A 51,466-nucleotide genomic window follows, 5' to 3' on the forward strand; every position below is an offset into this window, starting at 1 on the left:
GACGCCTCTTGCCCCCCGCTTTTCCCTCCCCCCTCCGCATCTCTCGCCGCGGCCGCCCCCCCATCCCCCACCCCCCCCCCACCACCACCACCCCCCCCCCCCCCCCCCCCCCCCCCCCCCCCCCCCCCCCCCCCCCCCACGGTCATGTCTTCCGACGTGGCGTCAGGAGACGTTGAGGGCGGTGTCGTCCAGCACGAAGCTGGTCTGCTCGGGCGAGCTGTTCTCGGTGCCGACGAACTTCACCGTGATGCTCTTGCCGATGTAGGGCGCGAGGTTGACCGAGTACTGGGTGTACCCGTTGTTCGCGTTCAGGTTGGAGTAGGTGGCCAGGGTGGTCGTGGTGGAGCCGCTGATCACCTCGACCTTGAGGGTGTCCTGCGCCTGGCTGGTGGTCTTGTCGGTGTCGACGTGCAGCCAGTAGGAGAGCCGGGCGTTGACGCAGCCGGTCGGGACGGTGACGGCCTGCGACAGGGTGTCGGTGTGCGAGGCGCCGTAGCCGTCCAGCCAGGCGTCCCAGTTACCGGAGTGGGAGGGCTCGTCGATCACGTCGTTGTTGATGACGCCGGCGGTCGCCGTCCAGGGCGCGGCGGTACCGGTCTCGAAGCCGGGGTTGCCGAGCAGTTGGGCGGAGGTGCAGCCGCCACCGGAGCCGGCGATGGTCCAGCTGAAGCTGGCGGAGCCGGTGGCACCGGTGCTGTCCTTCGCCGTCACCGTGACGCTGTAGCTGCCCGCGGCACTCGGAGTACCCGAGATCAGACCACTCGACGAGATCGACAGACCCGTCGGCAGACCCGTCGCGGAGTAGCTCAACGTCTGACCCGAAGCCGAGTCAGTACCACTGATCTGCAACGACGCGGCCGTACCGACCGTGCCGCTCTGGTTGCCCGGGTTGGTCACCGACACCGTGTTGCCGGTGGACGAGCCGCTGGAGAACGCGGTGATGCCGTTGGGGGTGCCCCAACCGGTCGGGCCGTCGTAGCCGGGACCGGCGGTGCACAGGTACGACGGCGAGCAGGTCGCGGTCGAGCCCGTGGTCACGTCGTTCAGGGCCGAGGTGTGGGCGTAGATGTCGGAGGCCGGGGTGGAGCCGGCCGCCGGGGTGCCGCCCAGCGCGTAGACCGAGGCGATGATCGGCGAGGCCACCGAGGTGCCGCCGTAGACGTTCCAGCCACCGTTGCTGTTGTACGTGTCGTAGACGGCGACGCCGGTGGCCGGGTCGGCGACCGCGGCGGTGTCGGCGACGGTGCGCATGCTGCAGCCGGTGTCCTTCTGCCAGGACGGCTTCGGGTCGTCGGCCGAGCAGCCGGAGCCGGCGCCCTCGGTGGAGGAGGTGCTCCACACGGACTCGGTCCAGCCGCGCGCGTTGGAGGCGGTGGAGAGCGAGGTGCCGCCGACCGCGGTCACGTACTGGGACGCGGCCGGGTACTCGACGCCGTAGCCGCTGTCACCGGAGGAGGCGGTGACGGCGACGCCCGGGTGGTCGTAGTACTCGCTGTCGTAGGTGGTGTCGTTCGACGCCTCGGAACCGCCGTAGCTGTTGGAGACGAACTTGGCGCCCAGGTTGACCGCCGCGTTCACCGCGGTGCCCAGGTCGTCGTTGCTCTCGGAGCTCGCCTCGACCAGCGCGATGTGGCAGTTGGGGCAGATCGCCGAAACCATGTCGACGTCGAGGGACTCCTCCCCCGTCCAGTCGTCGCTCGACGGCGCCGGCGAGGGCAGCGGGCTGGCCTGGCCGTTCTCGTTGACCTTGGTGAAGCAGCCGTTGGCGGTGGTGCAGGCCGGCAGGCCGTACTGGCTGCGGTAGACGGCCAGGTCGCTCTCGGCGTTGGGGTCGTCGTAGGCGTCCACGACGGCCACCGTCTCGCCCCCGCCGTTCGCGGCGGCGGCCGAGGCCAGGTTGTAGGCGGACTGCAGGTCGCTCGGGCCGAAGCCGGACACCGTGGCGTTCGGAGAGGCCGAGGCGAGGTGCGGGTGGATGTCGGTGCGCTTCAGCGCCAGGCAGGACATCTCACCGGGGTGCGGGGCCGAGCAGACCTGGTGCACGTCGGCCGGGAGCGCCGTGACGGCGGGGGTGCCGGCCATGGCCGGCGCGGCGGCCGCCAGGCCACCGGTGATCAGGGCGCCCACCGACGCGACGGAAAGCGCTGTTCTGCGCAGGCTCCGTCGCGGCGCGGAACGGTTGGCGGTGTGCAACTGACAGCCCTCCCAAGGGAGTGGGGGCGGCACTGGGTCAACACCCGTGTGGGGTCGCCGATGGACGTGCCGGCCCGGGGACAGGGAATCGCGCACGTGCAGACCATGCCCACGCCGAAGGAACGGACGGGTTACGCCGTTCCGCACGGAGAGTGACAGATCATGGGCATGACATTGTGGGGGCCGGTACCCCACCCGATGGGGCATGGGTCCGGGGAGACGAAGGTAGCGGAGCCGGTTGCGGGCCGACAAGGCACGGCGCATGGACGGTAATGCTGCGGTAGAGGGCTTTTACGGCCTATGGCGGGATTGACACCGCGTCACTCCCGGTTCCCACCAGCAGCCGACGCGCGACCCGCTCCGAACCGAGCTGCCAGCTCACGCCCTCGCAGGGCCAACCCGCCAGTAACCCCCGGTGACTGACGGGCCGGCGCCGCCTCCAACCTGTGGGCCACCGGGGCCTAGATGAGAATTTCCGGGGTACGGCTCCGGCTCCCGGCCGGCATGGTCAGCCCAGGCCGATCGAAGCACCGGCCGCGGCCAACCGCCGGACACCCTCGCTGACTTCGTCGACGTTGGCGGTGTCGGCGAAACTCAGTCGCAGATGCGGCGCCGGGGCCTCGGCCACGAAGTACGGGCGGCCCGGCGCGACCGCCACGCCCTGGCTCAGCGCGGCGGCCGTCAGCGCGGTCTCGTCGGTGCCGAACGGCAGCCGCAGCCACAGGTGGTAGCCGCCGCCGGGGACGTACTCCGGTTCCGCGTACGGCAGTTCGCGCCGGAGGGCGGCCAGCAGCGCGGCGCTGCGCTCGCGCAGGCCGGCCGCGACCGCGCGCAGGTGGCGCGGCCAGGCGGGCGCGCCGACGAGTTCGAGCGCGGCCTCCTGGAGCGGGCGCGGCACGAAGAAGCTGTCCACCACCTGGATCGCGCGCAGCCGTTCCAGTACCGGACCACGGGCGATCAGCGCGCCCACCCGCAGGCTCGGCGAGGTGGGTTTGGTGAGCGAGGTGACGTGCACGACGGTGCCGTCCTGGTCCTCGGCGACCAGCGGCGGTGGCAACGGGCCGCCGTGCGCCAGGCGGCGGGCGAAGTCGTCCTCGACGACGAACGCGCCGGCCGCCCGGGCGATCCCGACCACCTGGCGACGCCGCTCGGCGCCGAGCACCGTGCCGGTCGGGTTCTGGAAGAGCGGCTGGCAGAAGAAGACCCGGGCGCCGGTGGCCGCGAAGGCCTCGGCGAGCAGCTCGGGGCGCACGCCGTCGGCGTCCACCGGCACCGGGATCGGGCGCAGCCCGGCCGCGCGGGCCACCGCCAGCGCGCCGGGGTAGCTGGGCGCCTCCAGCAGGACCGGTGCGCCGGGTGCCGCGAGGGCGTGCAACGCGGTGGTGAGCGCGGCCTGGCCGCCCGCGGTGATCAGCACGTTCGCCGTGCCGACCGTGCCGCCGACCTCCCGGGCGAACCAGGCGCGCAGCGGGGTGAGCCCGGCCATCGGCGGCCGGTCCCAGGCGCCGGGGCGGCGGGCGGCACGGGCGAGCGCGGCGCCGAGGGCCTGCTCCGGCTGGAGCGTGGGGTGCAGGTAACCCCCGTTGAGCGCGATCACGCCGGGTGGCGGGGCGGTCAGGGTGGCGAGCACGCCGGAGGCGTCGACGGTGCGCGGGGCCGCGTCGCCGGTGCCCTCGGCGCTGAGCGCGATCTGCTGCCAGGAGGTGTCGGCGGGACGGACGGTGGCGGCGGGGACGGCCGGCCCCTGCGCGCGGTAGGTGCCGGCGCCGGGCCGGGTGACCACCAGCCCCTCGGCGGCCAGCACGGCCAGCGCGCGGGAGACCGTGACCGGACTGGAGCGGAACCGCTCGACCAGCGCGCGACTGGACGGCAGTCGCTCGCCAGGCGAGAAGCGCTTCACCTCGCCACGGAGCAGTTTCGCCAGACTCTGCGCACTGATACCGTCGTTCATGAGAATCAAAGATAGCGTTACAGCGGAGCTTGGGATAGCGGTTCAGGCCCGGCCCAGCCGTCCCGTGCGCGGGACGTCGCTCGCCGCGCTCGGGGTGGCGATCTTCTCGTTCACCTTCCCCGCCACGCACTGGGCGCTCGGCGGGTTCGGGCCGTGGAGCACGGTCACCCTGCGCGCGGTGCTCGCAGCCGGTACGGCCGGCGGCTGCCTGCTGGCCGCACGGGTGCCACCGCCCGAGCGCCGGCACTGGCCGGCACTCGCCGCGGTCGGGCTCGGCGTCGTCGTCGGATTCCCGCTGCTGACCACGCTCGCGCTGCGGACCACCCAGACCTCGCACGCCGCCGTCGTGATCGGCGCCCTGCCACTGGCCACCGCGGCGCTGGCCGCGGTGGCCACCCGGACCCGGCACTCGCGTGCCTTCTGGCTCGCGGCGCTGACCGGGACGGCGGCGGTGGTCGTCTTCGCGCTGGCGCAGAGCCAGGGACGGCCGACCACCGGGGACCTGCTGCTCTTCGCCTCGCTACTGGTCTGCGCGGCCGGCTACGTGGCGGGCGGGCGGCTGGCCCTGGTGCTGCCCGGGTGGCAGGTGATCGGCTGGGCGCTGGTCGGCGCGCTGCCGCTGACCGCGCCGGCGGCCGTGCTGGCCGCCCTCGTTGAGCCGGTCCATCCCACCGGGCAGGCCGTGCTGGGGCTGCTCTACCTGGCACTGGTCTCGCAGTTCATCGGGCTGATGGTCTGGTACCGGGGGATGGCCGAGGTCGGGGTGGCCCGGGCCAGCCAGCTGCAGCTCGCCCAGCCGCTGCTGACCCTGCTGTGGTCGGCGGCGCTGCTGGGCGAGCGGCTGGGCGCCGCGACACCACTGACGGCGGTGGCGGTGCTGCTCTGCGTGGCGGTCACCCAGCGGGCCTGATCGGCGGGTGCGTCACCCGTTCGGCCGAGCATCCGATCGGCGCGGACGGCACGTCAGCACCGATCGGAGGGGCATCCGTCCGCCCGAAGACGTCGCGCGGGTGTGGGAGGAGGCCGCGTAGGCTGGGCCGCCCGGCCCGGGTGCCGGAACCGACCACCAGGCCGGAGCCGTCCCGGGCACTGTGAACCACAGGAGAACGACCTTGTCCTCGCCCGCCCGCTGGATGGTCGGCTGCTGCGTGCTGCTGCTCACCGCCTACGCGTCGGTGCAGGAGTCGTCGGCCCAGCGCGGGCCTGTCCAGTCGCGCGCCGGCCGGCCGCCGACCGCCCCCGCGTCCCCGTTCGCGGCCTCCTCGCCGAGCGCGGGGCCCTCGGCGAGCGACCCGTCGGCGGGCGCGCCGGGCACGACCACGGCCGGTCTGACCCCGCGGCAACTCGCGGGCCAGCGGGTCGTCTACTCCTACTCGGGCCTCACCCCACCGCAGTCACTGCTCCAGGACATCCGGGCCGGCCAGGCCGCCGGGGTGATCTTCTTCGGCGCCAACTACCACGACCCGGACCAGTTCCGGGCGGCCGTCCAGACGCTGCGGCAGGCCCAGCAGCAGAGTCCGGTGCACTCGCCGCTGCTGCTGATGACCGACCAGGAGGGCGGCCTGATCCGGCGCCTGCCCGGCGCCCCGGAGTTGTCCGAGCGCCAGATCGGCCAGACCGCGCCGGCCGCCGCCGCGGCGGCGGCGCAGGCCGGGACCGGCGCCGGGCAGAACCTGACCGGCTTCGGGCTGAACGTCAATCTCGCGCCCGTGCTGGACGTCTACGACCAGCCCGGCAACTTCATCGACCACAACCAGCGCTCCTACGCCCAGAGCCCCGCCAGCGTCGCCACCCTGGGCAGCGCCTTCATCGCCGCCCAGCAGCAGGCCGGGGTGGCCGCGACCGCCAAGCACTTCCCCGGGCTGGGGACCGCGCCCACCGGACAGAACACCGACGCCGGCCCGGTCACCCTGGCGGAGTCCCTACAGCGGCTGCGCGGCACCGACGAGGCGCCCTACCCGGCCGCGATCGGCGCCGGGGTGAAGCTGGTCATGCTCTCCTGGGCGGTCTACCCGGCACTGGACGCCACCCGGCCGGCGGGCCTCTCCCCCGCCGTGGTGCAGAGCGAGCTGCGCGGCCGGCTCGGCTACGACGGCGTCACCGTCACCGACGCGCTGGAGGCCGGCGCGCTGCGGGCCTTCGGCGACACCGGCCAGCGCGCGGTCGACGCCGCGTCCGCCGGGATGGACCTGCTGCTCTGCTCGGCACAGGACCCCGGCGAGGGCGAGCAGGCCACCGACGCGCTGGCCGACGCGCTGAGCGCCGGAGAGCTCGACCAGACCGGCTTCTCCGCCGCCGTCGACCGGATCACCGCGCTGCGCGACGACCTGCACTGACGGCCGTCCCCGGCGGCGGGCGGGGAGACGACGGCGGCCGCGCGCCGCCCCGGGGCCCGGCCACCGCTGTCGTGTGGGGTTCCTACAGGCGCTGCCAGGCGGGCTTGGCCGCGTAGGTGGCGCGGAAGTAGTCGGCGAGCTTGAGCTCGGAGGCCGCCGCCTCGTCCACCACCACGGTCGCGTGCGGGTGCAGTTGCAGGGCTGAGGCCGGCACCAGCGCCGAGAGCGGGCCCTCGACGGAGAGCGCGACCGCCTCGGCCTTGGCCTCACCGGTGGCCAGCAGCACCAGGTGGCGGGCCTCCAGGATGGTGCCGATGCCCTGGGTGATCACGTGGTGCGGGACCTCGTCCAGGCTGTCGAAGAACCGGGCGTTGTCCTCCCGGGTCTGCTGGGTCAGCGTCTTGATCCGGGTCCGGGAGGCGAGCGAGGAGCAGGGCTCGTTGAAGCCGATGTGCCCGTCGGTGCCGATGCCCAGCAGCTGCAGGTCCACGCCGCCGGCCTCGGCCAGCGCGCGGTCGTAGGCGGCACAGGCGGCGGCGATGTCGGCCGCGCCGCCGTCCGGGCCGAGGAAGGCGTCCTCGCTCAGGCCGAGCGGGGCTATCACCTCGCGCAGCACGACCGAGCGGTAGGACTCGGGGTGCCCGGCCGGGAGTCCGACGTACTCGTCGAGCTGGCAGACCCGGGCCCGCGAGACGTCCACGGCGCCCTGCCGGACCTTGGTCGCGAGGGCCTGGTAGATCGGCAGCGGGGTCGAGCCGGTGGCCACTCCGAGGAGCGCGTCGGGCTTGCCGGTGAGCAGGTGCGCGATCGCCGAGGCGATCAGCTCGCCGCCGGCCGCCGCGTCCGGAACAATCACAACTTCCATGCCGATCCCCGTCTCCGAAGCATCCTCTAAGTGGTGTAGACCAATCTAGCAGAGCGGCGATCACCCGGACGGCCCGGCGCCGCCCCCGCCCGGGACGGGGCGATACCCCGTCCCACCCCTCACGAGGCGCGGCGCGCCCATGCCCGCGCACACCCCGGCGCACGCCGCACCGCCGCTACCATGCGTCACGGATCCCCTACGGACGGAAGCGATGCCGATGCCGGTCAGCCCCCTGCTCGCCCCCGCCGCGGCGCTCGTACTGGCCCTGGTGGCCAGCACCGCCACCGCCGCCCCGGCGCCCCCACCGGCCTCCCACCGCGACCCGGTCTTCCCCACTCTCGGTAACCTCGGCTACCACGCGCTCGGCTACGACCTGGACCTCGACTACCACCCCGGCCCCCGTACGGTCGACGCCACCGTCACGCTGACCGCGCGCAGCACCCAGCGCCTCACCCGCTTCGAACTCGACTGCCTGGGCCTGGACGTGCACCAGGTCCGGGTCGACGGCCGGCCCGCCGCCTTCACCCCGCACGACGAGAAGCTGACGATCGTCCCGACCCGCCCGATCGCGGCCGGGGCCGTGCTGACCGTCCGGATCACCTACACCGCCGACCCGCGCAGGCCCCTCCCGCACACCGGCTGGGTGCCCACCCCCGACGGCTTCGCGCTGGCCCCCCAGCCCGCGAGCGCCCACACCGTCTTCCCCTGCGACGACCTGCCCGCCGAGAAGGCCGCCTTCACCATCCATCTCACCACTCCGGAGGGCACCGGCGCCGTCGCCAACGGCTCGCCGACCGGCGAGCTGCGCCACGACGGCCTCGTCACCCGCACCTTCGTCTCCCGCGACCCGATCGCCCCCGAGCTGGTCCAGGCCGCGGTCGGCTCGCTCACCGTGATCAACCACCCGGGCCCGGACGGGCTGCCGCTGCGCGACGCCGTGCCGACCGCCCGGGCCGCGGGGCTCGCCCCCGCCCTCGCCCTCACCACCGGCCAGCTGTCCTGGATCGAGCAGCGGCTCGGCCCGTTCCCGCTGGAGACCTACGGGCTGCTGCCGGTCAACAGCGACGATCCCAGGGCCTTCGGCTTCACCGGCCTGGAGACCCAGACCCTCACCCTCTACAAGCCGGACTTCCTCGAGCAGCCGGAGCGGCTGATCGGCGCGCACATGATGCACGAGCTGGTGCACTCCTGGTTCGGCGACAGCGTCAGTCCGCGCACCTGGGCCGACCTCTGGCTGAACGAGGGCCACGCCGACTTCTACGGCCTGCTCTACCGCTACGAGCGCGGCTGGCCCGACTCGCTCGGCCTCACCACACTGGACGCCCGGATGCGGGACACCTACGCGCGCGGCGACCAGTGGCGGCACGACTCCGGCCCGGTGGCCGCCCCCGGCCAGGCCGACCTCTTCGACGACCAGCGCTACCTGGGCGGTGTGCTGGTCCTCTACGCGCTGCGCGAGCAGGTCGGCCCCGGCGTCTTCGACCGGATCGAGCGGACCTTCCTGCGGCGCTACCGCAACTCCAGCGCCTCCACCCGGGACTACGTCGACACCGCCAGCGAGGTCTCCGGGCAGGACCTGCACGGCTTCCTGACCGCCTGGCTGTACGGGAGCCGGACGCCGCCGATGCCACACCACCCCGACTGGACCACCACCGCCGTGACCACCGGCCCGGCCGCCGGAGCGCACCGGCAGGACGAGGCCGCGCCCCCTCGCCGGCCGTTCCCCACGCCGGCCGCGGCCGGTGACTCCCCCGCCGCGCCGGGGTCTCAGCGCCGCCCACAGGGGTAGGCGGTACCACACCGGGGTCCGGGCGACACCGCCCGGACCGTGCCGACAGCGACCGACAGCGACCGGAGGCCGACATGGGCAGCAGCGACAGCAGCATCGAGAACACCGGGAGCCCGACCAGGAGCACAACAGGCGGCCCGGGCCGTCCGGCCGGAGCCGAGGAGCCGACCTGCTGGGCCGCCTGGACCACCAAGCACCTGAACTCCGGGCCGGGCGGAGTACGGACCGTGGAGGTCGGCGTGATGACCGGCGACCTCACCGTGCACACCACCTGGACCGGCTCCGAGGCCGTGCTGACCGTCCAGTACACCGGCGCGCTCGACTGGCACACCCTGGAGGGCAGTCCGCTGCCGGCCGCTGACGAGAACACCGCCCGGGCGCTGCACCAGCACGCGGTGGAGGCCGTCAAGGCGGGCGGGGGCACCGGCCTGCTCCGCTGAGCAGCGCACCGGTCCGGTCGCGCCCCTCGCCGGGCGCGGCCGGACCGGTGCCGATCGCTACCGTCTGACCCTCCGCTTCATCCACATCGGGCTGACCAGGCCGACCAGGACGACCGCGAAACCGATCTGCAGCAGGTGCCGGATCCAGTCGATGCCGGAGGTGTGGCGCACCCCGATCCAACCCGACACGGCGTTGCCCAGCAGCGCGCCCACGGCACCGAGCACGATGGTGAGCCAGAGCGGGATCGGCTGCTTGCCGCGGAGCAGCATTCGGGCCAGCACGCCGAGGATCAGGCCGATGATGAGGATCCACACGATCTGGAACATGACGCCTCCAGTTGGCCGAGCGGCCCTCACAGGCTAAGCCGAGACCGGTCGACCCGGCATCCGCTGCCGGGCGGCAGACCGTTCGCATAGCCGTGGACACGGAGGGCAAGAGGCTCGTACGGAGCGTGAATGACGCGCCGATCACCCCTGCCCCATCCCGGAGGCTGTCATGGCCTGGCGGTCTGATATCTCGTCATGGCTGTCCCGGCTGACCGGCTCAGTCGCGCCCGGCACCCAACCCGAGCCGCCTCCCGACACCGGGTCGACCTCCCCGCCCCCGACCGGCCCCGACCCCGCGGCCGGGCGCGACGATCGACCTCACCGTCGTGCTCGGCGCGCACGCCGTCACCTGGTACGTCAACGGCGCGCCGGTCTTCGCCGACCAGCGCGGGGTCGGCGCCTCGTTCAGCGCCTACCTGATCATCAACATATCGGTCAGCGACGGCACTTACCACCCGCGCCCGGATCCGGCGCACCCCGGGGGCCTCTCCTGGACCTGCCACTCGCTGACCGTGCTGCGCTGAGTCGGGCCCCGCTCAGAGCTTGCGGCCGACTCCCGCGTACATCCAGCGGGTGGTGCCCTCGGTCGGGCCCTCCGGACGCCAGAGCGGAACGAAGTCGACGCCCGGCTCCTGGATCTCCCAGCCGTCCAGGAACCGGGTCACCTCCGCCCGGCCGCGCAGTCGGATGCCGGAGGCCGTGTTGTCCCAGGTCTTGACGACCTCCGCGGCCCGCTCGGGGCTGCCCTCGTGGGTGCTGTGCGAGAGCAACAGGTAGCTGCCGGGGGCGACCCGGCTGCGGACGTGCTCGACCGCTGCCCGGGCCTCCTCGTCGCTGACGAAGTGCAGGACCGCGAGCAGCAGGACCGCCACCGGCTGGCCGAAGTCCACCAGAGCACGCAGCTCGGGGCGTTCGAAGAGTTCGTCCAGCTCGCGGATGTCGCCGGTCAGGACCGTGGTGGTGCGGTTGTCGGCGAGCAGCGCCCGGCCGTGGGTCAGCACGATCGGGTCGTTGTCGACGTAGACCACCCGGGCGTCCGGCGCCACCGCGTGGGCCGCCTCGTGGACGTTGCCCGGCGAGGGCAGCCCCGCGCCGACGTCGACGAACTGGCGGATGCCCGCCTGCGCGCACATCCGCACCGCGCGCCGCAGGAAGGCGCGGTTCTCCCGGGCAGCGGCCGGGATGTCGGCGGCCGCGCCGATGGCGTGCTCGGCGGCGGCCCGGTCCGGCGGGAAGTTGTCCTTGCCGCCGAGCCAGTAGTCGTAGATCCGGGCGGGATGCGGGCGGTCGGTCTGAAGTCCCGTCATGTCGCGTTCGTTCTCGGACTGCTGCACGTGCGCCCCCTCGTGGTTCGACCGCCCGTTCGCGGTTGGCGGAAGCATAACCACGCCGCTCGCCAGCCCCTCCCACGGGCCCCGCGACCGCCGACTCGGCCCGGGCCGAGGCCCACGTTCCGGCCGGGGTCCGCGAGCTGACCGTCCACCAGCTGCTCAGCCACACCGCCGGGCTGGCCACCGGGACGCCCGGCCCCTGGCGGAGCGGACGTGCCGCGTTCCGAACCGCCCACCGGCACCGGGGTGATGATCCGGGCCGCCTTCCTCCCCGCCGGCGACGAGGAGGTGTTCGCCGAGCCCACCCTCGCCGAGACGCGCCGGCCCGTCGCCGTGGACGGCGAGGAGCTGACCGCCGGCTGCGACCCGGCCCGCGCCTCGCGGTTCCGATCCGAGCCGGACGGTCGCCGGACGGCTCCTACCCGGGCCGGACCCCGCAGGTGGTGCGGACCGCCGAGGGGGCGGTCGGCTGCCCGGGGATCGGCAGCTCCGTGCGGACCCGCGAGCCGCGCGGACCGGGCGAGGCGGTGCCCGGCGGCGTCGATCCGCGGGGTTGGCGGACGGGCTGATCGGTGCGCCCCCTCCCGCACACCCGGTGAGGTGGGGCGTTACGGTTCTGTCCTGGTTCGGCGGCTGTCCGGTCCGGTCGGCTGCGCCCGGCCGGAGCTACCGCATAGGGTGCCTTGTCGGACCTCACCGGGGGGCCTCCGCCAGGAACGCCGGACCGGCCGGACAGGAACGGGTGTGGACGCATGACGGAGTCGTGGAGCGGGGCGGGGCTGCCACCCACCGCCGCGGCGCGGGTCGCCGAGGGGCGGGCCAGCGGGACGTGGTCGTCGGCGCTGTCGACGGGCGAGTTCGCCGCGATCAGGTCGGTCGGGTTCGAACCGGTCGGCCAGGTGATGGGGTCGGCGGTCTACCACGTCGGCCGCAGCGGCCGGTACTGGGGCTACCACTCCTGCCTCTACGCCGGCGCGGGTCGCCTCGGCGGCGGATACGGCACCGCCGGAATCGCCCTGTCGGGCAACGGCGCGCCCTCCGCCGGGCTGGTCCAGGTGATGGACTCGGCGCGGCGCACCGCGCTGGGCCGGATGACCACCGAGTGCGCGGCTCTGGGCGGCGACGGCGTGGTGGCGGCGCAGCTGACGATGGCTCCCTTCCCGGCCGCGCCGAACTGCCTGGAGTTCAAGGTGATCGGTACCGCGGTGCGGGCGATCGGCCCGGTGCGGCCGCGCCGCCCGTTCACCTCGCACCTGGACGGCCAGGGCTTCGCCAAGCTGATCGCGGCCGGCTGGGTGCCGGTGGACCTGCTGGTCGGGATGTCGATCGGGGTGCGCCACGACGACTACCTGACCCGACGGCAGAACTTCTCCTGGTCCAACCAGGAGATCGACGGCTGGACCGCCCTGATCCACCACGTCCGGGCCGACGCCCGCGCCCAGCTGCACCACCAGGGCGTGCGGCACGGCGGCGACGGCGTGATCCTGGCCGACAGCGATCTGCGGGTGTGGGAGGAACCCTGCATCCGCAGCTCGCAGAACAACGAGCAGACGGACCACATCGCGGAGAGCACCCTGGTCGGCACCGCGATCGCTCGGTTCGCCACCCGGCCGGCCGAGCCGCGGACGCTCACGGTCATGCCGCTGAGCGGCGGCGACCGGCTGCGGCGCCGCCTCGCCCAGGCCGCCCACCGCTAGTCCAGCTCCGGCCCGGCGCCGGTACCCGCCTCGTCCGGCCCGTCGTCAGGCCGTCCGCCATCAGCACAGTCAGGGGAGAACGACCCACATGAGCACCTTCGATCCCACCGCGCAGGGTGTGCCCGCCGACGCGATGCGGCGGCTGGCCGAGCTGGAGCCCGGCAAGCCCGGCTCGATCTTCACCAGCGACCTGTCGGTCAACGAGTTCCTGCTGGTCCGGGAGGCCGGGTTCCAGCCGATCGGCCTGGTCCTGGGCAGCTCGATCTACCACGTCGGGATCCAGCTCGGGCGCTGGGGCAAGAACCAGGAACTGGAGACGCTCAGCCAGGCGATGTACCACGCGCGGGAGCTGGCGATGACCCGGATGGAGGCCGAGGCCGCCCAGCTGGGTGCGGACGGCATCGTCGGGGTCCGGCTGAGCGTGGAGGCCCGGGAGTTCGGCTCGGACATCGCGGAGTTCATCGCGATCGGCACCGCCGTCAAGGCGGACCAGCCCGCGCCCGGCGGCACCAGCTGGCGCAACAACAAGGGCCTGCCGTTCACCTCCGACCTGTCCGGCCAGGACTTCTGGACGCTGATCCGGGCCGGCTACGCGCCGCTCGGCATGACCATGGGCACCTGCGTCTACCACATCGCGCACCAGAAGATGGGCTCGGTCTTCTCCAACATCGGCAAGAACGTGGAGATCGAGCAGTACACCCAGGCGCTCTACGACGCCCGTGAGCTGGCGATGGCGCGGATGCAGGCGGAGGCGGAGGAGCTGCACGCGGAGGGCATCGTCGGTGTCCAGCTGAACGCCCACAACCACCGCTGGGGCGGGCACACCACCGAGTTCTTCGCGATCGGGACGGCGGTGCGGCCGCTCCGCGCCGACCACGAGATCGAGCGGCCCACCATGGTGCTGAGCCTGGACGGCTGACGCCGTAGGCTGCTGGACCGGCGGGGCGGCCTGTTGTGGCAGCCCTGCCGGTGGCGCGGCGGGACCTGCCCGCCGTGTGCCGGACGAACCGTCAACCGATCGTCAAGCGATCGCATCGAGGAGCGACATGACCGACCACGGCGAGCTCGAACCGGCTCCGGAGGACCCGGGCTCGATCGACCTGCTCGCGGCCGCCCTCCGCCGGGACGCCGCCGACCTGGAGGTCTACACCCAGGTGCTGACCGGCGCGCTCGCGGACGCGCTGCCGGCCGACGCGGTGGCGGTCGAGCGCAAGCGCAGCATGGGCGACCGGGTGGCCGGCCGGCCCGGGCGGATCGAGCGGATCGAGGTCTCGATGGAGGACCAGCGGCTGATTCTCAGCGTGGCGCACGGACGGCCGGCGGGTGAGGTGTGCCGGGTGGTCCGGGGCGTGGTGCTGTCACGGCGGCCGGTGCCGCTCGACGAGTGGGCCCGCGAGCTGGCGGCGGCCGTGACGGCGCGGGCCCGGTCGGACGCCCGGGCCCGCGCGGCGTTGGAGCGGCTGATCCTCGGCGACTGAGCCGGCGTCCGACCGTTCGATGGCGGGCTTAAACGTGATACAGGTCACACAAGTTGTACAATCACCCCCGGCCCACATACGGTGCTTCTCGTTCGTTCCCATACGAACCCCGTTTCCCGGAACGCCGAATCCTGCCGCCGGACGGAACGGGCACGCGCAGAGCACCACGGCAGGGGCGGGGGACCCAAGGTAAGTCGCCTCACCCGGAGTTGATCCGGGCGGGGCTAGGGGTGAAGTCGCGCCTTTCGCGCGGCCGGGCAACTCCAGCCCGAATCCGACAGCTCACCTCGCAGGCGTGGGAGAGGAACCACGCTTCATGATGTCCTTCAACGGCCGTCCCACCCTGCCCAGCCGCAACACCCTCAAGCGCGTCGTCGCGGCCGCCGTGGTGGCCGGTGCCGGTGCCGGTATCACCGTCGCCGCCGCGGGTGGCGCCACCGCGCAGACCGCGCCTTCCTCTCCGTCCGCCGGGTCGGCCTCCGCGCAGTACACCGTGGTCAGCGGCGACTGGCTGTCGAAGATCGCCACCGCGCACAACGTCCAGGGTGGCTGGCAGAAGCTGTACGCCCTGAACAAGTCCGTGCTGACCAAGGGTCCGGACGTGCTCTTCCCCGGCCAGAAGCTGACCCTGACCGGCAGCCTGCCGACCTCCGGCGCGCAGCAGCAGGCCCCGGCCGCCGCCAAGCCCGCTCCGCAGCCGTCCACCGCCCCGGCCGCCAGCACCCAGGGCACCGGCCAGTCGACGACGGTCGCCAACGCGCCGGCCGGTGGCCAGGTCACCGCCGTCCCGGTCGCCGCCCCGGCCGCGAACACCCCGGCCAGCCTGCAGGCGCTGGCCGCGACCATCGTTCCGGCCGACCAGCTGGCCTCGTTCGACCAGATCATCACCCACGAGAGCGGCTGGAACGTCACCGCGACCAACCCGTCCTCGGGTGCCTACGGCCTGCCGCAGGCGCTGCCCGGCAGCAAGATGGCCTCGGCCGGCGCCGACTGGCAGACCAACCCGGCCACCCAGATGCGCTGGGCGCTGCAGTACATGAACACCACCTACGGCAGCCCGAACGACGCGTGGGCCTTCTGGCAGATCCACCACGCCTACTGAGCCACCGCGTCAAGCGCTGGCGTAGGCCGATGACCAGGCCTGCCGAGCAGGTCTGACCGGCGGATCCGCCCCCCAGGGATCCGCCGGCGAGGGCCGGTCGGCCGGCCCGCTGGATCCGGTCCACTGATCGGGACCGTCCAGCGGGGCCGTCGACTCCCTCCGTCGATCGGGAAACCGTGTGCCGGCCTGTCCGGCGGGCCTGCGGGTCCGCCCGGCCACGGGCCACCGGTCGCCACTCGGGGCCCGGTTCGCCGTCGTGCGAGCCGGGCCCCGCGGTCGTTCCCGGGCTCGGTGCCGCCGGGCCGGCGGGTCGAGGCGGCGTCAGTCCGCTTGGCCGTAGCGGACCAGGTACTCGGCGAGCCGGGCGACGTCCTCGTCCGACCACTCGGTGAAGCGCTCGGTGAAGGACTGCCGGCGCTGCTGGTAGGCGTCCCGCAGCAGGGCCAGGCCGGCCTCGGTGGGTCGCAGGATCTGGCCGCGGTGGTCCTCGGGGTCGGTCTCCCGGCGCAGCAGGCCGAGCTTCTCCAGCGAACCGACCTGACGGCTGACCGTCGACTTGTCAAGCATGAAGTAGGAGGCCAGGTCGGCCGCCCGGCAGCCGCCGCGCTCGTACATCAGGTCGAGCATGCTGTAGGTGACCAGCGAGAGGTCGGGGTGCAACTGGGAGGCCTTGTGCCGGGCTCGCCGGGCGAAGGCGGTCAGCTCACGCTGGATGATCTCGATCGACGCGTCTCGGCCGGTCACGGCTGCTCCTAGCTCTCGGTTGTGCGCTACAACTGTACGGGCCGGGCGGCCCTGCCACCGGAAGCCCTCGGCCGCACGCCGCCGTCACCCACTCCGGTGACCGTGGCGCCGGCCTTTCGTCACAGCCGGTAACCTGTCGACGACTGATCGGGGCGGCCCTGGGCGGGGCTGACGTACTGTCACGGGGGTGCGCGTGGACGGGGATCCGCCGGTGGCCGGATCGGCCCCCGAAACAGAGGAGTTCGGCGCCGCGCTCCGTCGGCTGCGGACCTTGCGCGGCCTCTCGCTCACCGATCTCTCCCGGCTGGTCCACTACAGCAAGGGATACCTGAGCAAGATCGAGAACGGTGGCAAGCCCGCCGGGTCCGATCTGGCCCGGCGCTGCGACCAGGTACTGCGGGCCGACGGGACATTGCTGCGGATCGCCGAGCGGCCGGTGGCCCCGCGTGTGGTGCCGGCGCGCGAGGTGCCGCGGCTGCCGCCCGAGCCGGACGTGCCCTGCCCGTTCCCGGGGCTGGCCGCCTTCCGGCCGCACGAGGCGGCCTGGTTCGCCGGACGCGACGGCGCGCTCGGCGCGCTGCTCGACCGCCTGGGCGAGCGGGCCGGGCGGGGGCCGCTGGCCCTGGTCGCGCCCTCGGGGGCCGGGAAGTCCTCACTGCTCAACGCGGGGTTGCTGCCGGCGCTCGACCGGGCCGGGTCCGCCGCCCGGGGCGGGCTCGGCCGGCGCCGAGCGGTGGTCCGCACGCCGACCGCGCACCCGCTGACCGAACTGCGCCGGGCCCTCGGCGGGGTCGGGCCGGCCGAGGAGCTGCTCCTGGTCGTCGACCAGTTCGAGGAGGCCTTCACCCTCTGCGCGGACGAGGAGGAGCGACGAACCTTCGTCCGGGTGCTCTGCCTGCTGGCCGCACCCGTCGGGCCGGACGGCTCCGCGCTCTCCGCCGCCGACTCCGCCGCGCTGGCCGACGCGGGCCTGACCGAGCTGGTCGAGGCCGCGCGCGGCGGCCGGCCCACCGGCGCGACGGCCGGCACCGTAGCAGGGATCCCGCACCAGACCGGGCCGGTGCCGCCGGTCGCCGGGCCGGTGCCGGCCGGCTCCGCCCGTACGCCCGAGTCCGCCGTCCCGGGCAGCGCGGACCGCACCGCCACCGCGCCGCCGGTGGTGGTGCTCGGAGTCCGCGCCGACTTCTGCGGTCGCTGCCTGGAACATCCCGAACTGGTCCCGGTCTTCACCCACGGCCTGCTCGCGCTCGGCCCGATGACCGGCGCCGAACTCCGCGAGTCGATCACCCGACCGACCACGAAGGCCGGTCTGCTGCTGGAACCCGGGCTGGTCGAGGTCCTGCTCCGCGATCTGGGCCTGCCGGCCCACGACGCCGTAGCCGACCCGGGCCTGCCCGAGCCGCACTCCGGCCCCGGCCCGACCGGCGTGCTGCCCCTGCTCTCGCACACCCTGCTGGCGACCTGGCAGCAGCGCGAGGGCCGGGCCCTGACCGTCGCCGGCTATCTGCGGACCGGCGGGATCCACGGCGCCATCGCCGCCACCGCCGAGAACGTCTTCACCCGGCTCTCCCCCACCGAACAGCAGACCGCCCGGCACCTGCTGCTGCGGCTGGTGCACGTCAGCGAAGACAGCGAGGAGACCCGCCGCCCGGTCGGCCGCGAACAGCTGTTGCAGCAGCTGCCGAAGCCGGCCCCGCCCTACCGCTCCGCCCTGGTGCCCGACGCCGCCGTCCCGGCCGGCGCCGCGACCTGCTCCCGGCCCTCCCCCGCCGCCGTGCTGGACGCCTTCGTCCGGGCGCGGCTGCTCACCGTGGACAGCGAGACGGTCTCGATCACGCACGAGGCGCTGCTCCGGGCCTGGCCACGGCTGCGCGGCTGGCTGCACGCCGACCGCGCCGGTCTCCTGGTCCGCCAGCAGTTCACCGAGGCGGCCGCCGAGTGGGAGCGCGAGCGGCGCGATCCGGCGCTGTTGTACCAGGGCGCCCGGCTGGCCGCCGCCCGTGAGTGGATCCAGGATCCGAGCCGGTTCACCGCCCTCGCGCCGCGCGAGGCCGCCTTCCTGACCGCCAGTCACGACCAGGAGTACCAACGCCGGCGCACCGCGCGCCGGCAGGTCCGGCGCGACCGGCAGCTGCTGGTCACCCTGGCCGCGCTGCTGGTGCTGGCGGTCGCCGCCGGCGGCCTGGCCCACCAACAGCGGGCGGCGGCCTTCGCCGAGCGGCGGATCGCGCAGTCCAGGGCCATGGCGGCCGAGTCCGCCGCGCTCGCCGCCGGCCGGCCCGAGGCCTCGATGCTGCTCGCCGACGAGGCCTACCGGACGGCGCCGACCGCCGAGGCTCGCAGCGCGCTGCTCAGCACCCAGGCCCAGCCCTTCGCCGGGCGGTTGCTGGGCCACACCGGACCGGTCAACGCGGTGGCGTTCAGCCCCGACGGCACCCTGCTGGCCACCGCCAGCTCGGACGGCACGCTGAAGCTGTGGACGGTGGCCGATCGCCGGTTGGAGGCCACGCTGACCGGGCACGGCGGCTCGGTGAAGGCGGTGGCGTTCAGCCCGGACGGTCGCACGGTCGTCTCCGGTAGCTCCGACGGCACGGTCCGGCTCTGGGACGTGGCGGATCGCCAGCCGACCGTGACGCTCTCCGGCCATGGCGGCGTGGTTCGCACGGTCGCCTACAGCCCGGACGGCCGGACCGTGGTCTCCGGTGGCGCCGACCGGACGGTCCGGGTCTGGGACACCGCCAGCCACGCCCTGCTCAGCACCCTCACCGGCCACACCGACGAGGTGCTCGCGGTGGCCTGCAGCCCGGACGGCCGGACCATCGCCTCGGGGAGTGATGATCTGACGGTCCGACTCTGGGATGTGAGCGGTCGGCGCCCGATCGCCACGCTCACCGGTCACACCGGGGCCGTGCGGGGCGTCGCCTTCGCCCCCGACGGGCGAACCCTGGCCAGCGCCGGCAACGACGGCACCGTCCGCACCTGGGACACCATCAGCCACGAACTCACCACCACACTCACCGGACACGGCGGCGCCGTGTGGTCCGTCAGCTTCGGTCCGGACGGCGGAACACTGGCCAGCAGTGGGAGCGACGGCACCGTGCGGCTGTGGACCTTCGGGACCCAGGATCGGCAGAACGGGATCTGCCGGGAGCTGGCCGGCGGGCCCGACCGGTGGGCCAAACTGCTCCCCGAACAGCCGTACCGCTCGCTCTGCGGGTAGCGCCGGCCCCAGGGTTTCCGCAGCGTTTCCGCAGCTCATCGCTGTTTCCCCAGGTGTTTCCCGTTTCCCGGCCGATTGGGCGACGGGCGTCCCCTGGACACCACCGGGCAGCACCGGCCACTCTCGAACCACCGGCGGCCGGACCGACCGCCCACGGTCCCGCCGACCGCCCCGGTCCGGCCGCCGAGCCCCTCCCTGACGCCTGTTGACGCCTGTTCAGGCCGCTGATCCGTGCTGCCCGCAGCCGGTCCCCGGCCTGCCGGATGTCCGCTGACGAACCCGACGAACCCGACGAAGTGGAGCAGCACCATGAACCTCCGGATCAACGGACGCCACCGGACCGGCGAACCCCTCCGGGCCGACCGGCGCCACCACGCCAGGACGGCCGGCACCGTCCTCGGCCTGCTGGCGCTGGCCGCCCTACCGTTCACCGCGACCGCCGCCCGCGCCGCCCCGGCCATCGGCCCGCTGACGGTCAGACCGGCAGCCGTCGGCGCCCCCGCCGACGACACCTGCGACGTCCTCGCCCCGGGCGCTTCGGCCGCGGCCGAGAGCGCGGTGCGGGCGGCCTGCCAGCAGATCGGGGTCTGGTACAGCTGGGGCGGCGGCCACGGGCCGGCCCCGGCCCGACCTACGGTCAGGTGGACCCGACCGACCCGGCTAGCAACGACGACCCCTCGCGCCTCGGCTTCGACTGCTCCGGCCTGGTCCGCTACGTCTACGCCCGGGCCACCGGGCAGGACTTCCTGAACGGGGACGCCGGCCAGCAGTTCCACACCGTCCACGCCGACCAGCGGTTCACCGCCGCCCAGGGCAGCGGCCCGCTGCTCCCGGGTGACCTGCTGGTCTACGGCACCTCCGACAACCTCCATCACATCGCCGTCTACCTCGGCGCCGGAAAGGTGGTGGAGGCCCGCCAGTCGGGCACGCACGTCATGGTCAGCGACGCCCGGCTGGACGGCGACTACTACGGCGCGGTCCGGATCAACCCCGGCCCGGTGACCGGCCCGACCTTCCAGACCTGGGGCGAGGGCGTCTGGACGCACAGCCAGGCATCCACCACGAGCCCGCAGGCCTACGCCTTCGGCGGGCCGACCACCGTCCGGGTCAGCTGCCAGGAACACGCGGAGAGCGTGACCGCCGAGGGCGTCACCAACGACGCGTGGTCCTACCTGCCGGACTACAACGCCTGGTTGAGCAACATCTACGTCCAGGGACCGGCCTGGCTGGACAACGTCCCCAGCTGCACCTGACGCCGCGTCCCTCCCCCTACCTTCTCCGCTCCCTCCCCGCGGGGTGGCCCGGCCGCCCCCGCGACAACCCCCACCATCAGGAGAGAAACATGTTCAGGTTCCGAACCGCAGCCGTCGCCTCGGCCGCCCTCGCCCTCGGCGCCGGCCTGCTGATCGTGGGCCCGGCCGGCCCGGCCACGGCCTCCGCCTCGGACTGCGCCGGCGGCGCCAACGGATTCGTCGACGTCCCCGACAACGCGAGCGGCACCGTCGAGCGGTCGGTCACCCACGACGCGGACACCATCTCCTTGCGGCTCGCGGGCGGTCGCGGCTTCGCCAAGATCGAGGGCTCGACCCGGTCCGGCGAGAGCGTCTGGATGGACTGGACCCGCGACGGTGGTCACACCTGGTTGCAGTGCGGTCCGTTCGCGGTCGACCACGGCGACAACTCGTCGAAGACCTCCCCCTCCAAGGCCACCAGCTCCGACCCCAACCACCGGTTCCGGGCCTGCGGTCTGACTCTGGACCAGGCCATCACCTGCACCGACTGGTGGTAGGCCGGCCCTCGGTCGGCCGGAGCGGGTGAACAGACCGTAGTCGATTGGTCGGTTGTCGCGGAGCGCTCCGCGACAACCGGCCGACCGCGCACGAACCAGCGTTCCGCTGACAGGCGGTACGGATGCGCCTAGGCTCGCCTGTGGGGCGCCCAACCGTGTCACCACCCGGGTGGGGCGGCCGAGGTGCCCGCGCCGAGCTCAGGGAGGCAGTCCAGGTGTCCATCGAGCTGAACCACACCATCGTCCTGTCCCGTGACAAGCGGGCTTCCGCCGAGTTCCTGGCCAGCACGCTGGGACTGGAGGTCGGCGCCCCCACGGGACCGTTCCTCCCGGTCGCCACCGGCAACGGCGTCACCCTCGACTTCGCCGACAGCCAGCAGCCGATCACGCCGCAGCACTACGCGTTCCTGGTGTCCGAGGAGGAGTTCGACGTGATCTTCGCCCGGATCCAGAAGGCCGAGATCACCTACTACGCCCAGCCGACGCTGGAGGGGCGTGGAGAGATCAACCACCGTGAAGGCGGCCGCGGTACGTACTTCCTCGACCCGAACGGCCACTACCTGGAGATCCTCACCCGCGCCCACGGGACGGGGTCCGGAGCGAAGGCCGCCGCCTGATCCCTCCGAAGCCCGCCGTCCTCGCCCTCGCCAGCCGCTCCCCACCCTCGGCTCAGCCGAGGGTGGCCGGGAGGGCGCCCTCGTGGGCCAGCAGGTACTCCTTGCGCTCCAGGCCGCCCGCGTAGCCGGTCAGCGAGCCGTTCGCGCCGATCACGCGGTGGCAGGGGCGCAGGATGAGCAGCGGGTTGGCGCCGATCGCCGCGCCCACCGCGCGGACGGCCGCGCGCGGGGCCCCGATCTGCTCGGCGAGCCGCCCGTAGGTGGTCGTGGAGCCGTAGGGGATGCTGTCGATCGCGGCCCAGACCCGCTCCTGGAAGGCCGACCCGTGCGTGGTGATCTCGACCTCGAAGTCCTTCAGGTCACCCGCGAAGTACGCGCTCAGCTGGCGCTCCACCGCCGCGAAGGCGGCCGGTTCGTGCCGCCAGCCGTCCTGGACGACCACCGCCCCCTTCTGGCCGGTCATCGAGACGGACGACAGGGCCAGACCGCCGGCAGCCGTCGCGGACTCCTCGCCGACCAGCAGCAGGTCGCCCAGCGGGCTGTCGATCGTGGTGTGGACGGTCATCGGTGGTGCCTCTCTCCTGCGCTGATCTCTTTCGGTGCGCTCTCCACTGTGCCGCCTGCGGCGGACCCCGTCCGGCGGATTTCGGACATCATGCTCAGGGCCACTCCCCGTCCAGGGGGACAACGCCGGATGGCCGTTCCATCCGCAGGTTCGGCAGCCGTCCCTGCCACTGCATCTCCTCACCGGTGGGCCGGAAGCCCTGCCGAGTGTAGAACCGCACGGCCTGGTCGTTGTAGGCCGTCACCCAGAGCCGGATCCGCGCCTCCCCCGCCCAGTCCAGGAACTGCTCCAGCAGGCGGCGACCGATCCCGCGGCCCTGGGCCCGGGCCAGCAGGTACATCGGGCCGAGCGTGACCGCCTCGGCGTCCCGCTCGTCCCGGTGGCCGCACAGGAGACCGACGATCTGCCCCTCCACGCGGACCACCCGGCAGAACACCGGCGGTGGCAGCTCACCCGGCGCCCGGACGGACCGCTCGACCACCTCACGCCACCGGGCCACCCTCTCCGCCGAGACCACGTCCCCGCGCTGTTCCCGGATCCACGCCTCGTCGATCCCGGCGGCCTCGTTCGGGTAGGTCTCCAGCCAGGCCGCCAACAGCACCTGGGCGAGGAGCGGAGCGTCCGCGGCCGTCGCCGGCTCGATCAGGGCCATCACCGGTCCAGCCTCCCATTCGTCCATCCCTCGAGCACCCGGCGCGGTCGAGCACCGTACGGTTCACACTCGAACCCCTTCACCCTCGGGCCGCCCTCCGCAAAGGAGACCGTCGCCCGACCAGTCCTTCGCAGGACCCGCCGCCCCGGCTCCTGCTGACGCCGCGGCAGCTCGCCGCAGGCCCGGGCCCGGCTGCCGCCGTCGCCCCGGAGGACCGTGCCGGTCACCTGGGAGGAGGAGCGGTCGCCGCCACTCGGCTCCTGGAGCTGTCGCTCCATTCGCGCACCGTCTCGGTCAGCGTGGTGCCGGGGCGATGGCGTTGCCGCGAACGCCTTGCGGACCGTGGTGATGACGGCCGACCCGGTGAGGCGGCAGGGGTGGACGTGTCGGTGGCCGCAGGTCGCGTCATCCACGTCGGCCGACTCGCGGAACAGGTCACGGGTCCCGGCGGACAGGAGCGTCCGGACGGCCATCTTGTCGCACGCGGGGTCGCCCACGCCCACCCCTCCGAAGTCGATGACGGCACTGAGTCGGCCCTCTCGACCCAGCAGGTCTCCCGGCAGGAGGTCGCCGTGCAACCAGACGGGCGCACCCTGCCACTGCGGGAGCCGGAGGACCCCCTCCCACGCGGCGGTCGCGGCGTCCGCGTCCACCCCGCCGTCCGCCGCCAGGTCCCGGATCGCGGCGCGGACGTCGTCGTCGCGCGCACCCACCGGCCCTCCCCGGAAGGACGGTGGCGCGTCGGTGGCGTCGATCCGCCGCAGGACCGCGACGAAGCGGCCCAGCTCGACGGCGGCACCGTGCGGCTCGACGACCGGCTCGTCGAAGAGATCCGCTCCGTCGAGCCAGCGGTACACCGACCACGCGAACCCGTAACCCTCGCCGGGAACGCCCTCGCCCATCGGCACCGGCACGGCCAGCGGCAGGTGCGGAGCAAGGTGCGGCAACCAGCGGTTCTCCTTGCCGATCTGCTCGGCGGAGCCGGGATTGCGCGGCAGACGCACGGCCAGGTCGGTACCCGGGCGGTACACGGCGTTGTCCGTGCCGGCGGAGCGGACCTTCGTGATGGGCAGATCCGTCCACCGGGGGAACTGCGCGGCAACCAGCCGACCGACGAGCGACTCGTCGATCTCGACCTCGTCGGCGTGCATCTTCACACTGGACACGAATCCCCTCCGTCTGGAACGGGCCCGACAGCGCCCACCGGCCGCGTCGCGCCACGCGGACCGGATCCTAGCCGCCTCCTTCGCCCCAGCGCCAAGGCCTTTCGACCGGATCGCGGTCAGCCGGGCCGAAGGCGCATCGATCTCCGTGCGGACCTCGAGGCGCGAAGTGGCGGCTGGTACCGGGCGAGTGGTGCTTTACCGGGGACAGGGTTCCCGGCAGGGTGGCGGTACGCAGCCCGGCTGGAGGGAAGGCACTGCACCATGGACATCGACGCGCTCCGCGAGGAGACCCCGGGCTGCGCCAACCGCGTGCACCTCAACAACGCCGGTGCCGGGCTGCTCTCCCGACGCACCCTCGACGCGGTGGTCTCGCACCTCCGGCTGGAGGCCGCGATCGGCGGGTACGAGGCCGCCGCGCGGCAGGCCGAGGCGATCGGCGCGATCTACGCCAACCTGGCCGAGCTGCTGGGCGGTCGGGCCGACGAACTGGCACTGTTCGACAACTCGACGCACGCCTGGCAGGCGGCCTTCCACTCGCTCGCCCTGCGGCCGGGTGACCGGGTCCTGACCGGCCGGGCCGAGTACGGCAGCAACGTGCTCGGCTACTTCCAGGCCGCCCGGCGCAGCGGCGCCGAGATCGTGGTGGTGCCGAACGACCCGTCCGGGCAGCTGGACACCGCCGCACTGGCCGAACTCATCGACGCCCGTACCCGGTTGGTCGGGGTGACCCACGTGCCCACCGGGGGTGGCCTGGTGAACCCGGCGGCCGAGATCGGTCGGATCACCCGGGCCGCGGGGGTGCCGTTCCTGCTGGACGCCACCCAGTCGGTCGGCCAGTTCCCGGTGGACGTCGAGGAGATCGGCTGTGACCTGCTCACCGGCACCGGCCGCAAGTTCCTGCGCGGGCCCCGCGGGACGGGGTTCCTCTGGGTGCGCGGCACACTGCTGGACCGGCTCGACCCGCTCGTGGTGGAGATGGAGTCCGGCAGCTGGGACGGCGGACGCGGCTTCAGCTGGCGGCCGGGCGCGCGCCGGTTCGCGACCTGGGAGACGAGCGTGGCCAACGTGCTCGGCCTGAGCACGGCGGTGCGCCAGGCGCTGGACCTCGGGCCGACGGAGATCGGCCGGCGCTCGGCGGCGCTCGGTGCCCGGCTGCGCGAGCGACTGGCCGAGCTGCCCGGCGTGACCACCCACGACCTCGGCCGCACCCGGTGCGCGATCGTCACCATGCGGCTGGCCGGGATGGCGAGCGCGGAGGTCGCCGCCGCCCTGGCCCGGCAGGACGTCAACGTCAGCGTCACCGCCGCCGAGCACGCGCAGTTCGACACCGAGGAGCGCGGCGTGCACCCGCTGGTGCGCCTCTCGCCGCACTACTACAACACCGAGGCGGAGATCGACCGGGTGGTCCGGGCGATCGCCGAGCTGGCGCGAGCGCGGCGGAGGGCCTGACCCCGGATCATCCCGGGAAGCGCAGCCGGAACAGCGCGCCGCCGCCCGGAGCGGCCTCCGCGGTGAGCGAGGCCCCGTGTGCCCGGGCGATCTGCCGGGCCATCGCGAGTCCGAGGCCGGAGCCGGGCAACGCCCGGGCCGCCGAAGCCCGGTAGAAGCGGTCGAAGACGTACGGCAGGTCCTCCGGCGCGATGCCCGGCCCGTGGTCGCGGACGGTCAGTTCGAGCCCGGCGGTGAGCCGCACCTCGACCTGCCCGCCCGGCGGGCTGAACTTGGCCGCGTTGTCCAGCAGGTTGGAGACCAGCCGGGCGAGCCGGGCCGGAACCCCGGGGACGCCACGCTCGCCGGCCTGCTCCTCCAGGGTGAAGCCGACCGCGGGCCAGTGGTCCCGGGCGGCCTCCACGCAGTGCGTGACCAGCGCGCCGAGCCGCACCTGTTCGAGCAGTGGCTGCGGCTCCTCGTCCCGGGCCAGTTCGATCAGGTCGTTCACCAGTCCGGTGACCTCACGCAGCTGGCGACGCAGTGCGGCCGCCGCGCGGTCGCGCTGACTCTCGGTCAACCGGTCGGCACGGGAGAGGAGTTCGGCATTGGTACGGAGTGCGGTGAGCGGGGTGCGCAGCTCGTGCGAGGCGTCCGCGACCAGCCGGCGCTGGGCCGCGACGGACTGTTCCAGCTCGCCCAGCATGGTGTTGAAGCTGCCGGCCAGCCGGGTCAGCTCGTCCTCCCGCCGGCCGGGCGGCAGCTCGATCCGCAGACCGGCGTCCCGGGTGGCGGCGATCCGCTCGGCGGTCCTGGTCAGCCGGGTGACCGGGGCCAGGCCGGTCCTGGCGACGGCGTATCCGAGCGCGGCGGCCAGCAGCACGCCGGCCGCGGCGACCGCGGCCATCAGCTCGCCGGCCTGCTGGACGCCCTCCCGCACGGTGTCGGCGCGCAGCGCGACCTGGACGGCCTGCCGGGCGCCGGCCGGCGCCGCGGTCATCGGCGTGGTGAGCATCCGAGCCGGGTGGCCGCCGATGGCGATGTCGGTGAAGTAGCCGGCCCGCTGCCGGGCGGCGACCTGGCGGGTGGCCGGAGTGACCGGCAGCAGGTAGCGCTGGGCCGGGTCCCTGCCGGGGTCGGCCGGCACGATCTGGGTGCAGGCGGGAGCGGCCAGGTAGTTGCACTCGCCGTAGACCACCTGCGGACCCTGGTCGCGGTACTGCTGCTGGAGCAGGGTGGCCTGCTGGGTGAGGTGCAGGTCGAGCTGGTGCTCCAGCTCGTAGCGGACGATGCTGAAGGCCGCCGCGCTGACCCCGAGCGCGACCAGCGCGACCGCGGCCGTGCAGGCCAGCGCCAGTCGGGTGCGCAGCGGACGGCGGCGGGGCCAGCGGGCGTGCGCCCTCACTGGCCGTCCAGCCGGTAGCCCACCCCGTGCACGGTGTGCACCAGCCGTGGCTCGCCGCCGGCCTCCAGCTTGCGACGCAGGTAACCGACGTACACCGCCAGCGAGTTGGAGTCGGGGCCGAAGTCGGCGCCCCACACCCGTTCCATGATCAGCTCGCGCGGCAGCACCTGGCCGGGGTGCCGCAGCAGCACCTCCAGCAGGGCGAACTCGGTGCGCGAGAAGTCCAGTGGGCGGCCGCCCCGGGTGCCGGTGCGGGTGACCGGATCGACCGTGAGGTCGGCGAAGTGGTAGGTGACCTCCTCGGGGGCGGGGGCGGCCCGGCGCAGCAGGGCACGCAGCCGGGCGGTCAGCTCGTCCAGGGCGAACGGCTTGACCAGGTAGTCGTCGGCGCCCGCGTCCAGGCCGTCGACCCGGTCACTCACCGAGTCCCGGGCGGTGAGCACCAGGATCGGGATCCGGTCGCCCAGGGCCCGCAGCCGGCGGCAGACCGCGAGGCCGTCGAGGGCCGGCATCAGCAGGTCGAGCACCATGGCGTCGGGCTGCCAGCGGGCCACCTCGGTCAGCGCCGCCAGCCCGTCCGGGGCGCCGCGCACCGCGTAGCCCTCGACCGCCAGGCCGTCCTCGACGGCGGCGCGCACCTCCGGGTCGTCGTCCACGACCAGCAGCTTCTGCCCGTTGCTCATGCGGACAACCCTCTCAAACCGACTCTGAGAACTCTCTTACATCGGCTGAGCAGGCTGCGACGTCATGCGGACAGAACACGAGGACACACCCCGCTCGGCGCCCCTCTCCGTGGTGATCGGGGCCGGTGGGACCGGCGGGCACATCTATCCGGGCCTGGCGCTGGCCGAGGCACTGCGCCGGGCCGATCCGAGAGCGGTGATCTCGTTCGTGGGCACCGATCGCGGCCTGGAGACCAGGCTGATCCCGGAGGCCGGCTACCGGCTGCACACGGTGGACATGATCCCCTTCGACGCGGCCCTCGGCCTGCGCCGCTACCTGCTTCCCGCCGCGCTGCTGCGCTCCGGCCGACAGTGCCGGGAGATCCTGCGCGCGCAGGGGGCGCAGGTGGCGGTGGGCATGGGCGGGTACCCCAGCGCGCCGGTGATCGTCGGCGCCCGGCTGGCCGGTCTGCCCAGCGTGGTGCACGAGTCGAACGCCGTGCCGGGACGGGCCAACCGCTTCGCGGCCCGGCTCACCCCGCACGTCGCGCTCGCCTTCGACCGGACCCGCACCCACCTGCCGGCCGGCCTGGCGGCGGAGACGGTCGGCATGCCGCTGGTCGGCGCGGTGGCCCGGCTGGACCGGAACGCGCTGCGGGCCGAGGCCCGCCGCGCCTTCGGGGTGCCCGACGACGCCCGGCTGCTGGTCTTCAACGGCGGCAGTCTCGGCGCGACCCGGCTCACCGAGGCCGCCGTCGAGCTGGCGGAGCGCTGGCGGCACCGGACCGACCGGCGCCTGCTGATCAAGACCGGCCCGGCCGCGTTGGACGAGGTCAGGTCTCGGCTGGCGGGCAACCCGGTGGCGCTGGTGGTGCCGTACCTGGACCGGATGGACCTCGCCTACGCGGCGGCCGACCTGATGGTCTGCCGGGCCGGTTCGGCCACCGTCGCGGAGCTCTCCAGCGTGCGGATGCCGGCCGTGCTGGTGCCCTACCCGCACGCGCCGCACGACCACCAGACGCACAACGCGCGGGTGCTCTCCGACGTCGGCGCCGGCCTGCTGCTGCCGGACGGCGAGTGCACCGGCGAGCGACTGGCCGAGCTGGTCGAACCACTGCTCGCCGACCCGGCCCGGCTGGCGGCGATGGGCCGGGCGGCCGACCCCGGCCACCACACCCGGGCCGCCGACCTGCTGGCCGCCAAGGTGCTGGGCACCATCCGCCGGGCCGCCGCCCCCGAGGACCAGCCCGCCGGTCCGCACGACCCGTACGGCCGCTTCGGCCCGTTCGGTCCGTACGGACCGGACAGCCCGCACGGACCGCTGAACAGCAACAACCTGACCCAGAACCACTGGAGGACGACATGAGCACCCCGAACGACCTGAACTCCCCTGCCGCGCACCAGGACTGGGCCGGACGGACGGTGCTGGTCACCGGCGCCGAGGGCTTCGTCGGCAGTACCCTGGTCGACCTGCTGGTGGCCCGCGGCGCCCGGGTGCGGGCCCTGGTGCACTACAAGCCGTACGCCGAACGTGGCTACCTGGCCCGCTACCTGGCCGACCCCGACCGTCCGGTGGAGATGCTGGCCGGCGACGTCCGGGACGCCGGCCGGGTGCTGGACGCGGTGGCCGGCTGCGACACCGTCTTCCACCTCGCCGCCCTGATCGGCATCCCCTACAGCTACCAGGCCCCGGAGGCCTACGTGCAGACCAACGTGGTCGGCACCCAGAACATCGCCGCCGCCTGCCTGCGGCACGGCGCCCGACTGCTGCACACCTCCACCAGCGAGGTGTACGGCACGGCGATCACCGCACCGATCAGCGAGCACCACCCGCTGCAGCCCCAATCCCCTTACTCCGCATCGAAGATCGGCGCGGACATGGCGGCGCTCTCCTACTGGCACGCCTTCGAGCTGCCGGTCTCGGTGGTCCGCCCGTTCAACACCTACGGCCCGCGCCAGTCGGCCCGCGCCGTGATCCCCACCGTGCTGGCCCAACTGCACTCCGGTGCACGGGAGATCAGGCTCGGCTCGCTCTCCCCCACTCGGGACTTCACGTACTCGACGGACACCGCCGAGGGGTTCCTGGCGATCGCCCAGGCCGACCGCACGCTCGGCGAGGTGGTCAACCTCGGAACCGGGAGCGAGGTTTCGATCGGCGAGCTGGCCAAGGCGCTGATCGCCGCGTCCGGCCGGGAGGCCGAGATCGTGGTCGACCCGAGCCGGCTGCGGCCCGGCGGCAGCGAGGTGGAACGGCTGCTCTCCGACAACCGCAAGGCCCGTGAACTGGCCGGCTGGCAGCCGCGGGTGGAGCTGGCCGAGGGGCTGCGGCGGACCTCCGACTGGGTCGCCGGGCACCTGCACCTGCTCGCACCGGAGCGCTACCAGGTCTGAGGACACGTGCCCGCCGCTCCCGGCCGTCCGGGCGCGGCGGGACGACAGCCGGCGGGACGACAGCCGGCGGGACGACGGCCGTTCGGATGCGACAGTATGACTCCCATGTCTGCCTACTCCGCACTGACGCGCGCCGAAGCCGTCGAGCGTCGCCGCCTGCTGACCGTCCACGCCGCCACCATCGACCTCGATCTCACCAGGGGCCCGGAGGAGTTCGGCTCCACCACGGTGATCCGTTTCGCCTGCACCAACCCGGGGGCGTCGACCTTCGTCGACGTCAAGCCGTCCCGGCTGCGCCGGGTCGTGCTGAACGGGCGCGAGCTGGACGTCACCGCGCTGGACGCCGGCCGGTTCCCGCTGGCCGACCTGGCGGCGGAGAACGAGCTGACGGTCGAGGCGGACATGGCGTACTCGCACACCGGCGAGGGCATGCACCGCTACACCGACCCGGCGGACGGCGAGGACTACGTCTACACCCAGTCCTTCATGGACGACGGCCCGCGCGTCTTCGCCTCCTTCGACCAGCCCGACCTCAAGACCGGCTACCAGCTGTCGGTCACCGCGCCGCCGGAGTGGACCGTGGTCGGCAACACCATCGCCACCAGGGGCGATGCCGGCCGCTGGAGCTTCGCGCCCACCCCGCCGATCAGCAGCTACCTGGTCTCACTGGTCGCCGGACCACTGCACTCGGTCGTCGCCGAACACGACGGCATCCCGCTGGGCCTGCACTGCCGCCGCTCGCTGGCCGCCTTCCTCGACGCGGACGCCGAGGAGCTGCTGGAGGTCACCCGGCAGGGCTTCGACCACTACCACCGCGTCTTCCGCCACCGCTACCCGTTCGACAGCTACGACCAGTGCTTCGTCCCCGAGTTCAACGCGGGCGCGATGGAGAACCCGGGCTGCGTCACCCTCCGCGACGAGTACGTGTTCCGATCCGCCGTGGCCGACACCGAGCGGGAGGAGCGCGCCGTCGTCGTCACGCACGAGATGGCCCACATGTGGTTCGGCGACCTGGTCACCATGCGCTGGTGGGACGACCTGTGGCTGAACGAGTCGTTCGCCGAGTTCATGGCCTACACCGTGACCGCCGCGTCCACCCGCTTCACCCGCGCCTGGACCGGCTTCGCCGGCGCGCGCAAGGCCTGGGGCTACGACGCCGACCAGCGGCCCTCCACCCACCCGGTCGCCCCCGAGGCCGTCGAGGACACCGCGCAGGCGCTGCAGAACTTCGACGGCATCTCCTACGCCAAGGGCGCGTCCGCCCTGCGGCAACTGGCCGCCTGGCTCGGCGAGGAGCACTTCCTGGCGGGCGTCAACCACTACTTCGACCGGCATGCCTTCGGCAACGCCACCCTGGACGACCTGCTCCGGTCACTCGCCGCGAGCAGCGGCCGGGACGTGCACGGCTGGGCCGAGCGGTGGCTGCGCAGCACCGGCGTGGACACTCTGCGGATCGACGACGACCGGGTGCGGCACAGCTCCGCGGACGGCACGCTGCGGCCGCACCTGGTGACCGTCGGCCGCTACCGCCACACCCCGGACGGTGCGCTGGCGCTGCTCTCGCGCGAGCCGCTCGAACTGACACCGGAGCCCGCCGCCCCGGCGCGGCTCGCCGCCGCGGACGGCGGAGCGCCCGGCGACCTGGTCCTGCTCAACGACACCGACCTCGGCTACGTCAAGGTCCGGCTGGACGAGCGGTCCTGGCAGACCGTCGAGAGGTCCCTCGGCGACGTCCCCGACGAGCTGGCCCGGGCCGTGCTCTGGAACTCGGCCCGGGACCAGGTGCGCGACGGCGAGTTGACGCCCGGGCGGTACCTGGAGCTGGTCGCCTCGCACCTGCCCGGTGAGGAGTCGGTCCACCTGGTCCAGTCCGTGCTCGCGTTCGCCCACGGCTTCGTCGTCGACCGCTGCCTGCCGCCCGCGCGACGGCCCGCGGCGCTGGCGCTGCTGGCGGGCGTCTGCCGCGCGCTGCTGCGCCGCACCGAAGGTGGGCCGGACGACAGCGGACTGCGCCTGGTGGCCGTGCGACGGGCGATCGCCACCGCGGCGAGCCCGGAGGAGGCCGCCGAGCTGCGCGACTGGCTGACGGCGGGCAGCGTGCCGGGCGGGCCCGAGCTGGACCCCGATCTGCGCTGGCAGCTGCTGCTGCGGCTGTGCGTGCTCGGCGCGGCGGACGAACCGGAGATCGCCGCCGAGCTGGCCCGCGACCCGAGCAACGTCAGCGAGGAGGGCGCGGCCCGCTGCCGGGCGGCCCTGCCGCGGGCGGAGGCCAAGGAGGCGGCCTGGGACGCGCTGTTCCACGGCGAGCTCTCCGTCTACCTGGCCACGGCCACCGTCCAGGGGTTGTGGCAGCCCGAGCAGGCCGACCTGCTGAGCGGGCTCACCGCCCGCTACTTCGAGGACGTGGTGGGCGCCGCCGAGCGCGGTCCGGCCATGGCCCGGGCGCTCACCCTGCACGGCTTCCCGACGTTCGCGGCGACCGAGCCGACCCTGCGGGCGGCGGAGGCCTGTCTGGAACGCGAGGACCTGATCCCGGCCGCCCGCCGCGGGCTGGCCGACCAGCTGGACGACCTCCGGCGCGCGGTGCGGGCCCGGGCGGTGGAGGAGGCCGCGCGGTAGGGTGACCGGCCGCCCCGCCGGGGTCGGGGGTGGCCGTCCGGCGGCGACGGCGGTCAGCGGACACCGTCCTCGGGGGCTTCCGTCGCGGCCTCGGTGGGCCGGCGCCCGCCGGTCTCGGGGGCGCCGGCATCCAGCCAGTCGTCCGTCTGCCGGGTCAGCCGGCGCAGCAGGGCGCGCGCGGCCGCCAGCTCGTGCTCCGGGATCCCCTCCCCCATCGCCCGGTGCGCGGCGGCCGCGCGCAGCGTGATCGGGCCCAACGTCCGCCGCCCGGCGTCGGTCAGCTCCAGCAGGGGTGACGTGCGGTGGTCGGGGTTGGCCCGGAACCGCGCGAGGTCGTCGCGGACCAGCTCGTTGGCGATCCGCTGCACGCCCTGCCGGGCGACCCCGAGGCGGCGGGCGGCGCGCGCCACCGGCAGCGCCTCCTCGCTGACCACGCTCATCAGCTGCCACCGGGCCTGGGTCTGCCCCTCGGTCGCCGCCAGTGCCTCCCCCACCCGGCGCAGCGCGCCCGCGGCCTCGAAGACGTCGGCCACGAGGAGCGGAAGTTCCTCCGCCATGGTTCGGCTCCACCTCCCAATCAGACAACATGTTGTCAGTATGGCACTCTGGTGTCATCGTCGCCATGTCACCCGAGGCGTGCGCGACCCAGGAACCACCAGGAGAGACCCAGGAACCACCAGGAGAACAGCATGAGCACCGATGCGATCACCCGGCTGCGGGCCGCCCTCGAACGCGGCGAGGCCGTCCGGCCGAAGGTGGGCGGCTTCCCCCATCTCGCCGAGAGCCTGCGCCGGGCCGGGGTCACCCACTGCCGGATGGCCGTCCCGGCCAACGCCTTCCTCTACCTGACCGGGCACGGCGACGTGGTGGTCCAGGGCGAGCCTCTGACCAGCGGCTTCGCGCCCGTCCCGGCGTTCGACGAGGCGGCCCTGGTCGCGACCCTGCGCGCCGACCAGGCCGGCGAGACGACCTTCCCCGAGTTCGCCCGCGGCTGCTGGGAGGCCGGAGTCGTCTGGTACGACGTCGACACCGCCGCGCGCACCTGCACCTACCACGGCGCCAACGGCCAGTCCTACACCGAGGACTACCCGGCCGTCGCGCTTCACCGAGAACGGCCTACCGCCGCCCGGCCCGGTCCAGGAGGTCGGCGAGGATCCCCGGGGAACGCCTGATCAGCCGGTGGCGGGCGGTGGCGAGCAGCGCCGGGTCCCGCCGGCGCAGCACGCTCTCCGCCGCGAAGTCCAGCGAGGCGTTGTCGCTCAACGCGGCGTCCACCGCCGGATCCGCCAGCTCCGCCAACCCCAGCTGCGTGGCCGCGCCGCCCACCCGCCGCGCCAGCGCCACCCGCACCGGTCGGGCGCCGCGCGCGACCACCGCCTCGCACACCGCGGCGGGCGGGTCGAAACCGATCAGGAACAGGTCACCGTCCGCCGCGACCAGCGCGGACAGCGCGGTCAGGCGTTCCTCCGCCGGCAGCAGCGCCACCAGGCAGTGCAGATCGAACCGAACCGCCGTGGCCTCGGTGGACGGCGCCGAGAAGGCGGGCGACGGGGGCACGGAAGCGGTCATCCGCCCATGATCCTCCAGGGACTTTGGTCCCTGGAGGTCAGGTCCTTCGACCCCGGTTGCCCCGGCCGGTCCCGGGTAACCGTGGACGGTCGCCCGCCACTACGGGCGATGGGGACGGTCCGCAGGGACCGTCCCGACCCCTGACCTCGACAACCCGCGCCGAGCCGGACCGTGATCCGGAGGAGCGCTCGGAGGACCTGGCAATGTCCAGCACCATCGACAACGCCCCGTATACCGCCTTCCACCGGAGACTGGCGCTGGCCTGCTCCGGCGGCCCACTGCTCGACGGCTACATCCTCAGCATCGTCGGAGTGGCCCTGATCGGCATGCGGCCGGAACTCGGCCTGAGCACGGCCGCCGTCAGCCTGATCGGCGCGGCCGCGCTCATCGGCATGTTCGTCGGCGGCGCCCTGTTCGGCGTCCTGACCGACCGGATCGGCCGCGAGGTGATGTACACCGCCGACCTGGTCGTCATGATCGTCTGCTCGGCCCTCTCCTTCTGGGTGGACGGGGTCTGGGCCCTCGCCCTGTTGCGTTTCGTGCTCGGCATGGCGGTCGCCGCGGACTACCCGATCGCCACCTCACTGCTGGCCGAGTGGCTTCCCAGCAAGCACCGGGGCCGGCTGCTGGGCAAGCAGATCGTGGCCTGGTACGCGGGCTCGGTCCTCGCCTACGTGGTCGGCTACCTCTTCCTGGAGTTCGGTGGGACCGGCAGCTGGCGCTGGATGCTGGCCAGCTCGACCGTGCTGTGCGCGGTCTTCCTGGTGATCCGCCGAGGCTCCCCCGAGTCGCCGCGCTGGCTGGCCGCCAACGGCCGGGTCGGCGAGGCCGTCGCCCTGGTCGAGAAGCACCTGGGCGTCCGGGTCGACGGCCGTGAGCTGCTGCCGCCCCGCCGGACCACCGCCCGCACCAGCCCGTTCCGCGAGCTGCTCACCCCGCGGTACCGGCGCCGGACGCTGTTCTGCGGGCTGTTCTTCCTCTGCCAGGTCGGCCCGCTGTTCGCGATGCTGACCTTCGGGCCGCAGATCCTCAGCTCCTTCGGCATGCCCGGCGGCACCGTCCTGGACACCCTGGGGACCGGCGCGGTGAGCCTGGTGTTCCTGATCGGCTGCTACCCCGCGCTGCGCCTGATCGACAGCAAGGGCCGGCGTCCCACGATCATCTGGTCGTTCGCGCTGATGATCGTCCCGCTCGCGCTGCTCGGTGTGTGGCCGACCGCCCCCGCCGCGGTCGCGCTGCTCGCGCTGTGCGCGTACGCGTTCCTGTGCGGCGGCCCGAACGTGCTGGACTGGACGTACCCAAACGAGCTCTTCCCCACCGAGATCCGGGCGACCGCGGTCGGGGTGGCGACCTCCGTGAGCCGGATCGGCGCGGCCGTGGGGACGTACCTGCTGCCGCTCTCGCTCACCGGGCTGGGCACCGGGCCGACCATGCTGATCGCCGCCGGTGTCACCGCGCTGGGTCTGGCGGTGTGCGTGCTCTGGGCGGAGGAGACCAAGGACACGGCACTCGGTGCCACCACTCCCGAGATCCCGCGGCGCCGGCCGGTGCCGGTCGGCTGACCCGCCCGGCGGCACGGTACGGCCCTGCGCGCTGCTTCGGTCCCGAAGCGGCGCGCAGGGCCGTTTCGGTCCCGGGTGCCCACCGCCACCGGTGTGCGGCCGTCAGCATCGCGGTCCCTCGGCCAGGTGACGGGCCACGCACCGCCTCGTGGCCGGCCTGCGGGCCCGTGCGCCGGGCCGGAGCGCCGGGCAACTGCCGGGCCGTGTGGTCCACCTCGCCGGGAACGGTCCGGGCGGGCCCCGAACTCCGCATGGTGGGCGGAGAGTTCGAGCGGGTCGCGGTTCGTCCGGAAGGACGGCTGCCGGACTCCTCGATCCACGCCCATAACATCCGCTCTGACCTGCGATTTTCTTGGCACACCGGGGTTCTGCGGGGCGTCCCTGCTGTTGCCGGGCCGATGCCGGAAGCGGACATTTTCAGTTACACCACACCGTGCGCCGCGAACCGCCGTGACCCACCCGGCCAGAAAGCGAAAATGATGATACGTGCACGATACTCACCGGCCCTTGTCGCGCTGATGCTCGCCGTCGGCGGCCTGAGCTCGATCCCCGCCCTCAGCACGGCGGCACACGCGGCGAGTTGCTCCGGTGGCAGCTGCCCCGGCCTCGATCCGGTCGCGGCGGGCTGCGACGACGCCATCACCGTCGCGACGACCACGGTCGCCGGCACGACCGTGGAGCTTCGCTGGAGCGGCTCGTGCAACGCCAACTGGGCCGAGGCGCAGACCACCGCGGACCTGGCCGCGATCGAGGTGCACAACACGCTCGAAGAGGTGCAGAGCACGGGCAACGCCGACGACGACGAACCGGAGGACATCGTCACGCCGATGGTCAACGGCACGGCCGACGCCTGGGTGTGCGGCACCACCTTCGCTGGCTTCTCCAGCTGCAGCTCGTGGGCCTGATCGTCACCCGACCGGCCGACCGGCGCCAGGCGTCCCGGGGTCGGCCACGACCGACCCCGGGACCTCGGCGCGCTAGCCGTCGGACTTGCCAGCTGCGTCAGATGCTTCGGGTGCGTCAGATGTGTCGGGACTGTCGGAAGTGTCGGACTTGTCGTTACCGGCCGGCCGGGCTGCCGGCACGGGGGCGGCGTCGGCGGCCGGAGCGGCCTCCTGGCTCGCCGCCTCGTGGGCGGCCACGTGCGTGCGGACCTCCTTGAGCGTCAGGTCCAGCAGGTTGGCCGTGATGTCCAGGCCGCCGAAGGCCTCCACGGCCCCGGCGACCGTCCGGCTCAGATTGGCCTGGGCCTGGGCGGTCTGCTCGAGTGCCTGGTTGTAGGCGTCGAGAGCGGCCAGCTGCAGCCGGTGGCGTTCTTGTACTTCGTTGCGGCGGCGAAGCGCTTCGGTCAGTGGTTCAGCAATGCTCATACCGCATATGGTCTCAGCTCCCGGACCTGCGGTTCACCCATTTGACACGCCGGTGCCCCGACCTGTCGACAGGTCGGGGCACCGGGACCCGATCTCACGGGTCCCGCGCTCAGCGCCGCGCCCCGGTCGGCGCGTAGACGTGCGCGGCGAACTCGGCGAGCTGCTCGTCCGGGAGGTGCCGGGCGAGGTCGGCCTCGCTGATCATGCCGACCAGCCGCTTGTTCTCGATCACCGGGAGCCGGCGGATGCGGTGGCTCTCCATCTCGTGCAGCACGTCCCCGATGTCGGCGTCCGCCGCGATCCAGCGCGGGGTGCCCTCGACGATGTCGCCGGCCTTGCAGTCGGCCGGGTTGCGCCCCTCCGCGACGCACTTGACGACGATGTCCCGGTCGGTGATGATCCCGCACAGCCGCTCGTTCGGGTCACCGACGGGCAGTGCGCCGACGTCCAGCTCACGCATCAGCCGAGCCGCGTGGTCGAGGGAGTCGTCCTTGGTGATCCAGTGAGCACCCGGATGCATGATGTCCTTGGCCGTGGTCATGATGTCCTCCTGATTGCGGTGGGCCGCGCGGGTCGCGCCCAGTGGCACGCTTCAGGCCTCATGAAGCCCCTTGCATCGTCTCGCCACGGGTCGGCTTCCGCCATTCGGCCGATCGCCGCGCGAGGTCGGCAGCGCGGGATCAGCCGGTGGTGATCACCATCCGGAAGCGGGCGGCCCCGGAGAGCATCTTCTGGTACGCCTCGGCGGCCTGGTCCAACGGCACGGTCTCGATCATCGGGCGGATCCCGCACAGGGCGCTGAACGCCATGGTGTCCTCCACGTCCTGCGCGGTGCCGGACGGGTGGCCACGGAGGATCCGGCCCTGCATGAGCAGCTGGACCGGGCTGACGCCCAGCGGCTCGCCGGCCGCGCCGATGACCACCAGCTCGCCGCGGTGGGAGAGCCCGTCCACGGTCGCCGTGATGGCGTCGGAGTTGCCGGCGGTGGCCAGCACGACCTTGGCACCGCCGAGGGCCTGCAGCGCGTCCGCGACGCTGGTCCCCGCCGTGCTGTCGACGTAGTGGTGCGCGCCGAGCTCCTTGGCGAAGTCGGCCTTGGCGGCGCCGCGGGCGATCGCCACGGTCTCGAAGCCCATGGCGGCCGCGTACTTCACGCCCAGGTGGCCGAGGCCGCCGAGACCGAGGACGGCGACCAGGTCGCCGGGGCGCGCCGAGCTGCGCCGCAGCCCGTTGTACGTGGTCACCCCCGCACAGGCCAGCGGTGCCGCGTCGGCCGCCGTCAACGCGTCGGGGATCCGGGCCAGCGCGCCGGTCGGGACGACCACCGCCTCGGCGAAGCCGCCGTCGTACGCCCAGCCCGGGACCCGCAGGTTGACGCAGACTATGAAGTCGCCCTGCCGGCAGGGCGTGCAGTGGCCGCAGCTGCCACCGAACCAGCCCACCGCCACCCGGTCGCCCCCCTGCCAACCACTGTCCGTTCCCTCGCCCAACTCCTCGATCCGCCCGGCGATCTCGTGCCCGGGGACCAGCGGGAAGCGCAGGCCCGGAACCCCGGCGTCGACGAAGAGGGCGTCGCTGTGGCAGACCCCGCAGGCGTCCACGGCGATCCGTACGTGGCCCGGGCCTGGCCGCGGTACCTCACGCTCGACGATCTCGAACGGCCCGCCGACGGCGGCCACCTGTGCGACTCGATAAGTGCTCATCTGATTCTCCCCTGGGTCCTGGCGCGAGGGCCTCCCCCGAACCAGCAGACCAGCTCCGAGCCGATCGCGCGCGCCGGAACCGATCGGGCACCGGCTGCCTCGGCGATGGCGACGCCGCCACCCCGGGACCCGCCGGACAGGCCCTAGGATGTCGGCTCATGACGGACACACGGGGGACCGAACCGGCCTGGAACAACGAACCGCTGGTGACCACCGCGCCGCAGCCCGACTGGGCCGCGCTGGCGGAGCGTCACGAGCGCCAGGTGCGACGACGCAGGCACATCCGCGCGGCGGCGGCCGGTGTCGTGGCCACCACCGCCATCGGCGGCCTGATCACCGCCGCGGTCCAGTTCTCCGGCTCCGGGCAGAAGTCGGCGCACTCCGCCGCCAGCGCCGCCAGCGCCGCCGCCACGACGGCCAACAGCTTCGACGGTGGTCTCAGCCCGCTGGTCGCTCCCACCGGCACGGCGTCCAGCGCCACCCCCTCGGGCAGCCCCTCGGCCTCCGCCGACCCGTCAACCCCGGCCAGTGCCACCGCCGGTACCAGCGGTGGTGCCGCGGCCGGCACGTCCCGGCCGGTCACTCCCACCGGTTCGGGCACGGCCGGGCCGGCAGCGCCGGCAGCGGGCGGTGCGCCGGCAGCGGGCGGTGCGCCGGCAGCGCCGGCCGCCCCCGCCCCGGCCCCCAGCGCCGACCCGACCCCCAAGGCTTCGCCGACGACGCCGCCCCCGACCGGCCACAACCCCTACGGCGCCGGCCAGGTGTGCGGCGGCGGATACAACGTCATCGACTCGCACAGCCTCGGCTCCGCCACCGTGTACCTGCTCTACGACAACGCCAACGGCGACAACTGCGTCACCACGCTCGCGAACGACGTCGGCGGCGCGGTCCCGATGAACGCGACGCTGGCCGTCAAGGGCGGCGGCTCGGCGAGCAACCCGGGCAGCTTCACCTACTACGCGGGCCCGGTCACCGAGCACGCCCCCAACACCTGTGTCGAATGGGGTGGTTCGTACCAGGGCAGCAGCTGGACCAGCGGCTGGAGCCACTGCGGCTCCTGACCCGCGCCACCCCGTCGGCCCGGGATCAGACCTGCGGGTGCGGGTGCGACCCCAGCCGCGCCCGGGTGCCCTGGGCACCGGCCACCAGCTTCTTCGACCGGCCCCGCAGCTGGAAGGCGTGGATCACCTCGGTGACCCCGAGGACGATCAGCCAGATCCCGGCCACCAGGGTCAGCGCGGCGATCGAGTGGAACGGCGCGACGATCAGCACCACGCCGGCCAGCCCGGTGATGACACCGAGGAAGATCTGCCAGCCGCGGGCCGGCAGGTCGTGCGTCGAGATCGCCATCGCCGTCATGAGCGTGCCCCGCATCAGCCAGCCGAAGCCGATCCACAGCGCGAGCAACAGGATCGACTCCGCGGCTCCCCGGAAGCAGATCAGGCCCAGCAGCAAGGAGAACGCACCGCTGATGAAGCTGAGTGCCCGCAGGTGCCCGGGCACGTGGTGGCCGAACGCGCCGGCCAACTGGAAGACACCGCTGACCAGCAGGTAGATGCCGAACAGCACCCCGACCACCACCAGCGTGGCGGCCGGCCAGGCCAGCACGAAGACGCCCAGGGCGATGGCGGCCACACCCGCGGTGAGTAGGACCTGCCAGGCGGCGTTGGAGAGCACGTTCAGGGCGCCGCCGTACGGGCTCTCGCCGAGCCCGACGTGCGGCGGCTGGTGCGGCGGCTGCGGCCGGTCGGGTTCGCGGGGCGGCGGCTGGTGCGCCTCGTTGGGCCCCGGGGTGGCCCCGGACGGGTTCTCGGAGGGGTAACTCATGGCGCCCACCTCATCGCTGGAACAGGACGTACACCTCCTACCATCCTGATCCCGAGCCGCTGGTTCCGCCTGATCGCGGGGCGGCGCCGAGGTCGCACCGAGCGGGTCAGTCGAACAGATCCGGATCGGAGGCCGTGATCTGGTCCCACAGCGGCCGGGCCTGGAACCAGCCGGCCAGGTGGCTGCCGATCTGCTCCCGGGTCAGCCGGGCGGTCTCCCGGTCGATGAGTTTGGGCGTGCCGGCCGCCATCGCGAGCAGCTGCGCCTGGCACGAGCGCTCCATCGTGATGAACCACCACACGGCCTCGGCCACCGAGTGCCCGACCGTGAGCAGGCCGTGGTTCTGCAGGATCACGGCCTTGTACCCGCCGAGCGCCGCGCCGATCCGCCGGCCCTCCTCCAGCTCGTTGACCACCCCGCGGTAGTCGCCGTAGAGGCCGTGGTCCTCGAAGAAGGCGCAGGCGTCCTGGGTGATCGGGTCCAGCGGGATGCCGAGGCTGGAGAACGCCTTCCCGTACAGCGAGTGGGAGTGCGCGGCGGCGATCGCGTCGGGGCGGGCGGCGTGCACCTGGGAGTGGATAACGAAGGCGGCCTTGTTCACCGGCCGGTTGCCGTGCAGCAGGGTGCCCTGGTGGTCGACCAGGATCAGGTCGGAGGCCTTGATCAGGTTGAAGCTCAGCCCGAAGGGGTTGACCCAGAACCACTCGGGGTTCTCCGGGTCGCGGACGGTGATGTGTCCGGCGACGCCCTCGGAGAAGCCGAACCTGCCGAACAGCCGGAATCCGGCGGCGAGTTGCTCCTTGCGGTACTGCCGCTCGGCCTCGACGGAGTCGAAGGTCGGCGGGAGGGGGAAGGTGACGCCGTCCGGCGTGGGGCCGACGACGGCGGACACGGCGGCGGGCACAGGGGTGGTCATGGCCGTCCTCCAGGGGTGGTGGTCCTGTCTGCCCTATAAAAAGTACGCCGATGTATCCGATACGGCAATGGATCCGTTTACTCAGACCGGGCGGCCCGCCTTGTCGGCCGCGCGGGCGGCGGTGAGTTCCGCGAGCAGGTCCGAACCGGTCCAGCGGCGGGCGTCGGCCGAGCCCGCCACCTCGCGCTCGCGGACCAGGGCCACCAGGCGGGCGTTGGCGGGGGCCGTCCGGCCGTGCCGGGCGGCGATCGCCACCACCTCGCCCTGCAACGCGTCTATCTCGGTGGCCCGGCCGCGCTCCAGGTCCTCCCACATGGACGAGCGCGCGTGCGCGTCGATGCCCAGCGCGCCGGCGGCGATCCGGCGGAAGAGCCGGTCGGGCAGCCGCATCAGCGCCGGGGTGAGCGTCGGCGGGACGGGTCCCAGCCGGGCGGGCCGGACCCCGTCGGCGCGCAGCGCGGCCAGCGCCTCCTGCTGGCAGAGCGCGAGGCAGCGCCGGTAGGCGCGCCGGCCGAGCTGGTCGCGCAGTGGCAGGCCGGAGAGCGCGTTGACGGCGTTGTTGAGGTTCAGCAGCAGCTTGGCGTGCTGGACCTCGCGCATGTCCCGCCGCGCCTCGACCGCCAGGCCGCCCGCCCGCAGCAGTTCCAGCAGCCCGGCTCCCTCCGGCGTGTCGTCGATCATGAGCGAGCCGGTACTGCCCTGGTGGAAGGCGCCCGGGGTGGTCTGCAGGACGTTGTACGGGACCATGCCGGCCAGCACGGTGTGGCCGGGCAGCGCGGCCCGCAGGATGCCCGGGTTGTGCAGGCCGTTCTGGAAGCTGACGACGACGGCGCCCGGGCGCAGGTGCTCGGCGAGTTCCCGGCCGGCGGTCGGGGTGGCCGCGGACTTGACGGTGACCAGGACGAAATCGGCGTCGGCGGCCGCGTCCGGCGCGGTGGCCACCACCAGCCGGTCCGGCGGGAGGTGCCGGGCGGGCCGGCCGGCGGCGGTGAGGGTGAGGCCACCGGCCAGGGCCTCCCGGAGCGCCGGCCGGCCGATCAGCGTGACGTCGGCGTGCGGGGCCAGGTGGCCGCCGAGGTGGCAGCCGATGCTTCCGGCACCGAGGACCGCGACCTTCAGGCGTCGCCGTGGGGTGGGGCTGGGCATGCGGATCGGTCTCCCGGGTCGGCGGTGGCGGTGGCGGTGGCGGCAGTGTCGGCGGCGTCGGCGCGGACGGTGACGGCGGAGAGGATCGTGGCCAGGAAGCGCCGGTCCAGCCCTCCGGGAGGCAGCTGTTCGGGCTCGACGTAGCTCTGCGCCAGACCACCCTCGCGGATGGCGATCAGCAGCCGGGCGAGTTCCTCGGGCGCGACGGTGAGGGTCAGGCCGGCGCGTTCCAGGTAGCCAGTGAGGCCGCGGGCGAGCTCCGCCCGGAGGCGGCCGTCGTGCCGGGCCAGGATCCAGGCGGCCTGCGGGTCGCGGATGGCGTGCAGCGTGAACTCGGTGGTCACCAGGTACCACTCGCGCTCGGCGGGCTCGACCTCGGAGACGAGTTCGGCGAGCCGGTCGAGTGAGAAGTCCTCGGTGGCCAGCGTGTCCATCCGGGCCGCCAGTCGGCTCAGGGTCCGCTCGGCGTGCTGGTCGAAGAGCGCGAGGAAGAGCTCTTCCTTGCTGCTGAAGTTCGAGTAGAACGCGCCGCGGGTGTACCCGGCGCGCACGCAGACCTGCTCGATGGTGGTGGCCTGGAAGCCGTGCTCGGCGAAGGCCTCCAGCGCTGCCGTGAGCAGCGCGGCCCGGGTGCGCGGCCGGCGCTTGGTGGTGCCCTTGGGCATCGGACCTCCAGGTGCGGAGCGGTGCGGTGACTGCAGGCACACGATACATCCGAGCATCGGATACCTGAATGTATCCGCCTTGGATAAGCCGTTCGGGTGACGACCCGGGGTTCCCTCCCGCTGCTCGGGCACGCGGCGCAGGATGGGGAGCTACGGAGTGGAAGGGGTGGGACATGACCTCCGACGACGTGGACGTCCTGATCGCCGGTGCCGGCCCGACCGGGTTGCTGCTGGCCAACGAGCTACAGCTGGCGGGCGTCGGCGCCCTGGTGCTGGAGCGGCTGCCCGAGCGCACCGGCCAGTCCAAGGCCCTGGGCCTACAGCCGCGCACCGCCGAGATCCTGCAGCTGCGCGGCTGGCTGGAGCCGGTGCTGGACCGGACGCTGGCCACCATCCCCGGCGGGCACTTCGCCGGGATGCCCCTGGACTACTCGGTCTTCGACACTCCGTTCCCGTACCAGCTGGGCATTCCACAGGCCCGGGTCGAGGAGTGCCTGGAGGACCGCCTGACCGACCACGGCGTCCCACTCCTGCGCGGGCACGAGCTGACCGACCTCGCGCAGGACGACGAGGGCGTGACGGCCACCGTCACCGGCCCGGACCGGACGCGGCGGCTGCGCGCGCGGTACCTGGTCGGCGCGGACGGTGGCCACAGCACGGTCCGCCACCTGCTGGGGATGCCCTTCCCCGGCCGGGACGGACGGTTGTCGATGGTGGTCGCGGACGTGGTCGTCGACGGCGGCCCGGCGGCGGGGACCGAGTGGCGGCTGCCCTCCCTCGAACCCGACGAGAAGGGCCTGTCCTTCCTCCTCCCGCTGGACGGCGGCGTGCACCGCCTGCTCTTCGGCGGCCCGGAGCAACAGCGCCTGGAGCGGTCCGCCCCGGTCACCGAGGACGAGGTCCGGGCCGCGTTGTTCGCCCACCACGGCGACCGGGTCCGGCTGCGCGAGCTGCGCTGGGCGTCCCGGTTCACCGACGCCTCCCGCCAGGCGGAGCGCTACCGCGACGGCCGGGTGCTGCTGGCCGGCGACGCCGCCCACATCCACCTGCCGGCCGGCGGCCAGGGCCTGAACCTCGGCATGCAGGACGCCTTCAACCTCGGTTGGAAGCTCGCCGCCCAGCTCCACGGCTGGGCGCCCGAGCGGCTGCTGGACAGCTACCACGCCGAGCGGCATCCGGTCGGGGCGATGGTGCTGGAGAACACCCGGGCCCAGGGCGTCCTCTCCTCCCCCGACCCGGACGCCCGCGCGCTGCGCGCCACCGTGGCCGGGCTGCTCACCGTACCCGAGGCCAACCGGCGCATCGCCGGCATGATCTCCGGCCTGGACATCCGCTACCCGACGCCGGGCTCCCCCGCGCACCCGTTGCTGGGCGCCCGGCTGCCGGGGATCGAACTGCCCACCGGCCGCGGCCTGCTCCTGACGTCCGGTCAGCGGCCCGGCCCGGTCGCCGCGCTCGCGCCCTGGACGGACCGGGTCGACCACACCGCCGCCGCCCTCGGGCCCCCCGACATCCGGGCCGTCCTGGTGCGCCCGGACGGCTACGTGTGCTGGGTCGGCCAGGACGACAGCGAGCGGCCGGACGCCGCCCTGCGCACCTGGTTCGGTGCCCCGACCCGGGGCCACCGGTCGTGACGGGGGATCAGCTCCGGGCGTAGACCCTGCCGGGAGGCCGCCCCGGCCTGCCATGCTGGACACATGCGCTACATCATCATCGGCGCCGGCGCGATCGGCGGCACGATCGGCGGACGGCTGTACGAGAGCGGCCACGAGGTGGTCCTGATCGCCCGCGGGAACCACCTGAAGGCCCTGCGGCAGGGCGGTCTGCGGCTCGCCACCCCGCAGGGCGTCCAGCAGCTGGCCGTACCCGCCCACGGCGGACCGCTGGAGGTCGAGCTGCGCCGGGACGACGTGCTCGTCCTCGCGGTGAAGACCCAGCACTCCGAGGCGCTGCTGACCGAGTGGGCCGCGCAGCCGGTGGCCGGTGGCGGGACGGCGGGTGAGCTGCTGCCGGTGCTCTGCGCGCAGAACGGCGTGGCGAACGAGCGGCTCGCGCTCCGCCGGTTCCGTCGGGTCTACGGCGTCTGCGTCTGGATGCCGGCCACCCATCTGGAGCCGGGCCGGGTCTGCGCCCTGGGCAGCCCGCTGAGCGGCATGCTGCACCTGGGTCGCTACCCCGCGGGCCGCGACGGGACGGCCGAGCGGATCGCCGCGGACCTGGAGACCGCCCGGATCGGCGCGCCGGTCAGCGACTCGGTGATGAGCTGGAAGTACGCCAAGCTGCTCAGCAATCTGGGCAACGCGCTCGAGGCCCTGAGCGGACCGATCCGGGGCGACCTGCGCACGGCGGTGTGGCAGCGGGCGCGGGCCGAGGGCGAGGCCGTCCTGGCGGCCGCCGGCATCGCGTACCGCAGCACGGCCGAGCAGCAGGCGGTCCGCGGCGACCTGGTGACGGCCGTCCCCGTCGAGGGCGAGTCGCGCCCCGGAGGCTCCTCCTGGCAGAGCCTCGCCCGGGGCACCGGCGACATCGAGGCCGACCACCTGAACGGCGAGATCGTCCTGCTCGGGCGGCTGCACGGGGTGCCGACACCACTCAACGAGGCGCTGCAACGCCTGGCCAACGACTTCGCCCGCAACGGCCGCGCACCGGGCAGCCTCCCCGAGGCGCGGCTGGCGGCCCTGCTGGAGCTGTAGGACCGGCGCCGGGCCGGGCCGACGCCGGGCCGGCGTCAACTCCCGCCTGCAGCGGAGGAAATCCGGTGGCACCAGCGCGGTGTAGCGTGCTTGGTTGGGTCGGTGATGATTCGCGAGATCAGTCCGGCCGACCGGGCCGAGGAGCTGGCCGCGGTGCTGCCGGTCGCGCGGGCGGTGCTCGGCGAGCAGATGCCCGGATTCCCGGCCCTTGCGGCGAGCACACTGCGCCTGTGGTGCCTGCCCGACTTCCACGGCGGCGTACGGGTCTTCGGGGCCTTCCGCGACGCCGGCGCGCGGGTCGCCGACGGCGTGGCCATCGCGGAGTGGACGGACGACGCCAACGAGGACCTGCTGGCGGCCTCCGTCTGGGTCGCTCCCCCGGGCCGAGGACACGGCCTGGGCTCCGCCCTGTTCGCCGAAGTACTGGCGGTGAGCGCGGAGTTGGGCCGACCGCGGGTGGTCGTCAACGGCGCGTCGACGGTACCGGTGAAGGCGCTGGTCACCGCGCACGGGGGCCGCGGGGTCGAGCTGGTGACCAGGTCCGTGCTCGACCTCGCGGGCGTCTCCCGGGCCCGACTCACCGCGACCGCCGCGGCCACCGAGCGGAACTCCGGCTACCGGCTGGCGCGTTGGACCGACCACTGCCCGGACGAGCTGGCCGACTCGTTCTGCGTCGCGATGGCGGCGATGGCCGACGCCCCGCAGGGGGAGCTGGCGTACGAGCATGCCGCACACGACCGCGAGCGGCTGCGCGGCCGTGAACGGCTGTCGGTGCGGGCGGGCGTGGCTCGCCACGTGCTGGCCGCGGTGACCGCGACGGGCGAGGTCGCCGGGTTCACCATCTTCGCCAGCACACCGGACGGGCCGGAGTCCCTCGACATCTGGGACACCGGGGTGGCCCGCGGCCACCGCGGCCACGGACTGGGCATCCGCCTCAAGGCCGCGCAGACGCTCTGGATGCTCGACGGGTTTCCCGCGGCGCGCCGGGTGCAGACCTTCAACAACGCCGACAACACCCACATGTTGGGGATCAACCGCGCCCTCGGCTACCGGGCGGCCGAGGAGTGGACCTGGTACGAGTTCGACACCGCCGCCACGCCGCCGGGCTGAAGGGCCCCGGCGACGCGGCGGACGGCCGTTCGAGCGGACGGCCGTCCGGGCGGTCAGAACCGCGTGGTCGCCGTCGCGCCCGCACCGGCGGTGGCGCCGTGCGGGCCGAGGTGGTTCCGGCCGGCCGCGAAGTCGCCGGCGGCGGACGTGCGGGGGCCGGAACCGGGGGTGGCGGCGCCGTCGCGGTGACGGTGGGCCGACTACCCGACCTGGGCCGCCAGTTGGTGGTGCCGGCTGATGTTCTTCTCCAGCAGGGCGAGCGACTGGGCGACACCTACGCTCTCCGCGGTGAACTCCGGCAACCGGCCGTCCGCCTTCTTCAGATCGAGCAGCGCCTGGTCGATCGCGCCGTGCGCGGCGAACAGGCACGGCGTGCTGTAGATCGCCACGTCTACTCCCAGCTCGGTCAGTTCGGGCAGCGAGAGCCGCGGCGACTTGCCACCGGCGATCTGGTTGAAGAGCAGCGGCTTGTCCCCGATGACGGCACGGACCTTGCGGATCCACTCCACACTGCGCACGCCGTCGACCAGGATGACGTCCGCGTCGGTCTCCGCCAGGGCCTCCGCGCGGCGCAGGATCTCCCCCTCCTCGGTGGCGTCGGTGCGGGCGACGACGACCAGGTCGCGACGGGCGACCAGGACCATCTCCAGCTTTTCCAGGTACGCCTCCAGCGGGAGGATCAGCTTGCCGTCGACGTGCCCGCAGCGGCGCGGACGCTGCTGGTCCTCCAGGATCACGCCGGAGGCCCCGGCCGCCTCCAGGTGCTGCACGACGTGGCAGGCGGTCTCCGGGTCGACGTAGCCGTCGTCGATGTCGACCAGCAGGTGCTGGCGGGGGAAGGCCAGCCGGAGTCGCTGGACGAAGGCGACGATGTCGGGCCAGGCGATGTAGCCGATGTCCGGCAGACCGTAGTGCGAGGCGGCGAAGCCGAAACCGGAAACGAACATTCCGTCGTAGTGCTGAGCCGCCAGGGAGGCGGAGAACATGTCGAAGACGCCGATGAGCGGGGTGGTCCCGGTCTCGGAGATCGCGTCACGCAGCCGAACAGGGTGATTCACAGGGTTCTCCAGCAGGTGATGGTGGTACCCGATGCGTTGCGGCGGCACGCCCCACTGGACGTGCCGGCCGCGGGCGCGTCGGAGCGGTGCGGCTGGGCCGCCGTCCGTTCGCCCTCACCTCAAGCTAAGTAAAGAGATGGTCATATAACAACCACGCACAGGCAAATAAACTGCGCAAGGTATCGGATCCCGCCAATCCGAACCACCGATGCCGTCCGGCCCGCCACCGGGGAAGTCCCACGGTGACGGGCCGGAATGCCACAAAGGCATCAGTCGCCACTTCAGTAACAGGCCGGTTCGCAACGAACGCCTTGACAGCCTCGGTGCGACTACCTGGCCGGAAGCGTCGTCGGGCAGAGCCGCCTCGGCTGACGGTCTCCCCCGAGCTCGGCGTCCACGCAGCCGGGCGGCAGCGAACCGTACGGGCTGGTACCGAAGTTGGCGGTGACCTGGAGCACGCCGTCGCCGAAGGTGGTCCGCTGTACCTGGTGGTCCGGCGTGAGCCAGCGGAAGTCGGTCATCGGCTGGGTGCCCGCGGCCTCGTGCAGCGGCGCGAAGTAGTTCTGCAGCGCCGCCAGTTGCTTCCCCTGCGCGGCCAGCGTCGGGCCGTCCAGCACCAGGTTCAGCGGCGTGTTGTACAGCATCGCGAGCAGCGCCCGGTCGGTCTCCAGCGCGGGGAACTTGGTGTACGAGAGCTCCCAGCGGTCCAGGTTGACCTGCGCGTCGTGCAGCGCGGTCTCGTACAGCGGGATCCGGTACACCGGATCGAACATCGCCTTGGTCAGGTCGGCCGGCAGCGTGACCGGCTTGAAGAACGTCCCGGGCGCGCCGGCGGGCGCGTACCCACCCCAGGTCGCTTTGTCCCGCTCCAGCGGCCACAGCCCGTCGGCCACCGGGGTGGCCGAGCCGTGGCTGAAGTCGATCACCGGGCTGGCCCAGCTGCCGGCGCTCTCCGAGCCGAGGACCAGCTTGTCCGAACCGGACAGCCGCCCCATCCGGGCGAGCCGGTTGGCCTCGTCCCGCGACTGGTTCATCGGGTGGGCCGGGCTGTAGTCGTCGTACAACTCCCCCGCCGCGTCGACGTCGAGGAAGTAGCTGTTTGCGCCGTTCGCGGTCATCTGCCGGGTGCGCTGGGCCAGCACCTGCTGGCCGACCGCGCTCTGCTCGAAGGCCTGCGAGCTGAGGTAGCAGCCGCGGTCGTGGAAGCCCGCCTTCAACTGGCCGCTCTGGTCGTGGATGCAGAAGTCCGGATAGACCGGGGCCGGCCAGCTGGAGGTCGGCGCGTCGGCGGTCTGCGGGTCCTGCCCGTTGGCGAACGAGTCGTACGGGCCGACCAGGTAGCCCGCCCGCTCGGCGGCGGCGACCGCCTGCGGGTCCATCGGGCTGTCGTCGGCGTCGTAGCCGAGCCACATCCGGCTCAGTCCCAACCGCTGCATCTGGGCGACTCCCTGGGCGGTCCGGGCGGTGCCCCAGGTGTAGGCGTGGAACGCGCCGAGGAGCTTGCCGACCTGTGGATTGGCGGCGATCTTGCTCTGCAGGGTGACCAGTTGGCCGTGGTCGGTGAGCCAGCGCCGGTAGTCCAGCGCGGGCGCGACCGGGGACGGGTTGGTCAGGGCGAAGGTGACCGTGTAGTCCTGGGTGCCCTCCCACTGGGAGAAGGTGTGCACGCCGGTGCTGTGCAGCCGGGTGCCGTCGGACGCGAAGCCGAGTGCGGTGCCGGCCGGCCGCGGCACCAGGTAGCTGACGCCGTGGCCGCCCAGGGTGTAGCCCCACAGCGGCATGGTCAGGTCGGCGGTGAGGTCGTAGCTGTGGCCGGCCAGGCCGGTGGAGGTCGAGTTCCACCACGGGTCGGAGACCGGAATGCCGAGCCCGTCACCGCTCGGCAGCTGAACCTGCGTGGCGGTCCGGTCGGCCCCGGTGACCGGCCAGGAGAGCGTCGAATTGTCCTGCCCGCCATGGACGGTGACGCGCAGCCGGCCCTGCTCGGCCGCCGCCGTCACGGTCAGTCCGTGCTCGGGAAGCGTCCAACTGGCCGTGCCGTGGCTGATCTTGACCGGCCCGGGCTGCCCCAGCGACTGGGCCGCGGGCGCGGAGAGCGTCAACTCGCTGCCGTCGGCGGCGCGTACCGTCACCGCCAGCGAGTCGGGCCGCAGCTCGGCCGTCCCGCCGGTGATCGGAAGGTCGATCCGGCCGTCGTGCAGCCGGGCCTCGGGCCGGACGGTCGCGCCGGACGCGGAGGACCAGCTCACGCCGGTCAGCGTGCCGGCGCCGAGCACGACGAACGCCGCGACCGCCGCACGGCGGCGTCGGGTCGGTACCGAACGATGGGAGGTCTTGGAGGTCATGCCCGGATCGTGGCGGGCCGGGATAAGAAGGGTCCTTATATCCGTGCGCCGCCGGTTCCCCGGTCGACCGCCCGGGTGCCGGCGCCGAAGGACGCTCGCCTATGCTCGGCAGCACTGCGGGTCCGCCCGCCGGCCCACCCGCACACCGAGCCGCAGGAGATCTCGCCATGGCCGACGCACACGTTGAACAGGGTCCCCGGGCCACGGTGTTCGGCAGCATCGCGGAGGACTACGGGCGGCTGCGCCCGGCGCCCTGCGAGGCGGCGGTGGACTGGCTGCTGCCCGCCGACTGCCACCGGGCGCTCGACCTGGCCGCCGGCGCCGGCACCCTCACCGCGCTGCTCGCCGAGCGGGTGGCCGAGGTGACCGCGGTGGAGCCGGACGACCGGATGCGGGCGGTACTGACCGCACGCTGCCCCGGCGTCACCGCTTTGAAGGGCACCGCGGAGGAGTTGCCCCTGCCCGACGGCCGGCTCGACGCGGTGATCGTCTCCTCCGCCTGGCACTGGTTCGACACCGCGCGGGCGGTCCCCGAGGTCGGGCGCGTGCTGCGCCCCGGGGGCCGGCTGGGCGTGGTGTGGAGCGGCCTGGACAACACCGTGCCGTGGGTGGCGCAGTGGCGGACCCGGTTCCGCCCCGAGCGGACCGTCGACCTCGGGGGGGGGGGGGGGGGGGGGGGGGGAGGAGGGGGGGGGGGGGGGGGTGGGGATACATCGTAGAGTCCCACGCCCTTTA

At 73.6% G+C, this 51,466-nt stretch carries 48 protein-coding genes and 1 riboswitch; of the genes, 26 read left to right on the forward strand and 22 right to left on the reverse strand.

The genetic code is table 11. The features are described 5' to 3' along the window. Positions 1 to 162 precede the first annotated feature (162 nt). On the reverse strand, positions 163 to 2,127 hold the full coding sequence (locus ACZ38L_RS15350; protein WP_465693056.1) for a S53 family peptidase: 1,965 nt from the start codon (positions 2,125 to 2,127) through the stop codon (positions 163 to 165). A 574-nt stretch (positions 2,128 to 2,701) separates the two neighbouring features. Further along, positions 2,702 to 4,144, reverse strand: coding sequence for an aminotransferase-like domain-containing protein (locus ACZ38L_RS15355; protein WP_465693058.1), 1,443 nt, complete (start codon positions 4,142 to 4,144; stop codon positions 2,702 to 2,704). Between ACZ38L_RS15355 and ACZ38L_RS15360 the strand changes: the two genes are divergently transcribed. Further along, a complete protein-coding gene (locus ACZ38L_RS15360) occupies positions 4,143 to 5,054 on the forward strand; it encodes a DMT family transporter (RefSeq protein WP_465693060.1) in 912 nt (303 codons plus the stop codon). The two genes, ACZ38L_RS15355 and ACZ38L_RS15360, sit on opposite strands and share 2 nt — an antisense overlap. Before the next feature lie 202 nt (positions 5,055 to 5,256). Beyond that, the gene (locus ACZ38L_RS15365) at positions 5,257 to 6,480 is read left to right on the forward strand and encodes a glycoside hydrolase family 3 N-terminal domain-containing protein (protein WP_465693062.1); all 1,224 of its coding nucleotides are present in this window, start codon (positions 5,257 to 5,259) and stop codon (positions 6,478 to 6,480) included. Positions 6,481 to 6,562: 82 nt separating this feature from the next. Here the strand turns inward: ACZ38L_RS15365 and nagB are convergent, their stop codons facing one another. Next, on the reverse strand, positions 6,563 to 7,345 hold the full coding sequence (gene nagB / locus ACZ38L_RS15370) for a glucosamine-6-phosphate deaminase (protein WP_465693064.1): 783 nt from the start codon (positions 7,343 to 7,345) through the stop codon (positions 6,563 to 6,565). A gap of 211 nt (positions 7,346 to 7,556) precedes the next feature. Between nagB and ACZ38L_RS15375 the strand changes: the two genes are divergently transcribed. Further along, complete coding sequence (locus tag ACZ38L_RS15375) at positions 7,557 to 9,134, forward strand: M1 family metallopeptidase (RefSeq protein ID WP_465693067.1); 1,578 nt, start codon at positions 7,557 to 7,559, stop codon at positions 9,132 to 9,134. Positions 9,135 to 9,208: 74 nt separating this feature from the next. After that, positions 9,209 to 9,574: a hypothetical protein gene (locus ACZ38L_RS15380; protein ID WP_465693069.1), complete on the forward strand. Its 366-nt coding sequence runs from the start codon at positions 9,209 to 9,211 to the stop codon at positions 9,572 to 9,574. Positions 9,575 to 9,631: 57 nt separating this feature from the next. Here ACZ38L_RS15380 and ACZ38L_RS15385 read toward each other — a convergent pair whose 3' ends face one another. Further along, positions 9,632 to 9,901 (reverse strand): GlsB/YeaQ/YmgE family stress response membrane protein, encoded by a 270-nt coding sequence (locus ACZ38L_RS15385; protein ID WP_465693072.1) that lies wholly within the window; start codon positions 9,899 to 9,901, stop codon positions 9,632 to 9,634. A gap of 326 nt (positions 9,902 to 10,227) precedes the next feature. Here ACZ38L_RS15385 and ACZ38L_RS15390 point away from each other — a divergent pair, with 326 nt between their 5' ends. Beyond that, the gene (locus ACZ38L_RS15390) at positions 10,228 to 10,425 is read left to right on the forward strand and encodes a hypothetical protein (RefSeq protein ID WP_465693074.1); all 198 of its coding nucleotides are present in this window, start codon (positions 10,228 to 10,230) and stop codon (positions 10,423 to 10,425) included. A gap of 12 nt (positions 10,426 to 10,437) precedes the next feature. On the opposite strand, the gene ACZ38L_RS15395 is transcribed toward ACZ38L_RS15390, so the two are convergent. After that, complete coding sequence (locus ACZ38L_RS15395) at positions 10,438 to 11,235, reverse strand: SAM-dependent methyltransferase (RefSeq protein ID WP_465693077.1); 798 nt, start codon at positions 11,233 to 11,235, stop codon at positions 10,438 to 10,440. Positions 11,236 to 11,984: 749 nt separating this feature from the next. On the opposite strand from ACZ38L_RS15395, the gene ACZ38L_RS15400 reads away from it, so the two are divergent. From ACZ38L_RS15400 to ACZ38L_RS15415, 4 genes are all read left to right on the forward strand, one after another. Next, on the forward strand, positions 11,985 to 12,929 hold the full coding sequence (locus ACZ38L_RS15400; protein WP_465693079.1) for a heavy metal-binding domain-containing protein: 945 nt from the start codon (positions 11,985 to 11,987) through the stop codon (positions 12,927 to 12,929). 88 nt (positions 12,930 to 13,017) lie between these two features. After that, a complete protein-coding gene (locus tag ACZ38L_RS15405; protein WP_465693081.1) occupies positions 13,018 to 13,848 on the forward strand; it encodes a heavy metal-binding domain-containing protein in 831 nt (276 codons plus the stop codon). Positions 13,849 to 13,975: 127 nt separating this feature from the next. Next, positions 13,976 to 14,407: a hypothetical protein gene (locus ACZ38L_RS15410; RefSeq protein ID WP_465693083.1), complete on the forward strand. Its 432-nt coding sequence runs from the start codon at positions 13,976 to 13,978 to the stop codon at positions 14,405 to 14,407. A 185-nt stretch (positions 14,408 to 14,592) separates the two neighbouring features. Then, positions 14,593 to 14,718: riboswitch (cyclic di-AMP (ydaO/yuaA leader) on the forward strand. Positions 14,719 to 14,723: 5 nt separating this feature from the next. After that, entirely contained in the window at positions 14,724 to 15,509 is a 786-nt protein-coding gene (locus ACZ38L_RS15415) for a LysM peptidoglycan-binding domain-containing protein (RefSeq protein WP_465693085.1), read from the forward strand. 321 nt (positions 15,510 to 15,830) lie between these two features. Here ACZ38L_RS15415 and ACZ38L_RS15420 read toward each other — a convergent pair whose 3' ends face one another. Then, positions 15,831 to 16,253 carry a MarR family winged helix-turn-helix transcriptional regulator gene (locus ACZ38L_RS15420; protein ID WP_465693087.1) on the reverse strand — a complete coding sequence of 141 codons (423 nt, stop codon included), beginning with the start codon at positions 16,251 to 16,253 and terminating at the stop codon, positions 15,831 to 15,833. A 187-nt stretch (positions 16,254 to 16,440) separates the two neighbouring features. On the opposite strand from ACZ38L_RS15420, the gene ACZ38L_RS15425 reads away from it, so the two are divergent. The 5 genes from ACZ38L_RS15425 to ACZ38L_RS15445 all read left to right on the forward strand — a co-directional run bounded on the left by ACZ38L_RS15425 (position 16,441) and on the right by ACZ38L_RS15445 (position 21,879). Further along, positions 16,441 to 19,473, forward strand: a complete 3,033-nt coding sequence (locus ACZ38L_RS15425; RefSeq protein WP_465693089.1) for an NACHT and WD repeat domain-containing protein — start codon at positions 16,441 to 16,443, stop codon at positions 19,471 to 19,473. Positions 19,474 to 19,782: 309 nt separating this feature from the next. Then, entirely contained in the window at positions 19,783 to 20,223 is a 441-nt protein-coding gene (locus ACZ38L_RS15430) for a hypothetical protein (RefSeq protein WP_465693091.1), read from the forward strand. After that, positions 20,115 to 20,726, forward strand: a complete 612-nt coding sequence (locus ACZ38L_RS15435; RefSeq protein WP_465693093.1) for a C40 family peptidase — start codon at positions 20,115 to 20,117, stop codon at positions 20,724 to 20,726. The genes ACZ38L_RS15430 and ACZ38L_RS15435 overlap by 109 nt, the downstream gene beginning before the upstream one ends. A gap of 89 nt (positions 20,727 to 20,815) precedes the next feature. Continuing rightward, positions 20,816 to 21,262, forward strand: coding sequence for a hypothetical protein (locus ACZ38L_RS15440; protein WP_465693095.1), 447 nt, complete (start codon positions 20,816 to 20,818; stop codon positions 21,260 to 21,262). 215 nt (positions 21,263 to 21,477) lie between these two features. Continuing rightward, positions 21,478 to 21,879, forward strand: a complete 402-nt coding sequence (locus ACZ38L_RS15445) for a VOC family protein (protein WP_465693097.1) — start codon at positions 21,478 to 21,480, stop codon at positions 21,877 to 21,879. A gap of 52 nt (positions 21,880 to 21,931) precedes the next feature. On the opposite strand, the gene ACZ38L_RS15450 is transcribed toward ACZ38L_RS15445, so the two are convergent. The 3 genes from ACZ38L_RS15450 to ACZ38L_RS15460 all read right to left on the reverse strand — a co-directional run bounded on the left by ACZ38L_RS15450 (position 21,932) and on the right by ACZ38L_RS15460 (position 24,262). Next, the gene (locus tag ACZ38L_RS15450; RefSeq protein ID WP_465693099.1) at positions 21,932 to 22,444 is read right to left on the reverse strand and encodes a methylated-DNA--[protein]-cysteine S-methyltransferase; all 513 of its coding nucleotides are present in this window, start codon (positions 22,442 to 22,444) and stop codon (positions 21,932 to 21,934) included. A 94-nt stretch (positions 22,445 to 22,538) separates the two neighbouring features. Further along, positions 22,539 to 23,096, reverse strand: a complete 558-nt coding sequence (locus ACZ38L_RS15455; protein WP_465693196.1) for a GNAT family N-acetyltransferase — start codon at positions 23,094 to 23,096, stop codon at positions 22,539 to 22,541. Next, complete coding sequence (locus ACZ38L_RS15460; RefSeq protein ID WP_465693101.1) at positions 23,096 to 24,262, reverse strand: aminoglycoside phosphotransferase family protein; 1,167 nt, start codon at positions 24,260 to 24,262, stop codon at positions 23,096 to 23,098. Before ACZ38L_RS15460 ends, ACZ38L_RS15455 begins: the two co-directional genes overlap by 1 nt. A gap of 261 nt (positions 24,263 to 24,523) precedes the next feature. Here ACZ38L_RS15460 and ACZ38L_RS15465 point away from each other — a divergent pair, with 261 nt between their 5' ends. Continuing rightward, positions 24,524 to 25,711, forward strand: a complete 1,188-nt coding sequence (locus ACZ38L_RS15465) for an aminotransferase class V-fold PLP-dependent enzyme (RefSeq protein ID WP_465693103.1) — start codon at positions 24,524 to 24,526, stop codon at positions 25,709 to 25,711. Positions 25,712 to 25,718: 7 nt separating this feature from the next. Here the strand turns inward: ACZ38L_RS15465 and ACZ38L_RS15470 are convergent, their stop codons facing one another. Both ACZ38L_RS15470 and ACZ38L_RS15475 read right to left on the reverse strand, forming a co-directional pair. Further along, on the reverse strand, positions 25,719 to 27,095 hold the full coding sequence (locus ACZ38L_RS15470; RefSeq protein WP_465693105.1) for a sensor histidine kinase: 1,377 nt from the start codon (positions 27,093 to 27,095) through the stop codon (positions 25,719 to 25,721). Next, a complete protein-coding gene (locus ACZ38L_RS15475; RefSeq protein ID WP_465693108.1) occupies positions 27,092 to 27,778 on the reverse strand; it encodes a response regulator transcription factor in 687 nt (228 codons plus the stop codon). The genes ACZ38L_RS15470 and ACZ38L_RS15475 overlap by 4 nt, the downstream gene beginning before the upstream one ends. A 64-nt stretch (positions 27,779 to 27,842) precedes the next feature. Between ACZ38L_RS15475 and ACZ38L_RS15480 the strand changes: the two genes are divergently transcribed. The 3 genes from ACZ38L_RS15480 (at position 27,843) to pepN (ending at position 32,767) form a co-directional block, all read left to right on the forward strand. Next, on the forward strand, positions 27,843 to 29,123 hold the full coding sequence (locus ACZ38L_RS15480) for a UDP-N-acetylglucosamine--N-acetylmuramyl-(pentapeptide) pyrophosphoryl-undecaprenol N-acetylglucosamine transferase (protein ID WP_465693110.1): 1,281 nt from the start codon (positions 27,843 to 27,845) through the stop codon (positions 29,121 to 29,123). Continuing rightward, positions 29,120 to 30,148, forward strand: coding sequence for an SDR family NAD(P)-dependent oxidoreductase (locus ACZ38L_RS15485; RefSeq protein WP_465693112.1), 1,029 nt, complete (start codon positions 29,120 to 29,122; stop codon positions 30,146 to 30,148). Before ACZ38L_RS15480 ends, ACZ38L_RS15485 begins: the two co-directional genes overlap by 4 nt. Before the next feature lie 105 nt (positions 30,149 to 30,253). Next, on the forward strand, positions 30,254 to 32,767 hold the full coding sequence (gene pepN / locus ACZ38L_RS15490; RefSeq protein WP_465693114.1) for an aminopeptidase N: 2,514 nt from the start codon (positions 30,254 to 30,256) through the stop codon (positions 32,765 to 32,767). 53 nt (positions 32,768 to 32,820) lie between these two features. On the opposite strand, the gene ACZ38L_RS15495 is transcribed toward pepN, so the two are convergent. Next, positions 32,821 to 33,324 (reverse strand): MarR family winged helix-turn-helix transcriptional regulator, encoded by a 504-nt coding sequence (locus ACZ38L_RS15495; protein ID WP_465693116.1) that lies wholly within the window; start codon positions 33,322 to 33,324, stop codon positions 32,821 to 32,823. A 132-nt stretch (positions 33,325 to 33,456) separates the two neighbouring features. Here ACZ38L_RS15495 and ACZ38L_RS15500 point away from each other — a divergent pair, with 132 nt between their 5' ends. After that, positions 33,457 to 33,939, forward strand: a complete 483-nt coding sequence (locus ACZ38L_RS15500) for a DUF1398 family protein (RefSeq protein ID WP_465693118.1) — start codon at positions 33,457 to 33,459, stop codon at positions 33,937 to 33,939. Here ACZ38L_RS15500 and ACZ38L_RS15505 read toward each other — a convergent pair. Further along, a complete protein-coding gene (locus ACZ38L_RS15505; RefSeq protein ID WP_465693120.1) occupies positions 33,884 to 34,336 on the reverse strand; it encodes a hypothetical protein in 453 nt (150 codons plus the stop codon). The two genes, ACZ38L_RS15500 and ACZ38L_RS15505, sit on opposite strands and share 56 nt — an antisense overlap. Positions 34,337 to 34,539: 203 nt before the next feature. Here ACZ38L_RS15505 and ACZ38L_RS15510 point away from each other — a divergent pair, with 203 nt between their 5' ends. After that, positions 34,540 to 35,898, forward strand: a complete 1,359-nt coding sequence (locus ACZ38L_RS15510; protein ID WP_465693122.1) for an MFS transporter — start codon at positions 34,540 to 34,542, stop codon at positions 35,896 to 35,898. A 476-nt stretch (positions 35,899 to 36,374) separates the two neighbouring features. Continuing rightward, entirely contained in the window at positions 36,375 to 36,803 is a 429-nt protein-coding gene (locus ACZ38L_RS15515) for a DUF2690 domain-containing protein (protein WP_465693124.1), read from the forward strand. 72 nt (positions 36,804 to 36,875) lie between these two features. On the opposite strand, the gene ACZ38L_RS15520 is transcribed toward ACZ38L_RS15515, so the two are convergent. From ACZ38L_RS15520 to ACZ38L_RS15530, 3 genes are all read right to left on the reverse strand, one after another. Next, positions 36,876 to 37,268, reverse strand: a complete 393-nt coding sequence (locus ACZ38L_RS15520; protein WP_465693126.1) for a hypothetical protein — start codon at positions 37,266 to 37,268, stop codon at positions 36,876 to 36,878. 109 nt (positions 37,269 to 37,377) lie between these two features. Further along, positions 37,378 to 37,809 carry a CBS domain-containing protein gene (locus ACZ38L_RS15525; RefSeq protein WP_396558901.1) on the reverse strand — a complete coding sequence of 144 codons (432 nt, stop codon included), beginning with the start codon at positions 37,807 to 37,809 and terminating at the stop codon, positions 37,378 to 37,380. A 139-nt stretch (positions 37,810 to 37,948) separates the two neighbouring features. Further along, positions 37,949 to 38,971 carry an alcohol dehydrogenase catalytic domain-containing protein gene (locus ACZ38L_RS15530; protein WP_465693128.1) on the reverse strand — a complete coding sequence of 341 codons (1,023 nt, stop codon included), beginning with the start codon at positions 38,969 to 38,971 and terminating at the stop codon, positions 37,949 to 37,951. 158 nt (positions 38,972 to 39,129) lie between these two features. Between ACZ38L_RS15530 and ACZ38L_RS15535 the strand changes: the two genes are divergently transcribed. Then, the gene (locus ACZ38L_RS15535; RefSeq protein WP_465693130.1) at positions 39,130 to 40,032 is read left to right on the forward strand and encodes a hypothetical protein; all 903 of its coding nucleotides are present in this window, start codon (positions 39,130 to 39,132) and stop codon (positions 40,030 to 40,032) included. Positions 40,033 to 40,057: 25 nt separating this feature from the next. On the opposite strand, the gene ACZ38L_RS15540 is transcribed toward ACZ38L_RS15535, so the two are convergent. From ACZ38L_RS15540 to ACZ38L_RS15555, 4 genes are all read right to left on the reverse strand, one after another. Then, positions 40,058 to 40,798, reverse strand: coding sequence for an HdeD family acid-resistance protein (locus tag ACZ38L_RS15540; RefSeq protein ID WP_465693133.1), 741 nt, complete (start codon positions 40,796 to 40,798; stop codon positions 40,058 to 40,060). A 106-nt stretch (positions 40,799 to 40,904) separates the two neighbouring features. Beyond that, complete coding sequence (locus ACZ38L_RS15545) at positions 40,905 to 41,714, reverse strand: class II aldolase/adducin family protein (protein ID WP_465693135.1); 810 nt, start codon at positions 41,712 to 41,714, stop codon at positions 40,905 to 40,907. A gap of 81 nt (positions 41,715 to 41,795) precedes the next feature. Continuing rightward, positions 41,796 to 42,860 (reverse strand): 2-dehydropantoate 2-reductase, encoded by a 1,065-nt coding sequence (locus ACZ38L_RS15550; protein WP_465693137.1) that lies wholly within the window; start codon positions 42,858 to 42,860, stop codon positions 41,796 to 41,798. Next, the gene (locus ACZ38L_RS15555) at positions 42,830 to 43,525 is read right to left on the reverse strand and encodes a TetR/AcrR family transcriptional regulator (protein ID WP_465693139.1); all 696 of its coding nucleotides are present in this window, start codon (positions 43,523 to 43,525) and stop codon (positions 42,830 to 42,832) included. Before ACZ38L_RS15555 ends, ACZ38L_RS15550 begins: the two co-directional genes overlap by 31 nt. A gap of 173 nt (positions 43,526 to 43,698) precedes the next feature. Here ACZ38L_RS15555 and ACZ38L_RS15560 point away from each other — a divergent pair, with 173 nt between their 5' ends. From ACZ38L_RS15560 to ACZ38L_RS15570, 3 genes are all read left to right on the forward strand, one after another. After that, entirely contained in the window at positions 43,699 to 45,159 is a 1,461-nt protein-coding gene (locus ACZ38L_RS15560; protein ID WP_465693141.1) for an FAD-dependent monooxygenase, read from the forward strand. A gap of 63 nt (positions 45,160 to 45,222) precedes the next feature. After that, the gene (locus ACZ38L_RS15565) at positions 45,223 to 46,218 is read left to right on the forward strand and encodes a ketopantoate reductase family protein (protein ID WP_465693143.1); all 996 of its coding nucleotides are present in this window, start codon (positions 45,223 to 45,225) and stop codon (positions 46,216 to 46,218) included. 105 nt (positions 46,219 to 46,323) lie between these two features. Next, on the forward strand, positions 46,324 to 47,328 hold the full coding sequence (locus tag ACZ38L_RS15570; protein ID WP_465693145.1) for a GNAT family N-acetyltransferase: 1,005 nt from the start codon (positions 46,324 to 46,326) through the stop codon (positions 47,326 to 47,328). A gap of 200 nt (positions 47,329 to 47,528) precedes the next feature. Here the strand turns inward: ACZ38L_RS15570 and ACZ38L_RS15575 are convergent, their stop codons facing one another. After that, positions 47,529 to 48,386, reverse strand: a complete 858-nt coding sequence (locus ACZ38L_RS15575) for an isocitrate lyase/PEP mutase family protein (RefSeq protein ID WP_465693147.1) — start codon at positions 48,384 to 48,386, stop codon at positions 47,529 to 47,531. A gap of 329 nt (positions 48,387 to 48,715) precedes the next feature. Continuing rightward, a complete protein-coding gene (locus tag ACZ38L_RS15580) occupies positions 48,716 to 50,731 on the reverse strand; it encodes a glycoside hydrolase (protein ID WP_465693149.1) in 2,016 nt (671 codons plus the stop codon). A gap of 167 nt (positions 50,732 to 50,898) precedes the next feature. Between ACZ38L_RS15580 and ACZ38L_RS15585 the strand changes: the two genes are divergently transcribed. Next, on the forward strand, positions 50,899 to 51,450 hold the full coding sequence (locus tag ACZ38L_RS15585; protein WP_465693152.1) for a class I SAM-dependent methyltransferase: 552 nt from the start codon (positions 50,899 to 50,901) through the stop codon (positions 51,448 to 51,450). The last annotated feature ends 16 nt before the right edge of the window (positions 51,451 to 51,466 follow it).

It is taken from the genome of Kitasatospora sp. NPDC024654, assembly GCF_055559155.1.

Excerpts from the sequence above, each read along its gene's own strand:
- ACZ38L_RS15360 (WP_465693060.1), top strand. The coding sequence starts at position 4,143 with ATGAGAATCAAAGATAGCGTTACAGCGGAGCTTGGGATAGCGGTTCAG.
- ACZ38L_RS15355 (WP_465693058.1), bottom strand. The coding sequence starts at position 4,144 with ATGAACGACGGTATCAGTGCGCAGAGTCTGGCGAAACTGCTCCGTGGC.
- nagB (WP_465693064.1), bottom strand. The coding sequence starts at position 7,345 with ATGGAAGTTGTGATTGTTCCGGACGCGGCGGCCGGCGGCGAGCTGATC.
- ACZ38L_RS15375 (WP_465693067.1), top strand. The coding sequence starts at position 7,557 with ATGCCGATGCCGGTCAGCCCCCTGCTCGCCCCCGCCGCGGCGCTCGTA.
- ACZ38L_RS15380 (WP_465693069.1), top strand. The coding sequence starts at position 9,209 with ATGGGCAGCAGCGACAGCAGCATCGAGAACACCGGGAGCCCGACCAGG.
- ACZ38L_RS15385 (WP_465693072.1), bottom strand. The coding sequence starts at position 9,901 with ATGTTCCAGATCGTGTGGATCCTCATCATCGGCCTGATCCTCGGCGTG.
- ACZ38L_RS15400 (WP_465693079.1), top strand. The coding sequence starts at position 11,985 with ATGACGGAGTCGTGGAGCGGGGCGGGGCTGCCACCCACCGCCGCGGCG.
- ACZ38L_RS15405 (WP_465693081.1), top strand. The coding sequence starts at position 13,018 with ATGAGCACCTTCGATCCCACCGCGCAGGGTGTGCCCGCCGACGCGATG.
- ACZ38L_RS15410 (WP_465693083.1), top strand. The coding sequence starts at position 13,976 with ATGACCGACCACGGCGAGCTCGAACCGGCTCCGGAGGACCCGGGCTCG.
- ACZ38L_RS15415 (WP_465693085.1), top strand. The coding sequence starts at position 14,724 with ATGATGTCCTTCAACGGCCGTCCCACCCTGCCCAGCCGCAACACCCTC.
- ACZ38L_RS15430 (WP_465693091.1), top strand. The coding sequence starts at position 19,783 with ATGAACCTCCGGATCAACGGACGCCACCGGACCGGCGAACCCCTCCGG.
- ACZ38L_RS15440 (WP_465693095.1), top strand. The coding sequence starts at position 20,816 with ATGTTCAGGTTCCGAACCGCAGCCGTCGCCTCGGCCGCCCTCGCCCTC.
- ACZ38L_RS15450 (WP_465693099.1), bottom strand. The coding sequence starts at position 22,444 with ATGACCGTCCACACCACGATCGACAGCCCGCTGGGCGACCTGCTGCTG.
- ACZ38L_RS15455 (WP_465693196.1), bottom strand. The coding sequence starts at position 23,096 with ATGGCCCTGATCGAGCCGGCGACGGCCGCGGACGCTCCGCTCCTCGCC.
- ACZ38L_RS15465 (WP_465693103.1), top strand. The coding sequence starts at position 24,524 with ATGGACATCGACGCGCTCCGCGAGGAGACCCCGGGCTGCGCCAACCGC.
- ACZ38L_RS15475 (WP_465693108.1), bottom strand. The coding sequence starts at position 27,778 with ATGAGCAACGGGCAGAAGCTGCTGGTCGTGGACGACGACCCGGAGGTG.
- ACZ38L_RS15480 (WP_465693110.1), top strand. The coding sequence starts at position 27,843 with ATGCGGACAGAACACGAGGACACACCCCGCTCGGCGCCCCTCTCCGTG.
- ACZ38L_RS15485 (WP_465693112.1), top strand. The coding sequence starts at position 29,120 with ATGAGCACCCCGAACGACCTGAACTCCCCTGCCGCGCACCAGGACTGG.
- pepN (WP_465693114.1), top strand. The coding sequence starts at position 30,254 with ATGTCTGCCTACTCCGCACTGACGCGCGCCGAAGCCGTCGAGCGTCGC.
- ACZ38L_RS15495 (WP_465693116.1), bottom strand. The coding sequence starts at position 33,324 with ATGGCGGAGGAACTTCCGCTCCTCGTGGCCGACGTCTTCGAGGCCGCG.
- ACZ38L_RS15500 (WP_465693118.1), top strand. The coding sequence starts at position 33,457 with ATGAGCACCGATGCGATCACCCGGCTGCGGGCCGCCCTCGAACGCGGC.
- ACZ38L_RS15505 (WP_465693120.1), bottom strand. The coding sequence starts at position 34,336 with ATGACCGCTTCCGTGCCCCCGTCGCCCGCCTTCTCGGCGCCGTCCACC.
- ACZ38L_RS15510 (WP_465693122.1), top strand. The coding sequence starts at position 34,540 with ATGTCCAGCACCATCGACAACGCCCCGTATACCGCCTTCCACCGGAGA.
- ACZ38L_RS15515 (WP_465693124.1), top strand. The coding sequence starts at position 36,375 with ATGATGATACGTGCACGATACTCACCGGCCCTTGTCGCGCTGATGCTC.
- ACZ38L_RS15520 (WP_465693126.1), bottom strand. The coding sequence starts at position 37,268 with ATGAGCATTGCTGAACCACTGACCGAAGCGCTTCGCCGCCGCAACGAA.
- ACZ38L_RS15525 (WP_396558901.1), bottom strand. The coding sequence starts at position 37,809 with ATGACCACGGCCAAGGACATCATGCATCCGGGTGCTCACTGGATCACC.
- ACZ38L_RS15530 (WP_465693128.1), bottom strand. The coding sequence starts at position 38,971 with ATGAGCACTTATCGAGTCGCACAGGTGGCCGCCGTCGGCGGGCCGTTC.
- ACZ38L_RS15535 (WP_465693130.1), top strand. The coding sequence starts at position 39,130 with ATGACGGACACACGGGGGACCGAACCGGCCTGGAACAACGAACCGCTG.
- ACZ38L_RS15540 (WP_465693133.1), bottom strand. The coding sequence starts at position 40,798 with ATGAGTTACCCCTCCGAGAACCCGTCCGGGGCCACCCCGGGGCCCAAC.
- ACZ38L_RS15545 (WP_465693135.1), bottom strand. The coding sequence starts at position 41,714 with ATGACCACCCCTGTGCCCGCCGCCGTGTCCGCCGTCGTCGGCCCCACG.
- ACZ38L_RS15550 (WP_465693137.1), bottom strand. The coding sequence starts at position 42,860 with ATGCCCAGCCCCACCCCACGGCGACGCCTGAAGGTCGCGGTCCTCGGT.
- ACZ38L_RS15555 (WP_465693139.1), bottom strand. The coding sequence starts at position 43,525 with ATGCCCAAGGGCACCACCAAGCGCCGGCCGCGCACCCGGGCCGCGCTG.
- ACZ38L_RS15560 (WP_465693141.1), top strand. The coding sequence starts at position 43,699 with ATGACCTCCGACGACGTGGACGTCCTGATCGCCGGTGCCGGCCCGACC.
- ACZ38L_RS15565 (WP_465693143.1), top strand. The coding sequence starts at position 45,223 with ATGCGCTACATCATCATCGGCGCCGGCGCGATCGGCGGCACGATCGGC.
- ACZ38L_RS15570 (WP_465693145.1), top strand. The coding sequence starts at position 46,324 with ATGATTCGCGAGATCAGTCCGGCCGACCGGGCCGAGGAGCTGGCCGCG.
- ACZ38L_RS15580 (WP_465693149.1), bottom strand. The coding sequence starts at position 50,731 with ATGACCTCCAAGACCTCCCATCGTTCGGTACCGACCCGACGCCGCCGT.
- ACZ38L_RS15585 (WP_465693152.1), top strand. The coding sequence starts at position 50,899 with ATGGCCGACGCACACGTTGAACAGGGTCCCCGGGCCACGGTGTTCGGC.